This window comes from Variovorax sp. PvP013 (assembly GCF_050435945.1).
In the GTDB taxonomy this organism is placed as follows: Bacteria; Pseudomonadota; Gammaproteobacteria; order Burkholderiales; family Burkholderiaceae_C; genus Variovorax.
In genome coordinates this window covers 56960-114283 of the sequence record NZ_JBNDLF010000003.1, presented here as the reverse complement: position 1 = coordinate 114283, position 57324 = coordinate 56960, and the positions used below count along the sequence as shown (strand labels likewise).

51 protein-coding genes (2 of these 51 only partly in view) are annotated in these 57324 nt (G+C 71.0%); 37 read left to right on the top strand and 14 right to left on the bottom strand.

The window, feature by feature from the left end:
- The 3 genes in view from lpdA to ABID77_RS10900 are tightly spaced (at most 7 nt apart) and all read left to right on the top strand, a layout consistent with a single transcriptional unit that may run on beyond the window.
- Positions 1-891, top strand: partial view of a dihydrolipoyl dehydrogenase gene (gene lpdA, locus ABID77_RS10910; RefSeq protein ID WP_429595086.1) — the 3' portion only. 537 nt of this gene lie to the left of the window's left edge; the window shows 891 of its 1428 coding nt (coding positions 538-1428); its start codon lies off the left edge, out of view; its stop codon occupies positions 889-891.
- Between the two features lie 7 nt (positions 892-898).
- Positions 899-1996, top strand: a complete 1098-nt coding sequence (zapE, locus tag ABID77_RS10905; protein WP_429595083.1) for a cell division protein ZapE — start codon at positions 899-901, stop codon at positions 1994-1996.
- Entirely contained in the window at positions 1996-2634 is a 639-nt protein-coding gene (locus ABID77_RS10900) for a hypothetical protein (RefSeq protein ID WP_429595080.1), read from the top strand. The genes zapE and ABID77_RS10900 overlap by 1 nt, the downstream gene beginning before the upstream one ends.
- An 86-nt stretch (positions 2635-2720) precedes the next feature.
- Here the strand turns inward: ABID77_RS10900 and ABID77_RS10895 are convergent, their stop codons facing one another.
- Positions 2721-3506: a PP2C family protein-serine/threonine phosphatase gene (locus tag ABID77_RS10895; protein WP_429595077.1), complete on the bottom strand. Its 786-nt coding sequence runs from the start codon at positions 3504-3506 to the stop codon at positions 2721-2723.
- A gap of 392 nt (positions 3507-3898) precedes the next feature.
- Here ABID77_RS10895 and ABID77_RS10890 point away from each other — a divergent pair, with 392 nt between their 5' ends.
- A complete protein-coding gene (locus ABID77_RS10890) occupies positions 3899-5935 on the top strand; it encodes an ATP-dependent DNA helicase (RefSeq protein ID WP_429596117.1) in 2037 nt (678 codons plus the stop codon).
- 30 nt (positions 5936-5965) lie between these two features.
- On the opposite strand, the gene ABID77_RS10885 is transcribed toward ABID77_RS10890, so the two are convergent.
- Entirely contained in the window at positions 5966-6775 is an 810-nt protein-coding gene (locus ABID77_RS10885; protein ID WP_429595075.1) for an outer membrane protein assembly factor BamD, read from the bottom strand.
- 121 nt (positions 6776-6896) lie between these two features.
- Here ABID77_RS10885 and ABID77_RS10880 point away from each other — a divergent pair, with 121 nt between their 5' ends.
- From ABID77_RS10880 to ABID77_RS10775, 22 genes are all read left to right on the top strand, one after another.
- Entirely contained in the window at positions 6897-7823 is a 927-nt protein-coding gene (locus ABID77_RS10880; RefSeq protein ID WP_429596114.1) for an RluA family pseudouridine synthase, read from the top strand.
- A gap of 134 nt (positions 7824-7957) precedes the next feature.
- On the top strand, positions 7958-8683 hold the full coding sequence (gene scpB / locus ABID77_RS10875) for an SMC-Scp complex subunit ScpB (RefSeq protein ID WP_429595072.1): 726 nt from the start codon (positions 7958-7960) through the stop codon (positions 8681-8683).
- On the top strand, positions 8680-10359 hold the full coding sequence (locus tag ABID77_RS10870; RefSeq protein WP_429595069.1) for a pseudouridine synthase: 1680 nt from the start codon (positions 8680-8682) through the stop codon (positions 10357-10359). Before scpB ends, ABID77_RS10870 begins: the two co-directional genes overlap by 4 nt.
- Before the next feature lie 120 nt (positions 10360-10479).
- Positions 10480-10905, top strand: coding sequence for a nucleoside-diphosphate kinase (ndk, locus tag ABID77_RS10865; protein ID WP_429595066.1), 426 nt, complete (start codon positions 10480-10482; stop codon positions 10903-10905).
- A gap of 23 nt (positions 10906-10928) precedes the next feature.
- Positions 10929-12083 (top strand): 23S rRNA (adenine(2503)-C(2))-methyltransferase RlmN, encoded by a 1155-nt coding sequence (gene rlmN, locus ABID77_RS10860; RefSeq protein WP_429595063.1) that lies wholly within the window; start codon positions 10929-10931, stop codon positions 12081-12083.
- Between the two features lie 4 nt (positions 12084-12087).
- Positions 12088-12936 carry a type IV pilus biogenesis/stability protein PilW gene (gene pilW / locus ABID77_RS10855; protein ID WP_429595060.1) on the top strand — a complete coding sequence of 283 codons (849 nt, stop codon included), beginning with the start codon at positions 12088-12090 and terminating at the stop codon, positions 12934-12936.
- Positions 12929-13876: a helix-turn-helix domain-containing protein gene (locus ABID77_RS10850; RefSeq protein ID WP_429595057.1), complete on the top strand. Its 948-nt coding sequence runs from the start codon at positions 12929-12931 to the stop codon at positions 13874-13876. The genes pilW and ABID77_RS10850 overlap by 8 nt, the downstream gene beginning before the upstream one ends.
- Entirely contained in the window at positions 13873-15150 is a 1278-nt protein-coding gene (gene ispG / locus ABID77_RS10845) for a flavodoxin-dependent (E)-4-hydroxy-3-methylbut-2-enyl-diphosphate synthase (RefSeq protein WP_429595054.1), read from the top strand. Before ABID77_RS10850 ends, ispG begins: the two co-directional genes overlap by 4 nt.
- A 101-nt stretch (positions 15151-15251) precedes the next feature.
- Entirely contained in the window at positions 15252-16562 is a 1311-nt protein-coding gene (gene hisS / locus ABID77_RS10840; protein WP_429595051.1) for a histidine--tRNA ligase, read from the top strand.
- Positions 16563-16568: 6 nt separating this feature from the next.
- On the top strand, positions 16569-17264 hold the full coding sequence (locus tag ABID77_RS10835; RefSeq protein WP_429595048.1) for a YfgM family protein: 696 nt from the start codon (positions 16569-16571) through the stop codon (positions 17262-17264).
- Between the two features lie 8 nt (positions 17265-17272).
- Positions 17273-18412, top strand: a complete 1140-nt coding sequence (bamB, locus tag ABID77_RS10830) for an outer membrane protein assembly factor BamB (RefSeq protein WP_429595045.1) — start codon at positions 17273-17275, stop codon at positions 18410-18412.
- A 22-nt stretch (positions 18413-18434) separates the two neighbouring features.
- Positions 18435-19778, top strand: a complete 1344-nt coding sequence (gene der / locus ABID77_RS10825; protein WP_429595042.1) for a ribosome biogenesis GTPase Der — start codon at positions 18435-18437, stop codon at positions 19776-19778.
- A gap of 217 nt (positions 19779-19995) precedes the next feature.
- On the top strand, positions 19996-20241 hold the full coding sequence (gene hfq, locus ABID77_RS10820; RefSeq protein ID WP_429595039.1) for an RNA chaperone Hfq: 246 nt from the start codon (positions 19996-19998) through the stop codon (positions 20239-20241).
- Between the two features lie 67 nt (positions 20242-20308).
- Positions 20309-21478, top strand: coding sequence for a GTPase HflX (hflX, locus tag ABID77_RS10815; RefSeq protein WP_429595036.1), 1170 nt, complete (start codon positions 20309-20311; stop codon positions 21476-21478).
- Between the two features lie 75 nt (positions 21479-21553).
- On the top strand, positions 21554-22918 hold the full coding sequence (gene hflK / locus ABID77_RS10810; RefSeq protein WP_429595033.1) for an FtsH protease activity modulator HflK: 1365 nt from the start codon (positions 21554-21556) through the stop codon (positions 22916-22918).
- A 22-nt stretch (positions 22919-22940) separates the two neighbouring features.
- Positions 22941-23831: a protease modulator HflC gene (gene hflC / locus ABID77_RS10805; RefSeq protein WP_429595030.1), complete on the top strand. Its 891-nt coding sequence runs from the start codon at positions 22941-22943 to the stop codon at positions 23829-23831.
- Positions 23832-23844: 13 nt separating this feature from the next.
- On the top strand, positions 23845-24033 hold the full coding sequence (locus ABID77_RS10800) for a DUF2065 domain-containing protein (RefSeq protein ID WP_429595027.1): 189 nt from the start codon (positions 23845-23847) through the stop codon (positions 24031-24033).
- Between the two features lie 78 nt (positions 24034-24111).
- Complete coding sequence (locus tag ABID77_RS10795) at positions 24112-25278, top strand: ATP phosphoribosyltransferase regulatory subunit (protein ID WP_429595024.1); 1167 nt, start codon at positions 24112-24114, stop codon at positions 25276-25278.
- A gap of 20 nt (positions 25279-25298) precedes the next feature.
- On the top strand, positions 25299-26630 hold the full coding sequence (locus tag ABID77_RS10790) for an adenylosuccinate synthase (RefSeq protein ID WP_429595021.1): 1332 nt from the start codon (positions 25299-25301) through the stop codon (positions 26628-26630).
- Positions 26631-26644: 14 nt separating this feature from the next.
- Positions 26645-27169, top strand: coding sequence for a phosphoribosyltransferase (locus tag ABID77_RS10785; protein ID WP_429595018.1), 525 nt, complete (start codon positions 26645-26647; stop codon positions 27167-27169).
- Positions 27170-27183: 14 nt separating this feature from the next.
- Positions 27184-28404, top strand: a complete 1221-nt coding sequence (locus tag ABID77_RS10780; protein WP_429595015.1) for a PLP-dependent transferase — start codon at positions 27184-27186, stop codon at positions 28402-28404.
- Between the two features lie 71 nt (positions 28405-28475).
- Positions 28476-28679, top strand: a complete 204-nt coding sequence (locus tag ABID77_RS10775) for a hypothetical protein (protein WP_429595012.1) — start codon at positions 28476-28478, stop codon at positions 28677-28679.
- A gap of 115 nt (positions 28680-28794) precedes the next feature.
- On the opposite strand, the gene ABID77_RS10770 is transcribed toward ABID77_RS10775, so the two are convergent.
- Positions 28795-29421: an arylesterase gene (locus tag ABID77_RS10770; protein ID WP_429595009.1), complete on the bottom strand. Its 627-nt coding sequence runs from the start codon at positions 29419-29421 to the stop codon at positions 28795-28797.
- Positions 29422-29457: 36 nt separating this feature from the next.
- Between ABID77_RS10770 and ABID77_RS10765 the strand changes: the two genes are divergently transcribed.
- Together ABID77_RS10765 and rlmB are read left to right on the top strand one after the other, a co-directional pair.
- Positions 29458-30156 carry an ABC transporter ATP-binding protein gene (locus tag ABID77_RS10765; RefSeq protein WP_429595006.1) on the top strand — a complete coding sequence of 233 codons (699 nt, stop codon included), beginning with the start codon at positions 29458-29460 and terminating at the stop codon, positions 30154-30156.
- Positions 30157-30226: 70 nt separating this feature from the next.
- Entirely contained in the window at positions 30227-30982 is a 756-nt protein-coding gene (gene rlmB, locus ABID77_RS10760; RefSeq protein ID WP_429595004.1) for a 23S rRNA (guanosine(2251)-2'-O)-methyltransferase RlmB, read from the top strand.
- A 28-nt stretch (positions 30983-31010) separates the two neighbouring features.
- Here the strand turns inward: rlmB and ABID77_RS10755 are convergent, their stop codons facing one another.
- From ABID77_RS10755 to ABID77_RS10730, 6 genes are all read right to left on the bottom strand, one after another.
- Positions 31011-31787 carry an MBL fold metallo-hydrolase gene (locus ABID77_RS10755; protein WP_429595001.1) on the bottom strand — a complete coding sequence of 259 codons (777 nt, stop codon included), beginning with the start codon at positions 31785-31787 and terminating at the stop codon, positions 31011-31013.
- 79 nt (positions 31788-31866) lie between these two features.
- Positions 31867-32952: an outer membrane protein assembly factor BamC gene (gene bamC, locus ABID77_RS10750; protein WP_429594999.1), complete on the bottom strand. Its 1086-nt coding sequence runs from the start codon at positions 32950-32952 to the stop codon at positions 31867-31869.
- A gap of 121 nt (positions 32953-33073) precedes the next feature.
- Positions 33074-33964, bottom strand: coding sequence for a 4-hydroxy-tetrahydrodipicolinate synthase (dapA, locus tag ABID77_RS10745; protein WP_429594995.1), 891 nt, complete (start codon positions 33962-33964; stop codon positions 33074-33076).
- 39 nt (positions 33965-34003) lie between these two features.
- Positions 34004-34651 carry a class I SAM-dependent methyltransferase gene (locus ABID77_RS10740; protein WP_429594993.1) on the bottom strand — a complete coding sequence of 216 codons (648 nt, stop codon included), beginning with the start codon at positions 34649-34651 and terminating at the stop codon, positions 34004-34006.
- A 2-nt stretch (positions 34652-34653) separates the two neighbouring features.
- Positions 34654-34797 (bottom strand): hypothetical protein, encoded by a 144-nt coding sequence (locus tag ABID77_RS10735; protein WP_429594990.1) that lies wholly within the window; start codon positions 34795-34797, stop codon positions 34654-34656.
- A 29-nt stretch (positions 34798-34826) separates the two neighbouring features.
- A complete protein-coding gene (locus ABID77_RS10730; protein ID WP_429594987.1) occupies positions 34827-36053 on the bottom strand; it encodes an MFS transporter in 1227 nt (408 codons plus the stop codon).
- 166 nt (positions 36054-36219) lie between these two features.
- Between ABID77_RS10730 and ABID77_RS10725 the strand changes: the two genes are divergently transcribed.
- From ABID77_RS10725 to ABID77_RS10710, 4 genes are read left to right on the top strand one after another with little or no spacing between them, the layout of a single operon-like run.
- Positions 36220-38205, top strand: coding sequence for a DNA topoisomerase IV subunit B (locus ABID77_RS10725; RefSeq protein WP_429594984.1), 1986 nt, complete (start codon positions 36220-36222; stop codon positions 38203-38205).
- Between the two features lie 58 nt (positions 38206-38263).
- A complete protein-coding gene (locus tag ABID77_RS10720) occupies positions 38264-39118 on the top strand; it encodes a lytic transglycosylase domain-containing protein (protein WP_429594980.1) in 855 nt (284 codons plus the stop codon).
- A 10-nt stretch (positions 39119-39128) separates the two neighbouring features.
- Positions 39129-41525 (top strand): DNA topoisomerase IV subunit A, encoded by a 2397-nt coding sequence (gene parC / locus ABID77_RS10715; RefSeq protein ID WP_429594977.1) that lies wholly within the window; start codon positions 39129-39131, stop codon positions 41523-41525.
- Positions 41526-41527: 2 nt separating this feature from the next.
- Positions 41528-41716: a hypothetical protein gene (locus tag ABID77_RS10710; RefSeq protein ID WP_429594974.1), complete on the top strand. Its 189-nt coding sequence runs from the start codon at positions 41528-41530 to the stop codon at positions 41714-41716.
- Positions 41717-41846: 130 nt separating this feature from the next.
- Here ABID77_RS10710 and ABID77_RS10705 read toward each other — a convergent pair whose 3' ends face one another.
- Positions 41847-42989 carry an MBL fold metallo-hydrolase gene (locus ABID77_RS10705; RefSeq protein WP_429594971.1) on the bottom strand — a complete coding sequence of 381 codons (1143 nt, stop codon included), beginning with the start codon at positions 42987-42989 and terminating at the stop codon, positions 41847-41849.
- Between the two features lie 240 nt (positions 42990-43229).
- Between ABID77_RS10705 and ABID77_RS10700 the strand changes: the two genes are divergently transcribed.
- Together ABID77_RS10700 and ABID77_RS10695 are read left to right on the top strand one after the other, a co-directional pair.
- Positions 43230-44210, top strand: a complete 981-nt coding sequence (locus ABID77_RS10700) for a sugar kinase (protein WP_429594969.1) — start codon at positions 43230-43232, stop codon at positions 44208-44210.
- Positions 44207-45229 (top strand): 2-hydroxyacid dehydrogenase, encoded by a 1023-nt coding sequence (locus tag ABID77_RS10695; protein WP_429594967.1) that lies wholly within the window; start codon positions 44207-44209, stop codon positions 45227-45229. The genes ABID77_RS10700 and ABID77_RS10695 overlap by 4 nt, the downstream gene beginning before the upstream one ends.
- A gap of 93 nt (positions 45230-45322) precedes the next feature.
- Here the strand turns inward: ABID77_RS10695 and ABID77_RS10690 are convergent, their stop codons facing one another.
- The 4 genes from ABID77_RS10690 to ABID77_RS10675 form a co-directional block, all read right to left on the bottom strand.
- Positions 45323-45781 (bottom strand): RidA family protein, encoded by a 459-nt coding sequence (locus ABID77_RS10690; RefSeq protein WP_429594964.1) that lies wholly within the window; start codon positions 45779-45781, stop codon positions 45323-45325.
- Between the two features lie 97 nt (positions 45782-45878).
- A complete protein-coding gene (locus ABID77_RS10685; RefSeq protein WP_429594961.1) occupies positions 45879-46862 on the bottom strand; it encodes a transglutaminase family protein in 984 nt (327 codons plus the stop codon).
- 3 nt (positions 46863-46865) lie between these two features.
- A complete protein-coding gene (locus tag ABID77_RS10680; RefSeq protein WP_429594958.1) occupies positions 46866-49598 on the bottom strand; it encodes a circularly permuted type 2 ATP-grasp protein in 2733 nt (910 codons plus the stop codon).
- Positions 49599-49668: 70 nt separating this feature from the next.
- Positions 49669-53205: a DUF2126 domain-containing protein gene (locus ABID77_RS10675; protein ID WP_429594955.1), complete on the bottom strand. Its 3537-nt coding sequence runs from the start codon at positions 53203-53205 to the stop codon at positions 49669-49671.
- A gap of 256 nt (positions 53206-53461) precedes the next feature.
- Here ABID77_RS10675 and ABID77_RS10670 point away from each other — a divergent pair, with 256 nt between their 5' ends.
- The 3 genes from ABID77_RS10670 to ABID77_RS10660 form a co-directional block, all read left to right on the top strand.
- Positions 53462-55876: a DNA internalization-related competence protein ComEC/Rec2 gene (locus ABID77_RS10670; protein WP_429596111.1), complete on the top strand. Its 2415-nt coding sequence runs from the start codon at positions 53462-53464 to the stop codon at positions 55874-55876.
- Positions 55877-56054: 178 nt separating this feature from the next.
- Positions 56055-56918, top strand: coding sequence for an IclR family transcriptional regulator (locus tag ABID77_RS10665; protein WP_429594952.1), 864 nt, complete (start codon positions 56055-56057; stop codon positions 56916-56918).
- Positions 56918-57324: the start of a thiolase family protein gene (locus tag ABID77_RS10660; protein ID WP_429594950.1), read on the top strand. 775 nt of this gene lie beyond the right edge of the window; 407 of the gene's 1182 nt are visible here — the first part of the coding sequence; the start codon lies at positions 56918-56920; the stop codon falls past the right edge of the window. The genes ABID77_RS10665 and ABID77_RS10660 overlap by 1 nt, the downstream gene beginning before the upstream one ends.

The following is a 57324-nucleotide window of genomic DNA, read 5'->3' as shown; positions in this document are numbered from 1 at the left end:
GGTGCGGTGCCCAAGAAGCTGGCGCTGATCGGTTCGGGCGTCATCGGTCTGGAGATGGGCTCGGTCTGGCGCCGCCTGGGCGCCGAGGTCACGGTGCTCGAGGGCCTGCCGACCTTCCTCGGCGCGGTCGACGAGCAGATCGCCAAGGAAGCCAAGAAGGCCTTCGACAAGCAGGGCCTGAAGATCGAGCTGGGCGTGAAGGTCGGCGAGATCGTGTCGTCGGACGCCGGCGTGTCGGTGGCCTACACCAGCGCCAAGGGCGAGGCCGTGACGCTCGAGGTCGACAAGCTGATCGTCTCGATCGGCCGCGTGCCCAACACCATCGGCCTGAACGCCGAAGCCGTGGGCCTGGCGCTCGACGAGCGCGGCGCCATCGTGGTGGACGACGAGTGCAAGACCAATCTGCCCAACGTCTGGGCGGTCGGCGACGTGGTGCGCGGCCCGATGCTCGCGCACAAGGCCGAGGAAGAGGGCGTGGCGGTGGCCGAGCGCATCGCCGGCCAGCACGGGCACGTCAACTTCAACACCATCCCCTGGGTCATCTACACCCATCCGGAGATCGCCTGGGTCGGCCAGACCGAGCAGCAGCTCAAGGCCAGCGGCCGCGCCTACAAGGCCGGCACCTTCCCGTTCCTCGCCAACGGCCGCGCCCGTGCGCTGGGCGACACGACCGGCATGGTCAAGTTCCTCGCCGACGCCGCCACGGACGAGATCCTGGGCGTTCACATGGTCGGCCCGCAGGTCAGCGAGCTGATCTCCGAGGCCGTGGTCGCGATGGAATTCAAGGCCAGCGCCGAAGACATCGCCCGCATCTGCCACGCCCACCCGTCGCTGTCCGAGGCGACCAAGGAAGCGGCGCTGGCGGTGGACAAGCGCACGCTGAACTTCTGACCCTCCCTTGAGCGTCCAGCAAGCCTACGAGGCGGAACTCGCCGCGCGCGGGTTCCGGAGCGACCCCGCGCAATTGCGCGCGGTGGCCGCCCTGGAACGTTGCGCCGGCGAGTGGGCGGTCTACAAGACGCAGCGCTCCAACGCGCTGAAGAAGCTCATCAACCGTCCGCAGGTGCCGCGCGGCGTCTACATGTACGGCGGCGTGGGACGCGGCAAGAGCTTCCTGATGGACTGTTTCTTCAACGCGGTCCCGATCCGGCGCAAGACGCGCCTGCACTTCCACGAATTCATGCGCGAGGTGCATCGCGAGCTCGCCGAGTTGCAGGGCATCGTCAATCCGCTCGACGAGCTGGGACGCCGCATCTCCAAGCGCTTCAAGCTGATCTGCTTCGACGAGTTCCACGTCGCGGACATCACCGACGCGATGATCCTGCACCGCCTGCTGGCGGCGCTGTTCGACAACGGCGTGGGCTTCGTCACGACGTCGAACTTCAAGCCCGACGACCTCTATCCCGACGGCCTGCACCGCGACCGCATCCTGCCGGCCATCGCGCTCCTGAACGAGAAGCTGGAGGTGCTGAGCGTCGACAACGGCACCGACTACCGGCGCCGCACGCTCGAACAGCTGCGCATGTACCTCACGCCCAACGGCTCCGAGGCCGACGCCGAGATGGCCGTCGCCTTCGACAAGCTGGCCGAGACGGCCGACGAGGATCCCGTGCTGCACATCGAGCAGCGCGAGATCCCGGCGCGGCGCAAGGCCGGCGGCGTGGTGTGGTTCGACTTCCGCACGTTGTGCGGCGGTCCGCGCTCGCAGAACGACTACCTGGAGATCGCGACGCAGTTCCATACGGTGCTGCTGTCGGACGTGCCGGCGATGGCGGCCAACCGGGCTTCCGAAGCCCGTCGCTTCACATGGCTGGTCGACGTCTTCTACGACCGCCGCGTCAAGCTCGTGATGTCGGCCCAGGTCCCGCCGGAAGCGTTGTACACGGAAGGCCAACTGGCCCACGAGTTCCCGCGCACGGTGTCCCGGCTCAACGAGATGCAGTCGGCCGAGTTCCTGGCGCTGGAGCGCCGCACCGTCGACACCCGCCTGACCTGATGAAGCCTCTCCAGAAGATCCTGTCCCTCGTCGCGCTGCTGGCCGCCGTGTCGGCCGGGGCGCAGACGCTCGCGACCACCGGCACGCTCGACCTCAAGGCCGAGCGCGACCGGCTGTCGGCCGAGCGCGCGGCGCTCGACCGCCGCGTGAAGGCGGAGCAGGTGGCGTGCTACCAGCGCTTCGCCGTCGAGGACTGCCTGAGGGGCAGCCGCCAGCGTCGCCGCATCGAGGACGACGACCTCCGGCGCCAGGAGGCCGCCATCAGCGACATCGAGCGCAAGCAGCGCGGCGCGGCGCAGCTCGACCGCCTGGAGCAGAAGGAGGCCCCGCGCTCCCAAGCCGAGCGCGATCAGGCCATGCAGTCGCAGCAGGATCGCGAGCAGCGCGCGGCCGACCACGCGCAGCAGCGTGACGAGGCGGCGGCCAAGGCCCAGTCCAACCGCGAAGCGCTGGAGCGGCGCCAGGCCGCCAACGCCCGCGAGCAGGAGAGAGCGGCGCGCCTGCGCGAGGACGCTCCCGAGCGTCGCGCCACCTACGAACGCCGCATCGAGGAAGCGGACCGACGCAAGGCGGACCGGGAGCGCCGCAACGCCGAACGCACCAAGAACGCGGCGCCGCTGCCGGCACCGGCGCCCTGATCCAGGAAACGCACGGACTTCCGTGCGCGGCCATCGGCTTCCCGGAGCCCGACGCATGCATGCCGTGCTCGACGGTGCGGCATGCTTCAGCGGTGGGCGGGCTCCGGTGGCTCGATCAACGCCTCCACCTTCAGCACGGCCAGCGAGATGTTGTCGCCCGCACCGCGCGAACGCGCCCGGGCCTCGTTCATCAGCAGTTCGATCGCCACGCGTGGCGGATGCTGCGCCAGCACCGACCCCATCTCCTGCGTCTCGAAGTAGGGCCACAGCCCGTCGCTGCAGGCCATCAGCACGTCGCCCGGCTGCAGCGGATCGTTGGCGTCGATCGCCATGGGCGGCGGGGTGGCGGTCATGCCCAGGCAGCCCATCAGGATGTTGCTCTGCGGGTGCGAGGACGCTTGCGCCTCGGTGATCTCGCCGCGGTCGAGCAGCATCTGCACATAGGAGTGGTCGCGCGTGCGCTTGCGCAACCGTCCCTGGCGGAAATGGTAGATGCGCGAATCGCCGGCGTGGACCCAGGTGCCTTCGCCGCGGGGGGTCACCAGGAAGGCCGCGAGCGTGCTGTGCGGCTCCTGTTCGCTGGAGAGCGCCGTGAGCTTGATGACCATGTGCGCTTCCTCGAGCAGTTGCCGCAGCAGGTCCGCAGGTTCGTCCTGGCCGGGCCGGTAGCGCGCGAAGAGCTGGCGCGCTGTCATCAGGACCTGGTCGGACGCCTTGCGTCCACCGCTGCGGCCTCCCATGCCGTCGGCCACCACCGCGAGGATGAAGCCCGACGCGCGGGGGTGGTCGAGGACCAGGACCTGGTCCTGCTGGTAGGGTCGATCGCCCTTGTGGAGGCCGGTGGCGGCAGCGAATCTAAAGCCTCGTGTCATGACGCGAAGGCGCCGCAGCGCTGGGTCGGAGAAGAATCGGAGAGTCGATGGGAAGGCCGTATTATCGAGCGAGGACGACACACCCGATTCGGCCGAAACGGCCGCGATGAAGGGGTAATCCTCCGATTCGACGATCCGCGGACGGGACCTGGGTCACCATGCCGGAATCGCCTCCATGACGATGTCGCCCGCCATCCATCCTTCGCCGCGGCCCGTCTTCCATGGGCCCGGCACGACCATCGCGCCCCTTGGACATTCAGCTTCCTTCGTTCCCACATCCTGCCGAGTCCGGTGACGATCCACTGTCCGCCCAGGTGCTGCGGGCCTTCGAGCCCGGTGGCGTCCTGTCGCGCGCGGCCGATCAATTCCGTGAGCGCGACGGCCAGACCCGGATGGCGCTGGCCGTGGCGCGCACCATCGAGACCGGTGGGGTGCTGGTGGTCGAGGCCGGTACCGGCGTCGGCAAGACCTTCTCGTACCTCGTGCCGGCACTCCTGAGCGGCGAGCGCGTGCTGCTGTCGACCGCCACCAAGACCTTGCAGGACCAGCTCTTCGGCCGCGACCTGCCCCGCTTGGTCGAGGCGCTGGGTCTGCCGATGCGCACCGCGCTGCTCAAGGGCCGCGCGAGCTATCTCTGCCTGCACCGGCTCGATCTGGCGCGCCACGACGCCTCGCTGCCCGAGCGCGGCGGCGTGCGGGTGCTGGCCAAGATCGAGCAGTGGGCCCAGGCCACGCGCACGGGCGACCTGGCCGAACTGCCCGGGCTCGACGAGCGCTCGCCGCTCATCCCCCTGATCACCTCCACGCGCGAGAACTGCCTGGGCCAGCAGTGCCCGCAGTTCAAACCCTGCCACGTCAACCTCGCGCGCCGCGAGGCCTTGGCGGCCGACGTGGTGGTCATCAACCATCACCTGTTCTTCGCCGACCTGGCGGTGCGCGAGTCCGGCATGGCCGAGCTGCTGCCGAGCGTGCGCGTGGTGGTCTTCGACGAGGCGCACCAGCTCAACGAGACCGGCGTGCAGTTCCTCGGCCTGCAGCTGGGAACCGGTCAGGCGCTCGATTTCGCGCGCGACGTGCTGGCCGCCGGCCTGCAGCAGGCGCGCGGACTGGTCGACTGGACGCGGCTGGTCGCCGAGGTGGAGCGCGGCGCGCGCGAGCTGCGGCTCGCCGCCGGCTCGCAGCGGCCCGGCTCGCGGCTGCGTTGGAGCAGCGCCGTGCCGCCGCCGGGACGCGATATCGAAAGCGACGATGGCAGGCCGCCGGCAACCGATCACGGCGAGACCACGGCACCCGAAGGCATCGCGCGCGATGCCTGGAACGACGCGCTCGCGCTGATGCAGGAGGCCTTCGAGGCCGCGGCCGAGGGCCTGGACACGGTGAGCGAGCTGTCGCCGGACTTCGTGCGCCTGCACGAGCGGGCGGTCCGCCTGGCCGAGCGCGCGGCGCGGTTCGCGCGCCCCTGCGCGCTGGGCTCGGTGCGTTGGGTCGACGTGGGCTCGCAACTGCGGCTGGTGGAATCGCCGCTGGACATCGCCGAGGCCATGCGCTCGCGCGTGCTCGGCAGGCAGATCGACGCCGCCGAGGATGCCGGCGGCACGGGCCGGAGCTGGATCTTCACCTCGGCGACGCTGGGCGACGATGCGCGGCTGCGCTGGTTCACCGAGCCCTGCGGCCTCGACGACGCCGAAGTGCTGCGCGTCCAGAGCCCGTTCGACTATGCGCGGCAGGCATCGCTCTACGTGCCGCGCGACTTCCCGAAGCCGAACGATCCGTCGCACGGCGAGCGCGTCGCGTGGCTGGTGGCGCGGGGCGCGGTCGCGCTCGGCGGGCGCACGCTGGTGCTCACGACCACATTGCGCGCGCTGCGCACGATCGCCGACGCGTTGCGCCGGCGGCTGGAACTGGAGCCCGCCGAGGAACGCCCCGAGGTGCTGGTCCAGGGCGAACTGCCCAAGCGGGTGCTGATGGACCGCTTTCGCGCCGGGGCCGGCGCGGCGAATGGGGCGGGGGAGGATGTGCGGGGCGAGATGCGCACGGGCTGCGTGCTGGTCGCATCAGCGTCGTTCTGGGAGGGTTTCGATGCGCCAGGCGATGCCTTGCAGTTCGTCGTCATCGACAAACTGCCGTTCCCGCCGCCCAACGATCCCCTGGTGGAGGCGCGGTCGCAGCGTCTGGAGGCGCAGGGCCGCAACGCGTTCGGGGATTACTCGCTGCCCGAGGCGGCCGTGGCCCTGAAGCAGGGGGCCGGGCGCCTCATCCGGCGCGAGAGCGATGCGGGAGTGCTGGCGATCTGCGACACCCGGCTCGCCACGATGGGCTACGGGCGCCGTCTGCTGGCGGCATTGCCGCCGATGCGGCGGCTCAAGGACGAGATGGAATTCGAGGCCGCGATCGACGCGCTGCGATCGGAGCCCGGAGAAGGCGGATGAAACGCCGTCTCCCGGCTCAGGACTGGCGTGTCACCAGACCTTCCACCACGGGTCGTCCTTGGCGCGGAAGCCGCGCGTGAGGTACTCGCTCTTCGGGTAGTTGGTGGTCAGCACGCGCCTGGCGTCGTCGCGCAGGTCGCTCAGCCCGAGCGCGTCGTAGGACCGCACCATGATGTAGAGCGCTTCCTCAAGTGCCGGCACCTCGCGGTAGTCGGCCAGCGCGAGCTGCGAGCGGTTGATCGCCGCGAGGTAGGCGCCGCGGTTGTAGTAGTAGCGCGCGACGTGCACCTCGTACTGCGCCAGCGAGTTGACGATGTAGCTCATGCGCTGCCGCGCATCGGGCGTGTAGCGCGAGTCGGGAAAGCGCGTGACGAGGTCCTTGAAGGACTGGAAGGACTCCTTGGCGGCCTTCTGGTCGCGCTCGGAGAGGTCCTGGCGGGTGAGCGAGGCGAACAGGCCGAGGTCGTCGTTGAAGTTGACGATGCCCTTCAAGTAGAGCGCGTAGTCCAGGGCGGGGCTGGCCGGGTGGAGCTTGATGAAGCGCTCCAGGGTGGCGACGGCGCCGGGGCGCTCGCCGGCCTTGTACTGGGCGTAGGCCTTGTCGAGCTGGGCCTGCTGGGCCAGCGGGGTGCCGGCGGCGCGGCCCTCGAGCTTCTCGAACAGCGGGATGGCCTTGTCGTAGGCGCCGGAGCCGGCCTCGTCCTTGGCCTCGCTGTAGATGCGGTTGGGGCTCCACTTGGCGGTCTCGTCGACCTTGGCCGTGCCGCAGCCCGCCAGCAGGGCGCCGGCCACCATGAACGCCAGCCAGCCGGAGGCCGTCGATAATTTGGCACGAACCATCTATGAAGCTTCCTTGAAACAAGAGCCCTCGATTATATCGACCCCCCCCTCGGACGAAGATACCCGCACCGCCATCCCGGTCGAGGCCGACGAGGGCGCCGACCTGGTCGAGCCGACCGAGATGCGCCACTTCGTCGTCGGCCCGGAGCAGCACGGCGTGCGGCTCGACCGGGCGCTCGCCGTGCTGGTGCCCGAGTTCTCACGCAGCTACCTGCAGCAGCTCATCGAGGCCGGCGGCGTCACGTTGCGTGGTCGGCCCGCGACCAAGGCCGCGGCCAGCGTCCACGCGGGCGAGACGGGCAGCGTCGAGCTGCGTCCGACCCCGCAGAGCCGCGCCTTCAAGTCCGAGGCGATGCCGATCCGCGTGCTGCACGAGGACGATCACCTGCGCGTCATCGACAAGCCCGCCGGCCTGGTCGTGCATCCGGCGCCGGGCCACTGGAGCGGCACCTTGCTCAACGGCCTGCTGGCGCTCGATCCGAAGGCCGCCGACCTGCCGCGCGCCGGCATCGTCCATCGGCTCGATCGTGACACCAGCGGACTGATGGTGGTGGCGCGCACGCGTGCCGCCATGGACGCGCTGGTGGCGCTGATCGCGGCGCGCGAGGTCAAGCGCCAGTACGTCGCGATGGCGCACCGGCCCTGGCAGGGCGCCGCTGCGCGCCAGGTCGACGCCCCGATCGGGCGCGATCCGCGCAATCGGCTGCGCATGGCCGTGGTCGACCTGGCGCGCCATCCCGGCAAGACCGCGCGCACGCTGATCGAGCGACTCGACGCCCATGCGGACGGCTGCGCGGTGCGCTGCACGCTCGAGACCGGCCGCACGCACCAGATCCGCGTGCACATGGCGTCCATCGGGCATCCGCTGGTGGGCGACGCGCTCTACGGCGGTGCCCCGGCCGCGGGCCTGTACCGGCAGGGACTGCATGCGTTCCGCCTGGCCTTCGTGCATCCGATGACACAGGAGCCGATGGTTTTCCTGGCGCCGCCGCCCCCCGACCTGGCCGAGGCCTTCGCGGCCTGGGGTCTGGACTACAATCGCGCCTGACGGCCCCCGGGCCCGCCGGCCCTCACGGCCGGCCTCAGCGCAATCGCCCGCCACGAGCCGGCCGCGCTTCTCGCTTCCCTCTCTCTTCTCGATCCACCCGAACGCGCGCCTCTGGCGCCTGGACCACGCGAACCATGAATACGGCGGATGCCAAGCGCATTCTCGAGACCGCCCTGATCTGTTCGACGCAACCCCTGCCGGTGCGCGAACTGCGCGTGCTGTTCGACGACGAACTCGGCGCCGACACCATCAAGGCGCTGCTCGTCGAACTGCAGGACGACTGGGCGCAGCGCGGCCTCGAACTCACCAGCGTGGCCAGCGGCTGGCGCTTCCAGAGCCGCCCGGAGATGCGCGAACACCTCGACCGCCTGCATCCCGAGAAGCCCCCGCGCTACACCCGCGCCGTCCTCGAGACGCTGGCCATCATCGCCTACCGCCAGCCCGTCACGCGCGGCGACATGGAAGACATCCGCGGCGTGACGATCAACTCGCTCATCCTCAAGCAGCTCGAGGACCGCAACTGGATCGAGGTGATCGGCCATCGCGAGACCGTCGGCCGCCCCGCGCTCTACGCGACGACGCGCCAGTTCCTCGACGACCTGGGCCTGGCCTCGATCGACCAGCTGCCCCTGATCGAGCCGCCGGCGCCGCAGGCGACCGCCTTGCCGGGTCTGGCCGAAGCCCTGCGGCCCGTGCCGGCGCCCGAAGGCACCGACCCGGTCCCGGTTCCTATCCAAGCCGAGCTCCAGACCGGCTCCGAGACCGCCGCCGCGCCGGCCGTCGCCGATCCCCGTGCCGCATCCGCCGGCGACGGGACATCCATCCAGCCGAACCCGGCATCCGGAAGAAACACCCCATGAGTTCCTCGGTCCCCGAAGACACCGGCGCACCCGCCGCCGAAGATCCCACCGTCACGCCGGCACCGGCGTCCCCCGTGCCGACCGAGGCCGCCGGCGGCGAGCCGAAGAAGCGTCCGCGCCGGCACAAGCCCGTCGCGGCGCCACCGGAGGCCGAACCGGCCGAAGCGACGCTGCCCCCGTCGTCGTCGGACGACACCGTGGCTGCAGCCTCCGCCGCGTCCGCCGTCGCCGTGGCGCCGTCGGCCGCTCCCGCGCCGGTTCCCGTGCGGACCACGGCCCCGGTCAAACCCGACGAAGCCGAAAACGCCTCCGACGACGAGGACGAGGAAGAGCCCGACGACGAGGAGGACGACCTCGACCGCGAGCGTCGCGCCCTCGACCGCGCCCTGCGCAACGCCCCGCCACCGCAGCCGATCCGCTTTTCCGACGTCATCTCCGGCCAGTTCGACGCCGACGAGGAGAGCCCCGAGGTGCCGCCGCTCAAGCGCGTGCTGCTGCCCGAGGCCGATTCGCCCAAACTGCACAAGGTGCTCGCGCAGGCCGGACTCGGTTCCCGACTGGAGATGGAGGCGCTCATCGTGCAGGGCCGCATCTCGGTCAACGGCGAGCCGGCCCACGTCGGCCAGCGCATCCAGTTCGGCGACCAGATCAAGGTCAACGGCAAGCCGATCCGCTACCGCATCGACCCGCCGCCGGCGCGCGTCATCGCCTATCACAAGCCGGTCGGCGAGGTGGTCTCGCACGACGATCCGCAGAACCGCCCGACCGTGTTCCGCAAGCTGCCGCGCCTGCACCAGGGCAAGTGGCAGTCGGTCGGTCGCCTCGACCTGAACACCGAGGGCCTGCTGCTGTTCACCAGCTCCGGCGATCTGGCCAACCAGCTGATGCACCCGCGCTTCGGTCTGGAGCGCGAGTACGCCGTGCGCGTGCTCGGTGCCATCAATGCCGAGGAGAAGAAGAAGCTGCTCGAGGGCGTGCGCCTGGACGACGGCATGGCCCAGTTCGGCACCATCGAGGAGGGCGGGGGCGAGGGCTCGAACCACTGGTATCGCGTGACCATCTCCGAGGGCCGCAACCGCGAGGTGCGCCGGCTGTTCGAGTCGGTCGGCCACGCGGTCAGCCGCCTCATCCGCATCCGCTACGGCGCCATGCTGCTGCCGCGCGGTCTCAAGCGCGGCGCGTGGATGGAACTCGACGACCGGGACATCCGCTCGCTGTTCCAGGCCGCCGGCGGCGGCGAACGCGCCGAACGCAACGTGCCCCGGTCCGGTGCCGGACCGCGCGGGCCGAACGCCGACGCCGGTGCCGGCGGGCGCAACGGACGCGGCCCCCGGCGCGGCAACGACAACCGCAAGGCCGCCGGCAACGCGGGCGGACCGCCGCAGGGTCGCCGTGGCGGCGGCGGGGTGGGCGGCTTCACGGGCTATGGAAAGGGTCCCGGCGCGGGCGGTCCGGGCAACGTCGGTGGCGGCCAGCGCGGTGCCCGACGCGGCGATGGCCCTCCGGCGCCCGGCGGTGCCGGCCAGCCCGACCCGATGAAGACCTCGGTCGGCTACATCGGCGCCGACAGCTTCTCGCGACAGCGCAAGGAGCAGCGCCAGGGACCGCCACGCCGTGGCGGCGGATCCGGTGGCGGCTTCGGCGGTCCCGGCGGCGGCAAGCGGCGCGGCCGCTAGACCCCCGCGCGGGCCGGACGGCCGCGCCGGTCTAAAATCACGGGCTTTGCCGCAGCGCCCGCTCCGTGCGGGCGGTGCGGCGGAATCTCTCGAAAAATCAACTGCTCAGAAAGCATTTCCATGGCCATCGAACGCACCCTCTCCATCATCAAGCCCGACGCCGTCGCCAAGAACGCCATCGGCCAGATCGTCGCCCGCTTCGAAGCCGCCGGCCTCAAGATCGCCGCCGCCAAGCTGGTCCAGCTCTCGCGTGCCGAAGCCGAGCAGTTCTACGGCGTGCACAAGGCCCGTCCCTTCTTCAAGGACCTGGTCGAATTCATGATCTCCGGCCCGGTGTTCGTGCAGGTGCTCGAAGGCGAAGGCGCCATCGCCAAGAACCGCGAACTGATGGGCGCCACCGATCCCAAGAAGGCCGACGCCGGCACCATCCGCGCCGACTTCGCCGACAGCATCGACGCCAACGCCGTGCACGGCTCCGACGCCGCCGAGACGGCCGCCAACGAGATCGCCTTCTTCTTCGCCGGCCTGAGCGTCTACGCACGCTGAGCCCGCTTGCCCGGCCCGACGCCATGACGACCACCAATCTGCTCGAGTTCGACCTGGAGGGATTGGCCGCGTTCTGCGAACGGCTGGGCGAGAAGCGCTTCCGCGCCACCCAGCTCTTCCGCTGGATCCACCAGCGCGGCGCGAGCGACTTCACGCAGATGACCGATCTGGCGAAGTCGCTGCGCGAGAAGCTGGCGACGACCGCGCGGATCGAGGCGCTGCCCGTGTCCGCGCAGCACGAATCCAAGGACGGCACCATCAAGTGGCTGTTCGACGTCGGCGGCGGCGATGCCGTCGAGGCGGTGTTCATCCCCGAGGACGATCGCGGCACGCTGTGCGTGTCGTCCCAGGCCGGTTGCGCGGTGGGCTGCCGCTTCTGCTCCACCGGCCACCAGGGCTTCAGCCGCAACCTGACCACCGGCGAGATCACCGCGCAACTCTGGTTCGCCGAGCATTTCCTGCGCCGTCACCTCCAGCGCGACGAGCGCGTCATCTCCAACGTCGTGATGATGGGCATGGGCGAGCCGCTGCAGAACTACGCGGCGCTTGTGCCGGCCCTGCGCACGATGCTCGACGACAACGGCTACGGCCTCTCGCGCCGGCGCGTGACGGTGTCCACGTCGGGCGTGGTGCCGATGATCGACCGCCTGGGCGGCGACTGCCCGGTGGCATTGGCCGTCTCGCTGCACGCGCCCAACGATGCCCTGCGCGACGACCTGGTGCCGCTCAACCGCAAGTACCCGATCGCCGAGCTGCTCGAGGCCTGCAAGCGCTACCTCGCGCACGCGCCGCGCGACTTCATCACCTTCGAATACTGCATGCTCGACGGCGTCAACGACACGCCCGAGCATGCGGCGCAACTGGTCGCACTGGTGCGCACGCACGGCGTGTCGTGCAAGTTCAACCTGATTCCCTTCAATCCCTTTCCGGCCTCCGGCCTGCTGCGCTCGCCGCAGGCGCGGGTCGTGGCCTTCGCGAAGATCCTCGGCGAGGCCGGCTTGGTGACCACCGTGCGCAAGACGCGCGGCGACGACATCGACGCCGCCTGCGGCCAGCTCGCCGGCGACGTCAAGGACCGCACCCGCGCCGCCGAGCGCATGGCCGGGCGTCGCACCGTCATGCTGCAGCCGGTGCGCGCCGAGGCGGCCGCCGCTGCCGTCGTGCCGGCGGAACGCTGAATCGATGCGTCGCTTCGTCCGTCCGGATTCCCCGCTTTCGCTGCGCCGCCTGACGCACCTGCTCGTGGTCGCGGGTGCCGTCGCGGTGCTCGCAGGCTGCACGTCCACCCGGTCGTCCCGGGTGCTGCCGAACGGCGCGGCCAACGGGGCCGACATCGTCACCACGTCCGACGAGCCCAACGAGCGCCGCCGCGCGCGGCTGCGGCTCGAACTGGCCGTGGGCTACTTCCAGGCCGGACAGACCACCGTCGCGCTCGACGAGGCCAAGCAGTCGATCGCCATCGATCCGAACTTCGCCGACGCCTACAACCTGCGTGGCCTGATCTACATGCGGCTGGACGATCCCGGCCTGGCCGAGGACAGCTTCCGCCGCGCCATCGCCCTGAATCCGCGCGAGCCCAACACGCTGCACAACTACGGCTGGCTGCTGTGCCAGCAGGGCCGCTACGGCGACGCGAGCGCGCAGTTCACGCAGGCGCTGGCGGTGCCCGGCTATGCCGACCGGGCCAAGACGCTCATGACCCAGGGCCTGTGCCAGGTCAAGGCCGGCGAACGCGCCGGCGCCGAGCGCAGCCTGCTGCAGGCCTACGAGCTCGACCCCGGCAATCCGGTCGTCGGCTTCAACCTCGCGCTGCTGATGCGGGAGCGGGGCGAACTCCAGCGCGCCCAGTTCTACGTCCGGCGCGTCAACAACGGTCCCTCGGCCAATGCCGAGACGCTGTGGCTGGGGATCAAGATCGAGCGCGCGCTCCAGAATCGCGAAGCCCTGGCGCAGCTCGGAATGCAATTGCGGCGTCGCTTCCCCGAGTCCCGGGAAGCCATGGCCCTTGAACGTGGGAGTTTCGATGATTGAACGGGCAAGCGAAACCGGCCATGCGCCGGCCGCCCCAACGATGCCGGTCGGCGGTGCCGACCGGAGTGCCGGCACCCTGCTGCGCGAGGCCCGCGAGGCCCACAACCTGCACATCGACGTCGTGGCCGCCGCGCTGAAGGTGCCGACGCAGAAGCTGCAGGCCCTGGAGAACGACGACATCGGCGCATTGCCCGATCCGGTGTTCGCGCGCGCGCTGGCCGCCAGCGTCTGCCGGGCCTTGCGCGTCGATCCCGCGCCGGTGCTGGCCAAGTTGCCGGGCGCCCTCAAGCCCGGACTGGCCGATGCCGACCAGACCATCAGCAGCAGTTTCCGGTCGGGCGCGCCGCGCTCGCGCGGCGTGGCGCCGGGCGGGCGGCCTTCGCGCGCCCTGCTCGCCGTGGTGGCGCTCCTGCTCATCGGGGTGCTGCTGCTGTGGCTGCTGCCTCCGGGCGCCTTCGGTCGCCTGAGCGCGGCCCTGCCGGGCGGCACCCCGTCGACCGCCGTCGCCACCGACCAGCCCGCGGCGGGCGAATCGTCGACCGCGACGACCCGGCCCGGCATGGTCACCGAATCGGTGACGACCGGGGCGGTGCTGCCGTCGACACCGTCGAACGTCGCCGCTTCCGCGCCGGCGGTCGTGCCGGCGCCGGCGGCCTCGGCGGCCAGCGGCGCGGCGGCCGGGTCCGTGGTCGCCTCGACCGACGTGCTGGTGTTCGTGGCCCGTGCGCCGTCCTGGATCACCGTGACCGAGGCCGGCGGGCGCCAGTTGCTGCGACGCAGCCTGCAGGCCGGCGAGACCGTGGGTCTGTCGGGCCGGCTGCCGATGTCGGTCGTGGTGGGCCGCGCGGCCAGCGTCGACGTGTCGGTGCGCGGCCAGCCCTTCGACCTCGGCCCCCTGACCGGTTCCGGCGGCGTGGCCCGTTTCGAGATCAAGCCATGAACGACTCCGTGAATGCCGTGAACTTCGACGAATTCCCGATCGAGCCCGCGGCGCCGCGGGCTCGCCGTTCGCAGCAGGCGAGGGTCGTCTGGGGACCGCGCATCGTCACCGTGGGCGGCGACGCGCCGGTGCGGGTGCAGTCGATGACCAACACCGACACGGTCGACGCCATCGGCACCGCGATCCAGGTCAAGGAACTGGCCCTGGCCGGCTCGGAGATGGTGCGCATCACCGTCAACACGCCCGAGGCCGCGCAGCAGGTGCCCTACATCCGCGAACAGCTCGATCGCATGGGCGTCGACGTGCCGCTGATCGGCGACTTCCACTACAACGGCCACCGCCTGCTGACCGACTATCCGGACTGCGCGCAGGCCCTGAGCAAGTACCGCATCAATCCCGGCAACGTGGGCAAGGGCGACAAGAAGGACAAGCAGTTCGGCCAGATGATCGAGGCCGCGATGCGCTGGGACAAGGTCGTGCGCATCGGCGTCAACTGGGGCAGCCTCGACCAGGAGCTGCTGGCGCATCTGATGGACGTCAACAGCCGGCGCGCCCGGCCCTGGGACGCGAAGTCGGTGATGTACCAGGCGCTCATCAATTCGGCCATCGATTCGGCGCGCCTGGCCGAATCGATGGGCATGCGTGGCGACCAGATCATCCTGAGCTGCAAGGTCAGCGGCGTGCAGGACCTGATCTCGGTCTATCGCGAACTCGCCCGGCGTTGCGACTACGCGCTGCACCTGGGCCTGACCGAGGCCGGCATGGCGACCAAGGGCACCGTGGCCTCGGCCACCGCGCTGTCGATCCTGCTGCAGGAGGGCATCGGCGACACCATCCGCGTCTCGCTCACGCCGCAGCCCGGCGAGGCCCGTACCCAGGAGGTGCTGATCGCCAACGAGATCCTGCAGGCGCTCGGCCTGCGCGTGTTCGTGCCCAGCGTCACGGCCTGCCCGGGCTGCGGACGCACCACCAGCACCACTTTCCAGGAACTGGCCAAGCAGATCGACGACTATCTGCGTCAGCAGATGCCGGTGTGGCGCCAGCGCTATCCCGGCGTCGAGAACCTGAAGGTCGCCGTGATGGGCTGCATCGTCAACGGTCCCGGCGAGAGCAAGCACGCCGACATCGGCATCAGCCTGCCCGGCACCGGCGAGGCGCCGGCGGCGCCCGTCTTCATCGACGGCGAGAAGGCGTTGACCCTGCGCGGCGACGACATCGCGCGCGAGTTCCACCAGCTCGTCGAGACCTACATCGAGAAGCGTTTCGGCGGCTGACGCCGCATCCTGTCGAATCGCCGTCGCGGGCCGGTCCGGAGCGGGGAGTTCCGGCGTTTCCGGACGCGGCGCGGGTCCCCAGCAATTTCACCTTTTTCCGAATGACCGACAAGCTCTCCGCCGTCAAAGGCATGAACGACATCCTGCCGCCCGAGTCGGCGCGCTGGGAATGGCTCGAAGCCATCGTGCGCGACCTGATGGGCCGCTACGCCTACCGCAACGTGCGCACGCCGATCCTGGAGCACACCGCGCTGTTCGTGCGCGGCATCGGCGAGGTGACCGACATCGTCGAGAAGGAGATGTACGCCTTCGAGGACCGCTCCGACAAGCACGGGCAGGCCGAGCACCTGGCCATGCGGCCCGAGAACACCGCCGGGCTGGTGCGCGCGGCGATCGAACACAACCTGCTCTACGACGGCCCCAAGCGCCTCTGGTACACCGGGCCGATGTTCCGGCGCGAGAAGCCCCAGCGCGGCCGTTATCGCCAGTTCCACCAGATCGGCGCCGAGGCCCTGGGCTTCGCCGGTCCCGACGTGGATGCCGAACTCATCCTGCTGGCGAGCGCGCTGTGGCGGGCGATCGGCCTGACCGACGTGCGCCTGGAACTCAACAGCCTGGGCCAGCCGGAAGAACGCGCGCGCCACCGCGCGCAGCTCATCACCCACTTCGAGCGGCACGCCGACCGGCTCGACGAGGACGCCAGGCGTCGCCTGCACAGCAACCCGCTGCGCATCCTGGACACCAAGAATCCGGCCATGAAGGACGTGGTCGAGGCGGCGCCCAAGCTGCTGGACTTCCTGGGCGCCGAGTCGCTCGCGCACTTCGATGGCCTGCGGGCCATCCTGGATGCCAACGGCATCGCCTACACCATCAACCCGCGGCTGGTGCGCGGCCTCGACTACTACAACCTGACGGTGTTCGAGTTCGTCACCGACCGGCTCGGGGCCCAGGGCACGGTCTGCGCCGGCGGCCGCTACGACGACCTGATCGCGCAGATCGGTGGCAAGCGCGCGCCGGCGGTCGGCTGGGCGATGGGCGTCGAACGGGTGCTCGAACTGGTGAAGGAGCAGGGTGCCGCCGTGCCGCCGGTGGTGCCCGACGCCTATGCCGTGGTGCCCGACGCGGCGTCGATGCCGGTGGTCCTGCGCACCCTGCAGCAGCTGCGCGAGGCCGGCGTGCGCGTGCAGATGCACGCCGCCACGGCCGACGGCCTGGGCAGCTTCAAGTCGCAGTTCAAGAAGGCCGACGCCAGCGGCGCTGCCCATGCGCTGGTCTTCGGTGCCGATGAACTCGCGCGCGGCGAGGTCACCGTCAAGGCGTTGCGCGACGGCGGCGGCGCCCAGATTTCTCGGCCGCTGGCCGAAATCCTCATCTGGGCCACCACCCTACAATCCCCGGCTCCCAACTCCTGACAGCGCATGGCCACCCATCTCGATCTCGAAGAACAGGAACAGCTCGACCAGCTCAAGCATTTCTGGAACACCTATGGCACGCTGATCACCTGGCTCGTCCTGCTCGTCGCCGGCGCCTTCATGGCGTGGAACGGCTGGCAGTACTACCAGCGCAGCAAGGCCGCGCAGGCCTCGGCGCTCTACGACGAAGTCGAACGCGGCACCCAGGCCGGCGACGCCGAGCGCGTCGAACGCGTGCTCTCCGACATGAAGGAGAAGTTCGCCCGCACGTCCTATGCCCAGCAGGCCGGTCTGCTGGCGGCCAAGACCCTGCGCGAGAAGGGCAAGCCCGAAGCCTCCCGTGCCGCGCTCGAATGGGTGGCCCAGAACGCCATCGATCCGGGCTACCAGGCCATCGCCCGGCTGCGCCTGGCCGCCGAACTGCTCGACGCCAAGGCCTACGACGACGCGCTCAAGCAGCTCGCCGTGCCGGTGCCCAAGGAGTTCGAGGCGCTGGTGGCCGATCGCAAGGGCGACATCTACATGGCGCAGGGCAAGCGCGACGAAGCGAAGGCGCAATACCAGAACGCGTGGTCCGGCTTCGACAAGCGCGTCGAGTACCGCCGCCTGGTCGAGATCAAGCTCAACGCGGTCGGCGTCGACACGAAGAGCCTGGCGTCGGCCACGCCCACGGCAGCCCCGGGCGCCGCCACCACCCAGTGAATCGAACCATGCTGAAGATCTCCCGTTTCGCAATGCCGGCGCTGCGCCTGGCCCTGTCCGCGGTCGTGCTGGCCGCGCTGGCCGCCTGCTCCGGCACGGGCAAGCCCAAGCCGGCCGAACTGCCGGCCAACCCGGCGCTGCTAGGCGTGCGCCAGGCCTGGAGCCTGCGCATCCCCGCCGTCACCTATCCGCTGCAGACCAGCGTCAGCGGCGACACCGTGACGGTGGCCGGCGCCAACGGCGTCGTGGTGGCGATCGATTCGCGCTCCGGCCAGGAGAGCTGGCGCGCGAGCATCGGCGCGCCGTTGAGCGCCGGTGTCGGCAGCGACGGCACGATGGCCGCCGTGGTCACCGAGGCCAACGAACTCGTCGCCCTGCGCGACGGCAAGGTGCTCTGGAAGCAGAAGCTCACCGCGCGCGGCTACACAGCGCCGCTCGTGGCCGGCCGGCGTGTCTTCGTGCAGACCGCCGACCGCACCGTCAGCGCCTGGGACGGCGAGAGCGGCCGCCGCCTGTGGGCGCAGCCGCGCACGGCGGAGACCCTGGTGCTGCGCAAGCCCGGCGTCTTCCTGGCCGTGGGCGACACGCTGGTGGCTGGCATCGGCGGCCGGCTGGTCGGCCTGAGCCCGGCCAACGGCGCCTCGCGCTGGGAGTCGCCGATCGCGGCGCCGCGCGGCACCAACGACGTCGAGCGCCTGGTCGACCTGACCGGTTCGGTCAGCCGCACGGGCGACACCGTCTGCGCGCGCGCCTACTACGCCAACGTCGGCTGCGTCGACACGGCGCGCGGCGTGCTGCTCTGGAGCCGGCCTGCCACGGGCGCCGAAGGTCTGAGCGGCGACGAGAATTTCGTCTACGGCACCGAATCCAACGGCGACGTCGTCGCCTGGCGCCGCTCCGACGGCGAGCGCGCCTGGGCTTCCGAGCGCCTCAAGTACCGCGAACTGACCGCACCGCTGGCGGTCGGACGCTCGCTGGTCATCGGCGACGACAAGGGCCTCGTGCACTTCGTCTCGCGCGAGGACGGCTCGGCGCTCAACCGCCTGACGCCGGACGGCTCGCCCGTCGCGGCCGCCCCCGTGCTCGCCGGCAACACGGTCGTGATCGTCACCCGCAATGGCGGTGTGTTCGGCTACCGCCCCGAATGAACATTCACGTGAAGGCCCGGCCATGAAGCCCGTCATCGCCCTGGTCGGGCGCCCCAACGTCGGCAAGTCGACCCTGTTCAACCGTCTCACGCAGAGCCGCGACGCCATCGTCGCCGACTTCGCGGGACTCACCCGCGACCGCCACTACGGCAACGGCCGCCAGGGCCGGCGCGAGTTCATCGTGATCGACACCGGCGGCTTCGAGCCCGACGCGGGCAGCGGCATCTTCAAGGAGATGGCCAAGCAGACGCGCCAGGCCGTGGCCGAGGCCGACGTGGTGGTGTTCGTCGTCGACGCGCGCGAAGGGATCTCGGCGCAGGACCACGACATCGCCAACGAACTGCGCCGGCTGGGCAAGCCGTGCGTGTTGGTGGCCAACAAGGCCGAGGGCATGCAGGACGGCACCCGGCTGGTCGACTTCTACGAACTCGGCCTGGGCGACGTGCACGGCGTCTCGGCGGCGCACGGGCAGGGCATCCGCGACCTGGTCGACCTGGCCCTGGAGCCGCTCCAACTGCCCGAACCGGACGACGACGAGGACGACGGCGAAGCCAAGCCGATCAAGCTGGCCGTCGCCGGCCGGCCCAACGTGGGCAAGTCCACCCTGATCAACACCTGGCTGGGCGAGGAACGCCTGGTCGCCTTCGACATGCCCGGTACCACGCGCGACGCGATCACGGTGCCCTTCGAGCGCAACGGCCAGCGCTTCGAGCTCATCGACACCGCGGGCCTGCGCCGCAAGGGCAAGGTCTTCGAGGCCATCGAGAAGTTCTCGGTGGTCAAGACGCTGCAGGCGATCGAGTCGGCCAACGTCGTGCTGCTGCTGCTGGACGCGACCCAGGGCGTGACCGACCAGGACGCGCACATCGCCGGCTACATCCTGGAGTCCGGCCGGGCGGTGGTCATCGCGATCAACAAGTGGGACGCGGTCGACAGCTACCAACGCGAGCAGCTGCACCGCCAGATCGAGACGCGGCTGCCGTTCCTGAAGTTCGCCGCGCTGCACTTCATCTCGGCCATCCGACGCCAGGGCCTCGGGCCGGTGTGGCAGGCGATCGCGCAGGCGCACAAGTCGGCCACGCGCAAGATGTCGACGCCGGTGCTCACGCGGCTCCTGCTCGAAGCGGTGCAGTTCCAATCGCCGCAGCGCTCGGGCATGTTCAGGCCGAAGCTGCGCTACGCGCACCAAGGCGGGATGAATCCGCCGGTCATCGTCATCCACGGCAATTCGCTCGAGCACGTCACCGACGCCTACAAGCGCTTTCTGGAAGGACGCTTCCGAAAGGAATTCGATCTGGTCGGCACGCCCATGCGGATCGAATTCAAGACCTCGCACAATCCTTATGCTGACAAGGAAAAGGATTAGCGGCTGTCACGTGCAATAGGCAGCTGCGGCCGTTCAATTGGTCGCGAAGTATTGGGAATTCGCCCTGCCGATTCGGCGCGATGTCGGATCGGGCTTCCGAGTTCCTCTGGGCGAGTGCCTTTATTTTGAAAAGGCTTTCGGCCTCGCGGGCTGCGGTGCGGAATCGCTGTGTTAAGGTCCTTCTTCCAACAACTCTTCCTGGAACACGGAGAATATCGTGAGCAACAAAGGGCAACTTTTGCAAGACCCGTTCCTGAACACACTGCGTCGGGAGCATGTGCCGGTTTCCATCTACCTGGTCAACGGCATCAAGCTCCAGGGTCAGATCGAGTCCTTCGATCAATACGTCGTGCTATTGCGCAACACCGTGACGCAGATGGTCTACAAGCACGCCATTTCCACCATCGTCCCCGGACGCGCGGTGAATTTCTCGGCGGCCGAGAACGAAGACGCTGCGACCTGAGCGTTTCCGAGGCGCAATGGGCCGCGCCCGTTGCGCTCCCCAATTCCTTTGCAATGCCTGATACCGCTTGTCTGAAGTCATAACTCGCCAAGACGGCGCCGTCATCCTCGTCGGCGTCGATTTCGGACTGCCTCATTTCGACAACGAACTTGAAGAGCTCGGCCTGCTCGCCCAGACGGCAGGATTGATCCCGGTCGACCGGATGGTCTGTCGTCGCAAGGCGCCCGACGCGGCGCTCTTCGTGGGCAGCGGCAAGGCCGACGAGATCCGGGAACTCGCCGAGATGCATCGTGCCAGCGAGGTCATCTTCGACCAGTCGCTCAGCCCGGCCCAGCAGCGCAACCTCGAGCGCCTGCTCAACGTCGCCGTCTACGACCGCACCTTCCTGATCCTGGAGATCTTCGCGCAGCGCGCACGCTCGCACGAGGGCAAGCTGCAGGTCGAGCTGGCACGGCTCCAGTACCTGAGCACGCGCCTGGTGCGGCGCTGGTCGCACCTGGAGCGCCAGACCGGCGGCGCGGGCGTGCGCGGCGGTCCCGGCGAGAAGCAGATCGAGCTCGACCGCCGGATGATCTCCGAGTCGATCAAGCGCACCCGCGAGCGCTTGGCCAAGGTGCAGAAGCAACGCGGCACGCAGCGGCGCCAGCGGGAGCGGCGCGAGACCTTCAACATCTCGCTGGTCGGCTACACCAACGCGGGCAAGTCGTCGATCTTCAATGCGATGGTGAAGGCACGAGCCTATGCGGCCGATCAGCTCTTCGCCACGCTCGACACCACCACGCGTCATCTCTACCTGGGCGACGCGCGCCGGCAGGTGTCGATCTCCGACACGGTCGGCTTCATCCGCGATCTGCCGCACGGACTGGTCGACGCCTTCAAGGCGACGTTGCAGGAAGCGGTCGACGCCGATCTGCTGCTGCACGTGGTGGACGCCGCCAACCCGCATCACCCCGAGCAGCTGGCCGAAGTCCAGCGTGTGCTGGGCGAGATCGGCGCGGGCGACGTGCCGCAGCTGCTGGTGTTCAACAAGCTCGACGCGCTCGACGAAGCCCAGCGACCGGTGCGCATGGGCGACGAGATGGAGATCGACGGCGTGCGCACGCCGCGTCTCTTCGTCAGCGCCCGTTCCGGAGAAGGGCTGCCGGCCCTGCGCGCCGAGTTGGCGCGTCGCTCCGGCTCGGTGACCGAGGACATGTCCTTAGACCCGGACGCCCCATTGCATGCCGCGCCCGACTGATTGGGCACAATCTCCTCACCGACGAGAGAAGCGAATCGAATGAATGCAAAGCCAGTATGGAGCCGTCTGCAAGGCATGTTCAACCTGAACGATGGACGCTGGGGGAGAAGCGACGAGCCCTCGTCCGGCAACGAGCGTCCGAATGCCGGCCCGCCCGATAACGACCTGCCGCCTTCGAGCCCCAACAGCCACCAGAACAACCGTCCCCGGGGCCAGGGTCCCAACCAGGGCCCGCCCGATCTCGACGAACTCTGGCGCGACTTCAACCGCAAGCTCGGCGGCCTGTTCGGCGGTGGCCGCAACGGGGGGGGCGGCAACAACGACCATCGTCCCGGTGGCGGGGGTTTCCGGCCCGACATGAAGAACGCCGGTTACGGCATCGGCATCGTGGCGCTGATCGCCGTGCTGATCTGGCTGGGCACCGGCTTCTTCATCGTCAACGAAGGCCAGCAGGCGGTCATCACCCAGTTCGGCCGCTACAAGACGACCGTCGGTGCCGGCTTCAACTGGCGCCTGCCGTATCCGATCCAGCGCCATGAACTGGTGGTCGTGACGCAGATCCGCTCGACCGACGTCGGCCGCGACAGCATCGTGCGTTCCACGGGCCTGCGCGAGTCGGCCATGCTCACCGAGGACGAGAACATCGTCGAGATCAAGTTCGCCGTGCAGTACCGCCTGAGCGATGCGCGCGCCTACCTCTACGAGAGCAAGGCGCCGGCCGATACCGTGGTGCAGGTCGCCGAGACCGCCGTGCGCGAGGTGGTCGGCAAGATGCGCATGGACGCCGCGCTCGCCGAGGAACGCGACCAGATCGCCCCGCGCGTGCGCGCCCTCATGCAGACCATCCTCGACCGCTACAAGGTCGGCGTGGAAGTGGTGAACATCAACCTGCAGCAGGGCGGCGTGCGTCCGCCCGAGCAGGTGCAGGCGGCGTTCGACGACGTCCTGAAGGCCGGCCAGGAGCGCGAGCGTGCCAAGAACGAGGCCCAGGCCTATGCCAATGACGTGGTGCCACGCGCCATCGGTACCGCCTCGCGTCTGAAGGAAGAGTCGGAAGCCTACAAGGCGCGCGTCGTGGCGCAGGCCCAGGGTGACGCCGGTCGCTTCGCCTCGGTGCTGGTCGAGTACCAGAAGGCCCCGCAGGTGACGCGCGACCGCATGTACACCGACGCCATGCAGCAGATCTACGCCAACACCACCAAGGTGCTGGTGGACTCGAAGCAGGGCTCCAACCTGCTGTACCTGCCGCTCGACAAGCTCATGCAGGCCACCGGTGCGAACAACCCGGGTGCCTCGATCGACGCCTCGCTGCCCGGCGTCGCGGGTGCCTCGACCTCGCCCGCCACGACGTCCTCCTCGTCGGCGATCCCGACCTCGCCGACAACCAACGACATGCGCGTGCGCGGCGACGGCCGCACGCGCGACCGCGACGGCCGCTGATCGCCCTGGAACGCTCAAACAAATGAACAGAATCGGATTCATCGCATCGTCCATCCTGGTAGCCCTCGTGCTGCTGAGTTCGATGCTCTTCGTGGTCGATCAGCGCCAATTCGGCGTGGTCTACCAGCTCGGGCAGATCAAGAACGTGATCACCGAGCCGGGACTCAACTTCAAGCTGCCGCCGCCGATCCAGAACGTGTCGTACCTCGACAAGCGTCTGCTCACGCTTTCCAGCCTGGAGGCCGAGCCGATGCTCACGGCCGAGAAGCAGCGCGTGGTCATCGACTGGTACGTCCGCTGGCGCATCACCAACCCGTCGGAGTACATCCGCAACGTCGGCCTCGACGAGAACGCCGGCGCCGTGCAGCTCAACCGGGTGGTACGCAACGCCTTCCAGGAGAACGTCAACAAGCGCACCGTACGCGACCTCATCTCCGCGCGGCGCGAGGCCCTCATGGCCGACGTGCAGCGCGAGGTGCTGGCCGTGGTCAAGGGCGCCAAGCCCTGGGGCGTGGACATCATCGACGTGCGCATCACCCGCGTCGACTATGTCGAGGCCATCACCGAGTCCGTCTACCGGCGCATGGAGGCCGAGCGCAAGCGCGTGGCCAACGAACTGCGCTCGACCGGTTTCGCCGAGGGCGAGAAGATCCGCGCCGATGCCGACCGTCAGCGCGAGGTGACCGTGGCCAATGCCTATCGCGAGGCGCAGAAGATCAAGGGCGAGGGCGATGCCCAGGCCGCCGCGGCGTACAGCGAGGCCTTCGGCCGCGACCCGCAGTTCGCGCAGTTCTATCGCAGCCTCGACGCCTACCGCCAGAGCTTCAACAAGAAGAGCGACGTGCTGGTGGTCGATCCGGCGTCGTCCGACTTCTTCCGGGCCTTCCGCAGCACCGGCTCGCCGCAGCGCTGAAGAAGCGGTCGTCGTGAGCGCTTCTGCGTTCTGGAGCGCGCTCGGCTTCGTCCTGGTGATCGAGGGCCTGCTGCCTTTCCTTTCGCCCGGGCGCTGGCGGCGTCACATCGCCCAGCTCGCGGAGTTGCGCGACGGGCAGTTGCGGTTCATCGGACTGGGCGCGATCGCCGCCGGTCTTTTCGTCCTCTGGCTCGTCGGCTGACGCCGGCCTTCGACGCGATACCGGCGGTGCCGGAGGTCGCGCCCGGTAGAATTCCGGTTTAACCACGTCCCGCTTGCCATGTCCGCCTGGGTCCTCCCGGATCACATTGCCGATGTGCTGCCTTCCGAGGCCCGCCACATCGAAGAACTTCGACGCGAACTGCTCGACACCGCCCGTGGCTATGGTTACGAGCTGGTGATGCCGCCGCTGATCGAGCACATCGAATCGCTGCTCTCCGGCACCGGCGAGGCGCTCGACCTCCAGACCTTCAAGCTCGTCGATCAGCTCTCCGGCCGCACGCTGGGCCTGCGCGCCGACACGACGCCGCAGGTCGCGCGCATCGATGCCCACCTGCTCAACCGCCAGGGCGTGGCGCGCCTGTGCTACTGCGGACCCGTCGTGCACACCCGGCCCGACGGTCCGCACGCCACGCGCGAGCCCCTGCAGTTCGGTGCCGAGATCTACGGCCACGCCGGCCTCGAAGCCGACACCGAGGTCCTGCTGCTCGCCCTCGACTGCCTGCGCTCGTCCGGCCTCGCACGCGCGCAGACGCCGCTGGTCGATCTGGCCGACGCGCGCATCGTGCGTTCGCTCTTCGCCGGCGTGCCGGTCGACGCCGATGCGCTCGCGCGCGTACATGCCGCGCTGGCGGCCAAGGACGACAGCGAACTGCGCGCGCTGACGCGCGACTTCCCCGCCGCCTCGCGCGACGGCCTGCTGGCGTTGGTGAGTCTCTACGGCGACGCCGGCGTGCTCGACGAGGCCGCGCGCGCCTTGCCCGACACGGCCGCCGTGCGCGAAGCCCTGGCCGACCTGCGGCGCCTCGCCGCCCGGCTGCGGGACGTGCCGGACGTGCGCACGAGCTTCGACCTGTCCGACCTGCGCGGCTACGCGTACTACAGCGGCATGCGCTTCGGCATCTATGTCGAGGGTGCCGCCGATGCCCTGGTGCGCGGCGGGCGCTACGACGAGGTCGGCGCGGTGTTCGGCCGCAACCGGCCGGCCGTTGGCTTCAGCGTCGACCTGCGCGAGCTCGTCGGTGTGCTGCCGGCGCGGCCGTTGCGCTCGGTCGTGCGCGCGCCCTGGAGCGACGCGCCCGGCCTGCAGGCCGCCATCTCGGCATTGCGCGATGGCGGCGAGACCGTGGTCTGCGCGCTGCCGGGCCACGACAGCGAAATCGACGAATTCCACTGCGACCGCGAGCTCGTCGAGCGCGCCGGCCAGTGGCATGTCCAAGCCATCTGAATCCTGAAAAGCAACACATCATGAGCGTAACCACCGGCAGAAACGTGGTCGTCGTCGGCACCCAATGGGGCGACGAGGGCAAGGGCAAACTGGTCGACTGGCTGACCGAGAGCGCCCAGGGCGTGGTCCGCTTCCAGGGCGGCCACAACGCGGGCCATACGCTGGTCATCAACGGCGTGAAGACCGCGCTGCACCTGATCCCCAGCGGCATCATGCGTCCGGGCGTCAAGTGCTACATCGGCAACGGCGTGGTGCTGTCGGCGGCCAAGCTGTTCGAGGAGATCGAGGGGCTGGAGAAGGCCGGCGTGGAGGTGCGCTCGCGCCTGCGCATCAGCGAGGCCTGCCCGCTGATCCTGCCGTTCCACGCCGCGCTCGACATCGCGCGCGAGGCCTACCGCGAGAAGGGCGGCATCGAGAAGATCGGCACCACCGGGCGCGGCATCGGCCCGGCCTACGAGGACAAGATCGCGCGCCGCGCCTTGCGCGTGCAGGACCTGAAGCACCCGGACCGCTTCGCGGCCAAGCTGCGCGTGCTGCTCGATCTGCACAACCACGTGCTGACGCAGGTGCTGAGTGCCCCGGCGATCGACTTCGACACCGTGTTCGACGAGGCGATGCGCCATGCCGAACTGCTGCGGCCGATGATGGCCGACGTCTCGCGCGAGCTCAACGACGCCCACCGCAACGGCGCCAACCTGCTGTTCGAAGGCGCGCAGGGCACGCTGCTCGACGTCGACCACGGCACCTACCCCTACGTCACGTCCAGCAACTGCGTGGCCGGCAACGCGGCCGCCGGCTCCGGCGTCGGCCCGGGCATGCTGCACTACGTCCTGGGCATCACCAAGGCCTATTGCACGCGCGTGGGCGGCGGTCCGTTCCCGACCGAACTCGACTGGGAGGCACCGGGCACGCCGGGCTACCACATGAGCACCGTGGGCGCGGAGAAGGGCGTGACCACCGGTCGCAGCCGCCGCTGCGGCTGGTTCGACGCCGCGCTGCTCAAACGCTCGGCGCAGGTCAACGGCCTCTCCGGCCTGTGCATCACCAAGCTCGACGTGCTCGACGGCATCGAGAAGCTCGAACTCTGCACCGGCTACGAGCTCGACGGCGAGACCACCGACATCCTGCCCATGGGCGCCGACGAGATCGAGCGCTGCACGCCCATCTACGAAACGCTCGAAGGCTGGACCGAGAGCACCGTCGGCGTCACGCAGTACGACAAGCTGCCCGTCAACGCACGGCTCTACCTGCAGCGCATCGAGCAGGTCACCGGCGTGCCGATCCACATGGTCTCCACCAGCCCCGACCGCGACCACACCATCATGATGCGCCACCCCTATCTGGCCGACTGAGCAGGACCATCCCCATGTTGACCGAAGACGGCAAGCATCTCTACGTCAGCTATGACGAGTACCACAACCTGATCGAGAAGCTGGCGATCAAGCTGCACCAGTCGGGCTGGGAGTTCGACACCATCCTGTGCCTGGCGCGCGGCGGGCTGCGGCCCGGCGACGTGCTCTCGCGCATCTTCGAGAAGCCGCTGGCGATCATGTCGACTAGCTCCTACCGCGCCGATGCCGGCACGGTGCGCGGCCACCTCGACATCGCCCGCTTCATCACCACGCCCAAGGGCGAACTGGCGGGCAAGGTGCTGCTGGTCGACGACCTGGCCGACTCGGGCCACACGCTGCACGCCGTGGTCGACATGCTGCGCACCAATTACAAGCCCATCACCGAGCTGCGCAGCGCCGTGCTGTGGACCAAGGCGCTGTCGACCTTCACGCCCGACTACTCGGTCGAGTTCCTGGCCACCAACCCGTGGATCCACCAGCCATTCGAGAGCTACGACGGCCTGGGCCCGGAGAAGCTGGTCCGGAAGTGGTCGATCTGACCGCCGCGTCGCGCATGCCTCGCTCCCCGCGATCCCATCCGCCGGACCGGCCGATCACCGAGCTGATCCACCATCCCTACCAGCCGCCGGCGAACTTCGCCGCGCCGCAGCCCGGCGTCCACAAGGCCTCGACGGTGTTCTTCGCCGACGTGGCCGCCATGCGCGCGCGCGACTGGAAGACCAAGGCCGGCTACACCTACGGCCTGCACGGCACGCCCACCACCTTCACGCTGGAGGCGCGCATCGCCACGCTCGAAGGCGCGAGCGAATGCCTGCTGGTGCCCAGCGGCCTCGCGGCCATCGCGCTGGTGTCCTTCGCGCTGCTCAAGAGCGGCGACGAGGTGCTGATCCCGGACAACGCCTACGGTCCCAACAAGGCGCTGGCGACGGGCGAGTTGGCGAACTTCGGCATCACGCACCGGCTGTACGACGCCATGGATCCGGCCGATCTGGCGGCCAAGCTCGGCGAGCGCACCAAGCTCGTCTGGCTGGAGGCCGCCGGCTCGGTGACCATGGAGTTCCCCGACCTGGCCGCGCTCGCCGGCCTGTGCCGCGCGCACGGCGCCGTCGCCGTGTTGGACAACACCTGGGGCGCGGGCCTGGCGTTCGACCCCTTCGACCTCGACGGCGGCGGGCAGGGCGTCGACATCTCGGTGCACGCGCTGACCAAATACCCGAGCGGTGGCGGCGACGTGCTGATGGGCAGCGTCGCCACGCGCGACGCGCGGCTGCACCAGGCGCTCAAGCTCACGCACATGCGCATGGGCTGGGGCGTCGGCGTCGGCGACGTCGAGACCGTCCTGCGCGCGCTGCCGAGCATCGCCCTGCGCTATGCCGCGCACGACCGCGCGGCACGCGAACTGGCGCGCTGGTTCGAGACCCGCGAGGAGATCGCGCAGGTGCTGCACCCGGCGCTCGCCGACTCGCCCGGTCACGAGAACTGGCGGCGCCTGTGCGGCGCGAGCGACCTGGCCGCGGGACTGTTCTCGGTCGTGTTCGACGAGCGCTTCAGTTCCGATCAGGTCGACCGTTTCTGCGACGGCCTGCGGCTGTTCCGCCTCGGCTATTCGTGGGGCGGCCCGGTCAGCCTGGTCGTGCCCTACGACATCGGCCTCATGCGCGATCCCACGGTCGCGCGCTGGCCGCATCGCGGCACGCTGGTGCGCTTCTCGGTCGGACTCGAGGCGGTGGACGACCTGCGCGCCGATCTGGAGCAAGCTCTGGCCGCACTCTGAGCCGACGCGCTTTATCGCTTACAGTCGAAACACGCGCGTCCATCCGGACCGCCTCGCCCCAAGGAGAAGCAGTGGCAACACCCAATTACGGCTACGAGAAGCGCCAGAAGGAACTGGCCAAGAAGAAGAAGAAGGAAGAGAAGCTTCGCGACAAGGCCCAGCGCAAGCTCAGCCCCAGCAGCGAGGGTCTGGCGCCCGGAGATCCGGAAACCGACGTGGCCTCGCTCGAACGCGATCCACCCACCGTGCCCGAGCTTCCGACCAAGAACGGCTGATCGTCGCCAGTCCCATCCCGACCGAAGCCGCTGCCTGCGATCCGCAGGCGGCGGCTTTTTTTGCGTGCGCCGGAAGCACCCCGCACCGACCGGATCGACGCGGTGCCGACCCGGACTACAGCAGCTTGCGCAACTCCGGCCAGACGTTGTCGAGCATGCGCGGCTGCGCCGCCGCCACGGGGTGGATGCGGTCGGCCTGGAACATGACCGCCGCGTCCGGGCCGTCGGCCACGCCGCGCAGCAGGAAGGGCACCACCGCCGCTTTCGTCGCCTTCGACACGTCGAGGAACATGGCCTCGAAGCGCCGCAGGTAGTCGCCGCCGTAGTTGGGCGGCACCTGGATGCCGACGATCAGCACCTGCGCGCCGGCGGCCTGCGAGGCCTTGGTCATCTGCGTCAGGTTGTCGGCGGTGTTGGCGATCGGCAGGCCGCGCAGGGCATCGTTGGCGCCGAGCTCGATCACCACGTGCGTCGGTTGGTGCTGCCGCAGCAGGGCCGGCAGGCGCGCGCGGCCGCCCGAACTGGTGTCGCCGCTGATGCTGGCGTTGACGACGCGGGCGTCGATCTTCTGCTGGCCCAGGCGCTGCTCCAGCAGCGTCACCCAGCCCTGGCCGCGCTGCAGGCCGTACTCGGCCGAGAGCGAGTCGCCGACCACCAGGATCACCGCCGGCTTGCGGGCCGTCGTGCCGCGCGGCTGGGCGATGGCCCAAGACCCCGCTGCGCCGGTCAGCGCACCGGCCAAGATAAAGTCGCGTCGATTCACCACATCAAGCCTTCCATGTTGCCAGCCCCAGCCGATGCAATTGTTGCCGTAGCGCACGTTTTCAAGTCCGTCACGGACTCCACCGGCACGCTGGACATCCTGCGCGACGTCGATTTCTCGCTCGGCGCGCGCGAGACCGCCGCCATCGTCGGCGCCTCGGGCTCGGGGAAGAGCACCTTGCTGTCGATCATCGCGGGGCTCGACACGCCCACGCGCGGCACCGTGCACCTGGCCGGCCAGGACCTCTTCGCCATCGACGAGGACGAGCGCGCCGCCCTGCGGGCGCAGAAGGTCGGTTTCGTCTTCCAGAGCTTCCAGCTGCTGGCCAACCTGAGCGCGCTGGAGAACGTGATGCTGCCGCTCGAACTCGCCGATCGCCGCGACGCACGCAAGACCGCCACCGAGATGCTCGGCCGCGTCGGCCTCGGCCAGCGGCTGGGCCACTATCCGAAGGTGCTCTCCGGCGGCGAGCAGCAGCGCGTGGCGCTGGCGCGCGCCTTCGTCGTGCAGCCGCAGGTGCTGCTGGCCGACGAGCCCACGGGCAGCCTGGACTTCGCGACCGGCGAGCAGGTGATGGAACTGATGTTCGACCTCAATCGCGAACTCGGCACGACCCTGGTGCTCGTCACGCACGACCGCGCCATCGCGTCGCGCTGCCACCGGCGCATCACCATCGACGCCGGCCGCGTCGCGGCGGACGAGCGCAGCGCCTGAGACGGCCAGGAGAAGGCGGGCGAGGGCGCCGGCGCTCCGGACCGTCCGGCACGGCAGGGATAATCCGGGGATGTCCTCTCCCCCCAAAGTGATCTTCGGCTTCCATGCCGTGGGCGTCCGCCTCAAGACCGCGCCGGCCTCGGTGCTCGAGGTGCTGTTCGACGCCAGCCGCCGCGATGCGCGGATGAAACAGTTCATCGCGCGCGCCCAGGAAGCCGGCGTGCGCCTGGTCGAGGCCGACGGCCTGCGCCTTTCCAAGCTCAGCGGCAGCCACGGCCATCAGGGCGTCGCCGCGCGCGTCGAACCCATCCCCCAGACCCATTCGCTCGACGAGCTGCTCGAAGGTCTCGAAGCGGCCCGCACCGCACCGCTGCTCCTGGTGCTCGACGGCGTGACCGATCCTCACAACCTCGGCGCCTGCCTGCGGGTGGCCGACGGTGCCGGCGCCCATGCCGTCATCGCGCCCAAGGACCATGCGGCGGGCATCAACGCCACCGTCGCCAAGGTGGCCAGCGGCGCCGCCGAGACGGTGCCGTACTTCATGGTGACCAACCTCGCGCGCACGCTCGGCGAACTCAAGGAGCGCGACATCTGGTGCGTCGGCACCAGCGACGACGCGCCCGGCACGCTCTACCAGAGCGACCTGAACCGCCCGCTGGCCCTGGTGCTGGGCGCCGAGGGCGCGGGCATGCGCCAGCTCACGCGCAAGAGCTGCGACGAGCTGGTGAGCATCCCGATGCAGGGCGCGGTGGAGAGCCTGAACGTGTCGGTGGCCAGCGGCGTGTGCCTCTACGAGGCGATGCGCCAGCGCGGCCTGGGCGCCTGAACGCCGGGCGGCCGTCCGGCATCGGACGTCAGACGTCCAGCCAGGGCGAGCCGCCGGTGGCGGTGGCGGCGACCATGTCGCCCTCGCTGGCGCCCAGGGCCTCGGCCAAGGCCAGGCGCACCAGGTCGGGCCGGTTGTTCTGCTCGCTCAGGTGCGCGCCGACCACGTGGCGCAGGCCCGGGTGATGCACGGCGCGCGCGATGGCGGCCGCCGCGGCGTTCGACAGGTGGCCGTAGTTGCCGCCCACGCGCAGCTTCAGGAACGGCGGATAGGCCGATGCCGCCAGCAGGTCGACGTCGTGGTTGCATTCGAGCAGCAGGGCGTCGAGCCCGACCAACTGCGCCATCACGTGCGGCGTCGCGTGGCCGAGGTCGGTGAGCACGCCCAGGGTGCGGGCGCCGTCGGTGCAGCGCAATTGCAGGGGCTCGCGCGCGTCGTGCGGCACCGTGAAGGGTCGCACGTCGAGGTCGCCGACGGCGATGTGCTCGCCGTCGCGCGCGAGATGCAGGCGGCCTTCGTAGTCGTGGCCGCCGGTGGCCAGCCACGTGCCTTCGCTCATCCACACCGGAATGCGCTCGCGCTTCGACAGCGTCTGCACGCAGCCGATGTGGTCGCCGTGCTCGTGGGTGATGAAGATGGCGTCGATGTCGCTCGCGGCCACGCCGGCGCCGGCCAGACGCTTGTCGAGCTGCCGGATGCCGAAGCCGCAATCGATCAGCAGCAGCGAGCGCCGGCCTTCGCTGCTCGCCTCGACCAGCGTGGCGTTGCCCGTGCTGCCGCTGCCGAGGCTGCGGAAGCGCAGCATCAGGCGCCGCTCCGGCCGCCGGCGGACGTCATGGGCAGGGGCAGCAGGGCCGAGGACATGGCGGCGATTTCCCTGCGGCCTACTTCAGGTCGTCGGCGATGACCTGGACGATGCGCTGCGCATCGGCCGAGGTGTCGGGCGCGCCGGCCTCGTTCTGCACCGACACCGTGCTGGTCTCGCCTTGACTCTTGACCACGATGCGGAACTTCAGCGGCGACTCGTTGGGCTTGGAACGACCGAAGCTGAGGATCTTGCTGAAGATGCTCGGCTCCTTGCGGTCGGTCGTGGGCGTCACGTAGCGCACGAAGTAGGTGCCGGCGTTGCGGTCGCGGTCTTCCACAGTGAAGCCGGTGCGGTCGAGCGCCAGGCCGACGCGGCGCCAAGCGCGGTCGAAGGGCTCGGCGATCTGCACCACCGGCTGGCCGCCGACGGTGGCCGCGCGCGGCGTCTGCACGGGCGTGCCGGTGGCCATCAGGGCCTTCGACTGCTCCTGCGAGACGCCGAGCTTGACCATCAGGCGGCGCAGGAACTCGGCTTCGAGCTCGGGGTCGCTGGGGCGGGGTTGCCAGACGGTGTTGTCCTTCTGGTTGGAGGTGTAGACCTCCACCATGCCGCGGTGGCTGACGTAGATCTCCGTGCCGTTGGGCGTGCGTTCCAGGCGGGTGCGGAAGCGGTCGAGTTCACCGGTCGAGTAGACCGAGTCGATCAGCTTGCCCAGCGTGCTGCGGATGATGTCCTGCGGCAGCTTGGCGCGGTTCTCGGCCCAGTCGGTCTCCAGGATGCCGAGGTTGCGCTGGTCGATGGTCAGCAGGAAACCGTTCTCCTGCCAGAAATCGCGCACCGGCTCCCAGAGCTGGTCGGCCGAGCGGCCCACCACCAGCCAGCGCTGGTTGCCCGCGCGTTCGATGCGCACGTCGCCCACCGAGGAGGCCGCGGCGGGCTGTCCGGGCGCGCTGGCGGCGGCGGCGCCGAAGCCGCTGGCCGTCACGGCGCCGCCGGGCACGGCATAGCGGTTGTCGCGGGAGAGCTGGGTCAGGTCGGGCGGTACTTCGAGCGTGGGGGCCTTGCCGGCGCTCTTGTAGTCGATCTTGTCGCCCTGCATCACGGAGCAGGCGGACAGGCTGGCCACGAGGGCGAGCAGCGCAAAGCGCGAAGGGTGGTTCAACGTTGTCTTCCTTGGGGAAAGGGGTTCGGTCGGGCGGTGCCCGGGACGGGACTGCGACGTGGGAGTCGGCGCGGCGGCAAAAGTTTTGCCGGGCCGCACGCCGAATCGCATCGAAGTGCCGTCAGTCCTTGAGCAGGCCGCAGGCGCGCAGCGCCGACTCGACGGTCGGGCGATGGCCTTCGCCGAGTTCGACCAGCGGCAGGCGCAGCGCGGGACCGCACAGGCCCAGGCGCGCCATGGCCCACTTCAGCGGCACCGGGTTGGGTTCGACGAACAGGTGCTTGTGCAGCGGCATCAGCTCGAACTGGATGCGCATGGCCGTGGCGATGTCGCCGGCGAGCGCCGCCACGCACAGCTCGTGCATCTTGCGCGGCGCGAGGTTGGCCGTCACGCTGATGTTGCCCTTGCCGCCGCACAGCATGAGCGCGACCGCCGTCGGGTCGTCGCCCGAATACACGGCGAAGCGCGACGGCAGATCGCGGATGAGCCACTGGGCGCGCTCGATGTTGCCGGTGGCTTCCTTGATGCCGATGATGCCGGGTACCTCGGCCAGGCGCAGCACGGTGTCGTGCGCCATGTCCGCCACGGTGCGGCCGGGCACGTTGTACAGGACCATCGGCAGGTCGCCCACGGCCTCGGCGATGGCCTGGAAGTGCCGGTACTGGCCTTCCTGCGTCGGGCGGTTGTAGTAGGGCACGACCTGCAGCTGCGAATCGGCGCCCACGCCCTTGGCGAAGCGGGCCAGCTCGATCGCCTCCCGGGTGGAGTTGGCGCCGCAACCGGCCATGATCGGCACGCGGCCACGGGCCTGTTCGACCGACACGCGGATGATCTCGCAATGCTCTTCGACGTCCACCGTGGGCGACTCACCGGTGGTGCCGACCACGCCGAGGCAGTCCGTGCCTTCGTCGATATGCCAGTCGATCAGCCTTCGCAGGGCGGGATAGTCGACGCTGCCGTCGTCGTGCATCGGCGTGGCGAGCGCGACGATGCTGCCTGTCAATTGCTCCAAGGGTGAATCTCTCTGTCGGGTGGACGAAAAGCGGGCATTCTACCGAGCGCCCGTGGGGGGCCTCGGCGCCGAGACTGCGTCGCTGGCAAGGGTTTGCAACAAATGGCGGGGCGGATCCGACGCTGTTTCCGAAGCGCTTCCGGCCCCCGGCCGGACCGCCGCGACGCGCTGGACGAAGCGCGCCGGGGTCTCCAGGAAGCCGTTCTCGTAGGCCACCACGCGCAGGTCGCGGCAGACGTCGAGCAGCTCGCCCGGGCGCAGCAGGAAGTCGGCGCGCGCCGGGCGGCCGACGGTCTCGTTGCCGACGGCGAAAGTCTCGCAGATCAGCACGCCGCCGGGGGCGAGGGCGGCCACGACGTCGGGCAGGCGAGGGCGCCAGAGGTAGTTGGTGACGACCACGGCGTCGAAGACCCGGCCCGCGAACGGCCACGGGCCGGCCTCGATGTCGGTCTCGACGATCTCGGCACCGTCGCGCGCCAGCGGCGCGAGCGTGCGCAACGCCTCGGCCGAGCGGTCCACGCCCGTCACGCGATGGCCGCGCGCATGGAACCAGCGCAGGTGTCGGCCGCCGCCGCAGGCGACGTCGAGCACCGTGCCGCCGGGCGCGACGAGGCCGCTCCAGCGCACGACCCAGGGCGAGGGCGGCGATGCGTCGGGTGCCGATGGGGCCGGCGAGATCGGCGTCATGGTCAGAAGCACGCCCACAGCTGGTCGATCATCGTGACCATGAAGGCCGGTCGCGTGTAGAGCAGGAACACGCCCGCCAGCGCGGCGGCCCCGGCGACCCAGGCGGCGGCGCGGTACAACGGACGGAAGCGGGTGGCGCGGGGCATGGCGGATCGCATCGGGAGGGTCATGCGCCTCAGGCCGGGCGCGGCACCGCCGCGCGCGCGATGGCGTTCTCGCGGATCGGCAGGTTGACCAGGCCGGCGAGCACGCCCAGGCCGATGGCGATGTACCAGACGATGTCGTAGCTGCCCGTGCGGTCGTAGAGGAAGCCGCCGAGCCACACGCCCAGGAACGAGCCGACCTGATGGCTCAGGAACACGAAGCCGCTCAACATCGACAGGTGCGCCACGCCGAAGATCTGCGCCACCAGCGCGTTGGTCGGCGGCACGGTCGACAGCCACAGGAAGCCCATCACGCCGGCGAACACGTAGACGCTCGCCGGCGTGAGCGGCACCGTCAGGAACACCGCGATGGCGACGGCGCGGCCGAAGTAGATCGCCGCCAGGATCTTGCGCTTGGCCAGCCGCTGGCCCAGCGTGCCGGCGGCGTAGGTGCCGAAGATGTTGAACAGGCCGATCAGCGCCAGCGCGTAGCTCGCCACCTCGGGCGACAGGCCCTTGTCCTTGAGGTAGCTGGGCATGTGCACGCCGATGAAGACGACCTGGAAGCCGCAGACGAAGTAACCGGCCATGAGCAGGCCGAAGCTGGGATAGCGGAAGGCCTCGCCCACCGCCTGCAGGATGCTCTGCTGGCGCGCCGCGCCGGCGGCGGCGACCCGGCCCGGCTCGCGCAGGCCGAAGGCGAAGGGCACGATCAGCAGCACCGCAGCGGCGAGCACCAGCAGCGCGTTGTCCCAGCCCAGCCGGGCGACCAGCTGGCCTTCGAGCGGCACCATCAGGAACTGTCCGAACGAGCCGGCCGCCGCCGCCACGCCCATGGCCCAGGAGCGGCGCTCGGCCGGAATGTTGCGCCCGATGACGCCGTAGACCACGGCGTAGGTGGTGCCGGCCTGCGCGGCGCCGATCAGGATGCCGGTGGTCAGGGCGAAGGTCAGCGGCGTGGTCGACAGCGCCATGCCCGCCAGGCCTGCGGCGTAGAGTACCGCGCCGATCAGCAGCACGCGGAAGGCGCCCAGCCGGTCGGCCAGCATGCCGGCGAAGACGCCCATCACGCCCCAGGAGAGGTTCTGGATGGCGAGGGCGAAGGAGAAGGTCTGGCGCGTCCAGCCCTGCGCCTGCGTGATCGGCTGCAGCCACAGACCGAAGCCGTGGCGGATGCCCATGGAGAGCGTGACGATCAGGGCGCCGCACAGCAGCACCTGACGCATCGACAGGCGAGGGGGTTCGGAGAGGGGGGACATCCTTCGAATGTAGTCATTCGCGCCGTCCGGCGCAGCCCCCGCGCGACAGCGGCGGCGATGACATTTCGGCGCGTCTTCGATGCGTTGCGCGCATCGACCCCGTGGCGGGTCGGTGGTACTGTACGGATGTCCAGTCCCTCGAACGCGCGCTCATTACAATCCGCCCATGGCGACCTCCCCCAAGACCTCCTCCACGCCCCCGGCGTATTCCGAAGGCTCGATCCGCGTCCTCAAGGGCCTCGAACCCGTCAAGCAGCGCCCGGGCATGTATACCCGCACCGACAACCCGCTGCACATCATCCAGGAGGTGCTGGACAACGCCGCCGACGAGGCGCTCGCCGGTCACGGCAAGAAGATCAGGGTCGTGCTGCATGCCGACGGCTCGGTCGGCATCGAGGACGACGGCCGCGGCATCCCCTTCGGCCTGCACCCGGAGGAGAAGGCCCCGGTGGTCGAGCTGGTGTTCACCCGGCTGCACGCGGGCGGCAAGTTCGACAAGGGCTCGGGCGGCGCCTACAGCTTCTCCGGCGGCCTGCACGGCGTGGGCGTGAGCGTGACCAACGCGCTGTCCACGCGCCTGGAGGTGACCTCGCACCGCGAGGGCTCGGTGGCGAAGCTGGCCTTCTCCGCCGGCGACGTGGTCGAGCCGCTGGTGGTGCGCCCGCTCGCGGCGGGCGAGCGCAAGCTCGGCACCACGGTGCGCGCCTGGCCCGACCCGAAGTACTTCGAGTCGCCCGCGCTGCCCCTGGGCGAGCTCACGCACCTGCTGCGCAGCAAGGCCGTGCTGATGCCCGGCGTGACCGTGACGCTGGTCAACGAGAAGTCCGGCGACCAGCAGCAATGGCTCTACAAAGGCGGACTGCGCGACTACCTGATGCAGACGTTGCACGGCGAGCCGGTGATCCCGCTGTTCGAGGGCGCCGGCCATGCCGACCGCAACGCCGACAACTTCGCCGAGGGCGAGGGCGCCGACTGGTGCGTGGCCTTCACCGAGGACGGCCAGCCGGTGCGCGAGAGCTACGTCAACCTGATTCCGACGAGCGCCGGCGGCACCCACGACAGCGGCCTGCGCGACGGCCTGTTCAACGCCGTCAAGAGCTTCATCGAGTTCCATTCGCTGCTGCCCAAGGGCGTCAAGCTGCTGCCCGAGGACGTGTTCGCGCGCGCCTCGTACGTGCTCAGCGCCAAGGTGCTGGACCCGCAGTTCCAGGGCCAGATCAAGGAGCGCCTGAACTCGCGCGACGCCGTGCGGCTGGTCTCGAGCTTCGTGCGCCCGGCGCTTGAGCTGTGGCTCAACCAGCACGTCGACTACGGCAGGAAGCTCGCCGAGCTGGCCATCAAGGCCGCGCAGACGCGCCAGCGCGCCGGCCAGAAGGTCGAGAAGCGCAAGGGCTCCGGCGTGGCCGTGCTGCCGGGCAAGCTGACCGACTGCGAGAGCAAGGACATCGCCCACAACGAAGTCTTCCTGGTCGAGGGCGACTCCGCCGGCGGCAGCGCCAAGATGGGCCGCGACAAGGAGTCGCAGGCGGTGCTGCCGCTGCGCGGCAAGGTGCTCAACACCTGGGAGGTCGAGCGCGACCGGCTGTTCGCCAACACCGAGATCCACGACATCTCGGTGGCCATCGGCGTCGACCCGCACGGTCCCGCCGACACGCCCGACATGGGCGGCCTGCGCTACGGCAAGGTCTGCATCCTCTCCGACGCCGACGTCGACGGCTCGCACATCCAGGTGCTGCTGCTGACGCTGTTCTTCCGCCACTTCCCCAAGCTGATCGAGGCCGGCCACGTCTACGTCGCCAAGCCGCCGCTGTTCCGCGTCGACGCGCCCGCGCGCGGCAGGAAGCCCGCGTCCAAGGCCTACGCGCTCGACGAGGGCGAGCTCGTCGCCATCCTCGACAAGCTGCGCAAGGACGGCGTGCGCGAAGGCGCCTGGAGCATCAGCCGCTTCAAGGGCCTGGGCGAGATGAGCGCGGAACAATTGTGGGAAACCACGCTCAATCCGGACACCCGCCGCCTGCTGCAGGTCCGGCTCGGCCGCTTCGGCTTCACCGACACGCAGGGCGAGATCACCAAGCTGATGGGCAAGGGCGAGGCCGCCGCGCGGCGCGAACTGATGGAGCTGCGCGCGGACGACGTCGAGATCGACGTCTGACCCCGTCATGTCCCTGCGCCGGGCGTCCATCGGCCCGGTTCCTGCATCGAATCCCCACGTGAAGATCCACACCCTGCTGCGTTCCCTCCTCCTCGCCGCCACGCTGTCGCTGGCGCAGCACGCCGCGCTCGCGGCCGACATCTACGGCTACGTCGACCCCCAGGGCGTCGCGCACTTCGCGGCCGAGAAGCTCGACGCGCGTTACCGGCTGTTCTTCCGCGGCGGGCAGAGCTTCGACACCGCGCAGGGCCTGGGGCCGCTGGCCGGTGGCGGTGCCGCCGTCACCGGCGCCGTGGCGCCGGCCGCTCGGACGCTGCTCGCGCTGTTCGAGGCCTCGCCCGATCACCGCTCGGCCAAGGCCGCGCTGCAACTGGCCGCGCGCACCCACGACATCGACTACGAATTGCTGCAGGCGCTGGTGGCGACCGAGTCGGGCTTCGACGCCCAGGCCGTCTCGCCCAAGGGCGCGCGCGGGCTGATGCAGCTCATGCCTGCGACCGCGGAGCGCTACGGCGTGCGCGGCGACGCCCGCACGACGCAGGAACACAAGCTGTTCGATCCGCGCGTGAACGTCGCCGCCGGCTCGCGCTACCTGCGCGACCTGATCGCGCGCTTCCAGGGCAGCATCGAGTTGGCCCTGGCCGCCTACAACGCCGGCGAGGGCGCCGTGCAGCGCGCCGGCAACCGCATCCCCGACTACCGCGAGACGCAGAACTACGTGAAAACCGTGCTGCAGCTCTACGCCTACCTCAAGCCCGGCGCCACCGTGGCGACCCTGGCGGGCCCGGTCCGGCCGGGCGCGACCGCCGCGCGCGGCGGCCGGGCGCCGCAGCGCGTGCGCATGGAGCTCGCCGGCGCCGCGAGCACGGTGGACGCCATCGCCGACCGACCGAACGACACATCGACTGACTGACCCCGAACCCATGGACGACCAACCCACGCTCGACCTCCCGGCCCCCCCGGACGACCCCAACGCGCTCACCCTGGCCGACTACGCCCAGACCGCCTATCTGGAATACGCGCTGTCCGTCGTCAAGGGCCGCGCGCTGCCCGACGTCAGCGACGGCCAGAAGCCGGTGCAGCGGCGCATCCTCTACTCGATGTCGCGCATGGGGCTGGGCTTCGGCGGCGCCAACGGCAACGTCGGCGCCAAGCCGGTCAAGAGCGCGCGCGTGGTGGGCGACGTGCTCGGCCGCTTCCATCCGCACAGCGACCAGGCCGCCTACGACGCGCTGGTGCGCATGGCGCAGGACTTCTCGCAGCGCTACCCGCTGATCGACGGCCAGGGCAACTTCGGCAGCCGCGACGGCGACGGCGCCGCCGCCATGCGCTACACCGAGGCCCGTCTCGCGCGCATCACCAGCCTGCTGCTCGACGAGATCGACGAGGGCACGGTGGACTTCGTGCCCAACTACGACGGCTCGACCGAGGAGCCCGCGCTGCTGCCGGGACGGCTGCCCTTCGTGCTGCTCAACGGCGCCAGCGGCATCGCCGTCGGCCTGGCCACCGAGATCCCGAGCCACAACCTGCGCGAGATCGCCGACGCCTGCGTCGCGCTCATCAAGACCCACGGCAAGCTCACCGACGAGGAGCTGCTCGCGATCGTGCCCGGCCCCGACTACCCCGGCGGCGCGCAGATCATCAGCAGCGCCGGCGACATCGCCGACGCCTACCGCACCGGCCGCGGCTCGCTCAAGGTGCGCGCGCGCTGGAAGGTCGAGGAACTCGCGCGCGGCCAGTGGCAGCTGGTGGTCAACGAGCTGCCGCCGGGCGTGAGCACGCAGAAGGTGTTGGAGGAGATCGAGGAGCTCACCAACCCCAAGATCCGCGCCGGCAAGAAGGCGCTGAGCGCCGAGCAGGTCCAGCTCAAGGCGCTGGTGCTGGCGCAGCTGGACGTGGTGCGCGACGAGTCGAGCAAGGACGCGGCGGTGCGCCTGGTGTTCGAGCCCAAGACCTCGCGCATCGGCCAGGACGAGTTCGTCACCACGCTGCTGGCGCAGACCTCGCTGGAGACCTCCTCGTCGATCAACCTGACGATGGTCGGCGGCGACGGTAAGCCGACGCAGAAGTCGCTGCGCCGCATGCTGGAGGAGTGGATCGCGTTCCGCGCCAGGACCATCGAGCGGCGCTCGCGGCACCGCCTGGCCAAGGTGCTCGACCGCATCCACATCCTCGAGGGCCGGCAGCTGGTGCTGCTCAACATCGACGAGGTGATCGCCATCATCCGCGCGTCGGAGGACCCCAAGGCGGCGCTGATCGAGCGCTTCCGCCTGAGCGAGCGCCAGGCCGAGGACATCCTGGAGATCCGCCTGCGCCAGCTCGCGCGGCTGGAGGCCATCAAGATCGAGCAGGAGCTGAAGAACCTGCGCGACGAGCAGCGTCGGCTCGACGAGATCCTGGGCAACCCGGCGTCGCTGCGGCGCCTGATGATCAAGGAGATCGAGGCCGACGCGAAGACCTTCGAGGACCCGCGCCGCACCCTGATCCAGGCCGAGAAGCGCGCCGTGGCCGAGGTCAAGGTGCTCGACGAGCCGGTGACGGTGATCGTGTCGCAGAAGGGCTGGGTGCGCACGCAGAAGGGCTGGGCCAGCGAGCGCGCGGCGCAGCAGCCGGGCGCGGCCCCGGCCGAATACAGCTTCAAGTCGGGCGACGCGCTCTACGGCGCCTTCGAGTGCCGCACGGTCGACACGCTGCTGGTCTTCGGCACCGCCAAGGACAAGGGCGTGCGCGTCTACACCGTGCCGGTGGCCTCGCTGCCCGGCGGGCGCGGCGACGGCCAGCCGGTGACGACGCTGATCGAGCTCGACGGCGGCACCCACGTGGCGCACTGCTTCGCCGGCCCGGCCGGCGCGCTGCTGCTGCTGGCGACCACCGGCGGCTACGGCTTCACGGCGCAGATCGAGCACATGATGTCGCGCCACCGCGCCGGCAAGGCCTTCGTCGCCGTCGGCGAGGGCGAGCAGCTGTGTCGCCCGGCGCTCGCCGGCGGCGCCAGCGGCGCCGAGCCGCTGCCCATGGCCACGCACGTGGCCTGCGCCTCCACCGGCGGGCGCATCCTGACCTTCGAGATGGCCGAGCTCAAGGCCATGCCCAAGGGCGGACGCGGTCTGATGCTGATCGACCTCGAACCCAAGGACACCCTCGCCGGTGCCGCCGCCTACACGCGCAGCGTGCGCGTCGAGGGCATCGGCCGCGGTGGCAAGGAGCGCGACGAGACCCTGGAGATCCGCACCCTGAACAACGCCCGCGCCCCGCGCGGGCGCAAGGGCAAGGCCGCCGACCTGGGCTTCAAGCCGACCAACGTCGTGCGGGTGCTCTGACCATGAACTTCGCGAGCCTCGATCTCAGCACCGTCGGCCTGGTGCTGGCCTCGCTCACCGGCGTCGGCAGCTTCGTGCTGGGCCGGTACCTGCGCCGCAAGCGGCAGGACAAACGCGCCGCGCGCGAACGTGCTGCCGAGGAAGCGACCCAGAGCCGGCAGGTGCGCCGCGCGAAGGAGCGCAAGAAGTAGGTTCACCCCCAGGCTTCGCGCACTGCGTGTCGCTCTCGCCCACCCCCTGCGAGGGGGCGACACCGGCAGCCCGGCGGAGCCGGTTCCGCGGTGTCCCGGCATGGCGCTCGAGAGGCCGCGGAGCGTCGGTCTATTCCAGGTCCTTCCACCAGCGCTCGTTCCTGCGTTCGGTTCCGACCGTCAGCACCTCCCCCAGCCGCGGCGTCGCCAGCTCGATGCGTTCGCGCGCGGCGAGGTCGGCGACGCGGTCGAGCGGGTCGTGCCAGGTGTGCAGGGCCAGGTCGAAGGCGCTGTTGTGCAGGGGCAGCAGGACCCGGGCGCGCACGTCGCGGAAGGCGCGCACGCTCTCCTCGGGCTGCATGTGGACCGAGGGCCAGTAGGCGTCGTAGGCGCCGTTCTCCATCAGCGCGATGTCGAAGCCGCCGAAGCGCTCGCCGATCTGCGCGAAGCCGGGGAAGTAGCCCGAGTCACCGCTGTAGAAGATGCGCTGGTCGCCGCTCTCGATGACCCACGAGGCCCACAGCGTGCGGTCGCGGTCGAACAGGCCGCGACCGGAGAAATGCTGCGCCGGCGTCGCCGTCAGCCGCACCTCGCCCAGGCGGCCGGCCTGCCACCAGTCGAACTCCTCGATGCGGTCGGCCGCCACGCCCATCTCGCGCAGCCGCGCGCCGACGCCCAGCGGCACGAACCAGCGCCGCACGCGCTCGCGCAGGCTCTCGACGGTGCCGACGTCGAGGTGGTCGTAATGGTCGTGCGAGAGGATCACGCCCTCGATCGGCGGCAGCTCGGCCAGCGCGAGGGGCGTCGGCTGGAAGCGCTTCGGCCCGGCGAAGGACACCGGCGAGGCGCGCTCGCCGAACATCGGATCGATCAGCCACCAGGCGCCGCGCAGCTTGAGCAGCACCGACGAATGGCCCAGGCGGATCAGGTGGTTGGCGCCGGGGTCGAGCGCGTCGAGCTGCGCGCGGGTCACCGGGCGCACCGGCAACGGCTCGGTCGGCCGGGTGTTTTCCTTCTTCACGGTCAGGAAGCGCGTCCAGATCTTCCAGCCGCTCTGGGAGGCGCGGGCCTCCGGGTTGGGCAGGTTGCGGAAGCGGCAGTCCTCGGTGGAGAAGGGCGCGACGGAGGGCCGGCTCCCGGGGGTGACGGGAGGCTTGCAGGCGGACGCGCCGGCGGCGCAGCCGGTGACGGCCACGGCGGCCAGCAAAAGAAGCCCGAGGCGCCACGGCGTGCGTACCGGGTCCTGGCGAAGTCGGCGATGGAGGGAGCGCAAGACGGGTTCCTTGGATGCCGGGGCATGGTCGGTGGACGGGGCGGAGGGCAGCGCACGGTGGCGAAATGGCGCGCGTGCGCCATGGGACGATCCGGTGTGCGCTCCCAGCCTGCACGGCGACCCGGACCGGCCGACTCGGACGATGGCTCCTTTTTCCCGGAGGAAATTCCCGATTCGTCGCCGGCATCGGTTCCCTACACTGCCTGACCGCCATCCAGCCGCTGCCCGGAGCCCGCACGCATGAGTCCCGCTTCCTCCCCACCCGTCCCCGCCGCCTTCGACGTCGCCGTCTTCGGCGAGGCCATGCTCATGTTCGTGGCCGACCGGCCGGGGCCGATCGAGCACGCCGAGTCCTTCCACAAGCGCACCGCCGGCGCCGAGACCAACGTCGCCATCGGCCTGTCGCGCCTGGGCCTGAAGGTCGGCTGGGCCAGCCGGCTGGGCACCGACTCGATGGGCCGTTACCTGGTCGACGCGATGCGCGCCGAGGGCTTGGACTGCTCCCACGTCGTGCGCGACGCCGCCCAGCGCACCGGCTTCCTGTTCAAGGGCCGCGTCGACGACGGCAGCGACCCGCCGATCGAATACCACCGCAAGGGCTCGGCCGCGAGCCTCATGACGCCGGCCGACGTCGACGTCGACTGGCTGCGCTCGGCGCGCCACCTGCACGCCACGGGCGTGTTCGCGGCGCTGTCGCCGACCACCCTGGCCGCCGCCGTCGCGGCCATGGACGCCGTGCGCGCGGCCGGCCGCACCATCTCCTTCGACCCCAACCTGCGCCCGACGCTGTGGCCCTCGACCGAGGCCATGCGCGCGGCCATCAACGACCTCGCCGCGCGCGCCGATTGGGTGCTGCCGGGCATCGAGGAAGGCCTGATCCTGACCGGCGAATCGACGCCCGAGGGCATCGCGCGCTTCTACCGCGCGCGCGGCGCCAGGCTGGTGGTCGTCAAGCTGGGCGCCGAGGGCGCCTACTACGACGGCGACCCGGCCGGCGGCAGCGGCACCGGCCGGGTGCCGGGCTTCCCGGTCGAGCGCGTGGTCGACACCGTCGGCGCCGGCGACGGCTTCGCCGCCGGCGTGGTGAGCGCCTTGCTGGAGGGACGCGGCGTGGTCGACGCCGTGCGGCGCGGCAGCTGGATCGGCGCCCGCGCCGTGCAGGTCCTGGGCGACACCGAAGGCTTGCCGACCCGCTCGCAACTCGAGGAGGCCGGACTGTGAGCGCGGCGACGACCCCGACGACGTCCGCGACGGCAGCGCGCAAGAGGGTGCTGGTCTTCCGCGAGTTGCCCGACGACCAGCTCGCGCGCCTGCGGGCGGCGCACGACGTCACCGTCGCCAACCCGCGCGTCGCCGCCCAGGCCGATGCGTTCCGCGCCGCGCTGACCGAGGCCCAGGGCCTGATCGGATCGAGCTTCCCGGTCGACCGGGCGCTGATCGACGCGGCGCCTCGGCTGGAGGCGGTCTCCAGCGTGTCGGTCGGCGTCGACAACTACGCCCTCGACGCCCTGCGCGAGCGCGGCATCGTGCTGTGCCACACGCCCGGCGTGCTCGACGAGACCGTGGCCGACGCCGTCTTCGCCTTGCTGATGGCCACCGCGCGCCGCGTGGTCGAGGTGGCGACGCTGGTGCGCGAGGGCCGCTGGACGGCCAACATCGAGGAGGACCTGTTCGGCACCGACGTCCATGGCAAGACGCTCGGCCTGCTGGGCTTCGGCCGCATCGGCCAGGCCATCGCCCGGCGCGCGGCCCTGGGCTTCGGCATGCCGGTGCGCTATCACGCGCGCCGGCCGGTCGACCTCGCCGCCCAGGCGCCCGATTTGCAGGGCAAGGCCCTCCACACGCCGCTCGACGCGCTGCTCGCGGAGTCGGACTTCGTCGTCGCGATGCTGCCGCTGTCGGCCAGCACGCGCGGCATGGTGGACGCGCGCGTGTTCGGTGCCATGAAGCCGGGCGCGATCTTCGTCAATGGCGGGCGTGGCGCCACGGTCGACGAGGCGGCCCTGCTGGCCGCGCTCGACCACGGCACGCTGCGCGCGGCCGGGCTCGACGTCTTCGCCAAGGAGCCGCTGGCGGCCGACTCGCCCCTGCGCACGCACCCGCGCGTCACGCCGCTGCCGCACATCGGCTCGGCCACGCACGAGACCCGCCACGGCATGGCCGCGCTGGCCGTGACGAACCTGCTGCAGGCCCTGGCCGGCGAGCGGCCCGGGGCCGTCTACGACACCAGCGCGGGTTGAGCCGAGGACACCGCGGAACCGGCTTCGCCGGGCCGCCGGTGTCGCCCCCGGAAGGGGTTAGGCGCTGCGACGCGCAGCGAGCGAGCCTCGGGGTCAGCCGACCTCGGCCACCAGTTCGATCTCCACGCACGCGCCCAGCGGGATCTGCGCCACGCCGAAGGCGCTGCGCGCGTGCGCGCCGCGCTCGGCGCCGAAGACCTCGGCGAACAGCTCGCTCGCGCCGTTGGTGACCAGGTGCTGCTCGGTGAAGTCGGGCGTCGAGTTGACCAGGCTCATCACCTTGACGATGCGGGTGATCGTGTTCAGGTCGCCGACGGCGGCGTGCAGCGTGCCCAGCAGGTCGATGGCGATGGCGCGCGCGGCCTGCCGGCCCTCGTCGGTGGCGATGCCGGCGCCGAGCTGGCCGACCCAGGGCTTGCCGTCCTTGCGGGCGATGTGGCCCGAGAGGAACACCAGGTTGCCGGTCCGAACGAAGGGCACGTAGGCGGCGGCGGGCACTGCGACGGGGGGCAGCGAGATGCCGAGTTGCGACAGTTTGTCGTAGACGCTCATGGTGGAACAACCTCGTGGATGAAGAAAGGAGGCAAGGATAGAAGACGGGAAGGAAGGAGGGCGCTCGAGACGCCAAGGGCGCCGCGCCCGACGGCGCTCAGCGACGCTCGGCGTCGCCGGACCCCGGCGGCTTCGGGCCCGATGCCTGGGACTGCGATTGCGATTGCGACGACCCCTGCGCCTGCAGCTCCGCCAGCGGCCGCACCGTCACGCCGACGTCGAGCGTGTGGCGCGCGCCGCCGTGGAGCACGCCGCGCATCGGCGAGACGTCGGAGTAGTCGCGGCCGATGGCCAGCGTGACGTAGTCCTCGCCCGGCTGGCGGCCGTTGGTGGGGTCGAAGTCGACCCAGTCGCCCGTCAGGTGATCCTCGCCCGGCAGGTAGACCGACACCCAGGCGTGCGAGGCGTCGGCGCCGATCAGGCGCGCCTTGCCCGGCGGCGGCTGCGTCAACAGGTAGCCGCTGACGTAGCGCGCGGGCAGGCCCAGCGTGCGGAAGCAGCCGATCATGATGTGCGCGAAGTCCTGGCACACGCCCTTGCGCTGCGCCAGGGCCTCGACGGCGGGCGTGTTGATCTCGGTGCTGCTGGCGTCGTACTTGAACTCGCGGTAGATGCGCCGCGTGAGGTCCATGGCGGCGTCGAAGGTCGCCCGCTCGGGGCCGAAGCTGGCGCGCGCGTAGGCCGCGAAATCGTCGTGGCGCGGCACGTAGGGCGACGGAAAGACGAACTCGGAGGCCGGGTCGAAACGGGCGTGCTTGCCATAGCGGAAACGCTCGCGCACCCGCTCCCAGGGCAGGTCGCGGGCGATGCGCGCCGACAGCATCGGTTCGGAGGTCTCGACCAGGCTCTCGGCCGTGACCACCAGCTCGTCGTGCGTCGACTCGAGGGCGAAGAAGGCGCGCGTGTTGCCGTACAGGTCGGGCACCTCGCGGCACTGCGCGGGCGTGGGCGTGATGGTCAGCGTGTGGCTGATCAGGCGCTGCCAGGGCGTGGCGCAGGGCTTGAGGTGCGCCAGGTGCTGCGCCGTCTCGACCGGCGGCGTGTAGTCGTAGCGCGTCTCGTGGGTGACGTGGAGCAGCACCGGCTAGACCCCCACCGAGCGCACCGACGACTCGGACGTCAGCGTGAAGTAGCGCGTGCCCAGGGCGTCGGAGACGTGGTAGGCGGCGGTCTCGCAGGTGCGGAACAGCTTGACCAGCGCGCCGTACCTGCCGTCGGGACCGGGATCGCACAGCGCCTCCAGCGTCCAGCCGGCCGGGTCGGGAAGTTCGTACGACAGCGCGGTGAGCTTGCCCGGGGCGCTGCCCGCGAGGCGGGCGATGCGCCCGCGCAGGGTCTGCGTGACCCAGGCGAGCGAGCGCGGGTTGTCGCCGTCGAGCACCAGCAGGTCGACCAGCGTGGCGACGTCGCGCCGCTGCTGGTAGCGGGCGTGGAAGGTGATGGTGCTGTCGAACAGGGCGACGACGGCCTCGAAGCCGGTGACCTCGTGCACCGCCGCGTCCTCGAAGCCGGCGGCCAGGGCGTTGGCCAGGAAGGCCAGACGCTCGATGTGTCGGCCGATCGACAACAGCCGCCAGGCGTCGTCGCGCGTCATGCGGTCGGTCTGGGCGCCGGTCATGGCCGCCAGCGCGGTGCTCGCGGCCTCCAGCGTGCGCAGCGCGGCGCCGCTGGCGAAGCTGTTCTCGCTCGTGCGCGGCTCGCCGCCGAGCTCGGCGCAGCGGCGCAGGAAGTCGGCCTCGGCGCGCACGATCTGGTTCCAGTGGTCCTGCGACAGCCGCTCGCGCACGGCGGCCGCGGCCTGGCGCACGCAGCGCAGCGTGTAGCCGACGCTGCCGGTGTCGGTCTTGCCCAGGTCGGCGATGACGGCGCGCTCGAACACCCGGCGCGAGCGCGTCACCGAGGGCACCTCGCGCGGGACCAGGCCGTTGCGCAGGGCGAGCTTGTGCAGCCATTCGAGGATCGGCGCCGACGACTGGTCCTCGCCGCCGAGCAGGTCGAGCGCCAGGCGCGCGAGGCGCACGGCGTTCTCCGCGCGCTCGGTGTAGCGGCCGAGCCAGAACATGTTCTCGGCTGCGCGGCTGGTGACCGGCGCGCGGTGGCGCGCGAGCGAGGCCGGCGTGGCGTGCGGCTGCAGCCGGGTGCTGCGGTCGACCGTGCCGTGCGTCTGCACCCAGACGTCGGCGCTGCTGCCGCCGCGCTGCATCGAGGCGATCTGCGCGTCGGCGCCGGCCAGCCGGGCCAGCCCGCCGGGCAGCACGCGCCATGACTGCGCGCCGTCGCTGACGGCGAACACGCGCAGCAGCATGGCGCGCGGCGCGATGCGTCCGAGCGAGGCGTCCGGCGCCCAGGTCGGCATCTGCGACAGCGGCAGATAGGTCTGCACGGTGTGCTCGTCGCCCTGGCGCACGATGCGCCCGGCCCACTCGTCGAGCTCGCGCCGGCCCATGCGGCTGCCCAGCACGGCCTCGAAGCCGTGGCGGGTACGGCTGCCGGCGTAGGTCGGCTTGATCGCCGCCTGGTCGAGCTGCGGCAGGGCCGCCTCCAATGCCGCGCGCTCGCCGCACCACCAGGTCGGCAGGGCCGGCAGGCGCAGCTTCTCGCCGATCAGGCGCCGCGCCAGCGCCGGCAGGAAGCCCAGCAGCGCCGGCGATTCGAGGAACGCCGAGCCGGGCATGTTGGCCACCAGCAGGTTGCCCGCGCGGATCGCCTGCAGCAGGCCCGGCACGCCCAGCGTGGAGTCCGGACGCAGTTCCAGCGGGTCGAGGAACTCGTCGTCGAGCCGCTTGATGAGGCCGTGCACCGGGCGCAGGCCCTGCAGCGTCTTGAGGTAGAGGCGCTGGTCGCGCACGGTGAGGTCGCTGCCCTCGACCAGGGTCACGCCCAAGTAGCGCGCGAGGTAGGCGTGCTCGAAGTAGGTCTCGTTGTAGGGGCCGGGCGTGAGCAGCGCGATGTGCGGCGGCGAGCCGGCCGGACACAGCGCCTGCAGGCCTTCCATGAAGGCGCTGTAGGTGGCCGCCAGGCGTTGCACCTGCAGGCCGGCGAAGGCCTGCGGGAACTGACGCGAGACGGCCAGCCGGTTCTCCAGCAGGTAGCCCAGGCCCGAGGGTGCCTGCGTGCGCTGGGAGACCACCCACCAGTTGCCGTCGGGCCCGCGTGCGAGGTCGAAGGCGGCGATGTGCAGCCAGGTATCGCCCGGCGGCTTCACGCCGTGCATCGGGCGCAGGTAGCCCGGATGGCCGCGCACCAGCGCCGGGGGCAGCAGGCCCTCGGCGAGCAGCACCTGCGGCCCGTAGACGTCGGCCATCACGCGGTCGAGCACGCGCACGCGCTGCAGCACGCCGGCCTCGATCTGGGTCCAGCTCTCGGGCGAGATGATCAGCGGGAAGAGGTCGAGCGACCAGGGGCGCTGCGGCCCGTCGGCGTCGGCGTAGACGTTGTAGGTGACGCCGTTGTCGCGGATCTGGCGCTCCAGCCCGATGGCGCGACGCGGCAGGTCGGCGAAGCCGCCGTCGCCCAGGTTCTCGAAGAAGCGGCACCACGGTGGTGCGAGCGCATCGGGTCGCGATGGCCGTCCGCCTGCCGGCGTACCCACCGACCCCGCCGCGGGCGTGCCCGCGCCCGGCTGCAGGGCGTCGTAGAGCAGCGGCGGTGCCGTCGCGTTGCGCGCACCATCGGCGGGCACTTCGGCGGCCGGCGCGACGGCGCCGCGCAGCTCGTCGAAGTGGCCGGCCGGCGGCGGCGGCGCGAGCGCGGCCACCAGGGCCGCGGGCGACTCCAGCGCGTGCGCGTCGAAGAGGGATTCGTTGTGCGGTTCCAAGATGCTGGCATTGTCAACGTTGCGAGACAGGTCGCGGCGATCGTGAGGTTGATCGTCGCGACCCGGGCCCTCAGCGCCGCAGATCCAGCGTGAACGGGAACTCGCGGCTGCCGGCCAGCTCGATGGTCGCCGGCGGCGTGCGCATCGCGCCGGGCGTGTGGCCCATGCGGGTGAAGCGCGACATGCGGCGGCTCTCGGCCTCGTAGGCGTTGACCGGGAAGGTCTCGTAGTTGCGTCCGCCCGGATGGGCGACGAAGTACTGGCAGCCGCCGAGCGAGCGCTTCATCCAGGTGTCGACCAGGTCGAAGGTCAGCGGCGCGTGCGCACCGATGCTCGGATGCAGCGACGAGGGCGGGTTCCAGGCCTTGTAGCGCACGCCGGCGACGAACTCGCCGATGGTGCCGGTGGGCTGCAGCGGCAGCACCTTGCCGTTGACGGTGACCACGTGGCGGCTCTCGTTCAAGCCCGTCACGCGCACCTCGATGCGCTCGAGCGACGAGTCGACGTAGCGCACCGTGCCGCCGGAGGAGCCTTCCTCGCCCATCACGTGCCAGGGTTCCAGCGCGTTGCGCAGCGACAGCTCGACGCCCATCGAGCGCACCTGCCCGACCAGCGGGAAGCGGAACTCCAGGTGCGGCGCGAACCACTCGGGATCGAACGCGAAGCCGGCCTGGCGCATCTCGGCGATGACGTCGTCGAAGTCCATCTTGACGAAGGTCGGCAGCAGGAAGCGGTCGTGCAGCTCGGTGCCCCAGCGGGTGGCCGGCGCCGTGTAGGGCGTGTCCCAGAAGCGGGCGATGAAGGCGCGCAGCAGCAGCTGCTGGGCGACGCTCATGCGCGCATGGGGCGGCATCTCGAAGGCGCGCAGCTCCAGCAGGCCCAGGCGGCCGGTGGAGGAGTCCGGCGAGTACAGCTTGTCGATGCAGAACTCGCTGCGGTGCGTGTTGCCGGTGACGTCGACCAGGATGTTGCGCAACGTACGGTCGACCAGCCAGGCGGGCATGTCCTTGCCGTAGACCTCGCGCTCGCGGGCGATCTCCTTGAGGGCGATCTCCAGCTCGTAGACCTGGTCGTTGCGGGCCTCGTCCACGCGCGGGGCCTGGCTCGTCGGGCCGATGAACATGCCCGAGAACAGGTAGCTCAGCGACGGGTGGTTGTGCCAGTAGAGCAGCAGGCTGGCCAGCAGCTCGGGCCGGCGCAGGAACGGGCTGTCCGCCGGCGTGGCGCCGCCGAGCACGAAGTGGTTGCCCCCGCCGGTGCCGGTGTGGCGGCCGTCGGTCATGAACTTCTCGGCCGACAGGCGCGTCTCGAAGGCGGCGTCGTAGAGGAATTCGGTGTGCTCGACCAACTCGCGCCAGTTGTGGGCGGGATGGATGTTGACCTCGATGACGCCCGGGTCGGGCGTGACCTGCAGCATCTTCAGGCGCGGGTCGCGCGGCGGCGGGTAGCCCTCCATCACGATGCGCAGGCCGAGCTGCTCTGAGGTCGCCTCGATGGCGGCGACGAGGTCGAGGTAGTCCTCCAGGCGCGACAGCGGCGGCATGAAGACGTAGAGCACGCCCGAGGACGTGCCGACCTTCTCGGCCGCCGGGCCGTTGGCGCGGCGCGGGTCGCGCACCTCGACGCACAGCGCCGTGCGGGTGGCCCAGTGCGCCGACTCGCCCCGGCGCGGCATGCGCGGCGTGGCGGGGTCGGTCTCCGAGCCCGGCGTGCCGGGCGCGCCGACCGCGGCGACGGCGCCGATGGGGCCTTCGCCGTGCGCCACGGCGCGGGCCTCCTGCATGCGCACCGTCACCGGGGCGGCGGGGGGCGCGCCGAAGGCGTAGGGCACCGCGCCCAGGTCGCCCTCGGCGGGGGCCGGCGCGCTCGGGTAGCGGGCGCGGAAGTCGGCCGCGCTGGGCAGCGCGTCGCGCGGCGCGGTCGGGTCGCGGTCGATCTGGTAGGGGTAGTCGCCCTTGCTGACCCAGGGCTGCGAGTCCAGCGGCAGGCGGTAGCCCATCGGCGAGTCGCCGGGGATGAGGTAGAGCCGGTCGTCGCGCAGGAACCACGGGCCGGTGCGCCAGCCGGGGCCTTCCAGCGCGGGCGCGTCGGACGTCGCGTTGCCGGGCTCGATGGGCAGCATGTAGCCCACGACGGCGTCGAGCTTCTGCGTGAAGACGCGGCGCAGGCGCATGCGCTCGAGTTCGTCGTCGAGCTTGGAGTCGAACGGATCGACGTTCACCGGCAGGCGGCGCTCGCGCCAGAGGTAGTAGAAGGTGTCCTCGTAGCCGGGCTGGATGTAGCGCTCGGTCAGGCCCAGGCGGTGCGCCAGCACGGTGGTGAAGCGTCGCGCGTCCTCGCTGGTGTAGTGCGTGGGCTGGCGCTCGTCGACGAAGCGCTCGGGGTCGCGCCACAGCGGCTGGCCGTCGGCGCGCCAGAAGATCGACAGCGCCCAGCGCGGCAGCTGCTCGCCCGGATACCATTTGCCCTGGCCGAAGTGCAGGAAGCCGCCGTCGCCGTACTGGGCGCGCAGCCGGTGCACGAGTTCGGTGGCGTAGCCGCGCTTGGTGGGACCGAGCGCGTCGGTGTTCCATTCGGGCGCGTCGCGGTTGGTGGTGCAGACGTAGGTCGGCTCGCCGCCCATCGTCAGGCGCACGTCGCCGGCCACCAGGCGTTCGTCGACGGCGTCGCCCAGGGCCAGGATGTCGGCCCACTGCTCGTCGGTGTAGGGCAGGGTGACGCGCGGCGATTCGTGGATGCGCGTGACCACCATCTCGTGGCCGAACTCGACCTCGGCGTCGTCCACCACGCCCTCGATCGGGGCGGCGCTCGACGGCGTGGGCGTGCAGGCCAGCGGGATGTGGCCCTCGCCGGCGAGCAGGCCGGAGGTGGCGTCCAGACCGATCCAGCCGGCGCCGGGCAGGTAGACCTCGCACCAGGCGTGCAGGTCGGTGAAGTCGACGGTGGTGCCGCTCGGGCCGTCGAGCGCCTTGACGTCGGGCGTGAGCTGGATCAGGTAGCCCGAGACGAAGCGCGCGGCCAGGCCCAGGTGGCGCAGCAGCTGCACCAGCAGCCAGCCGGAATCGCGGCACGAGCCGCTGCCCTTGGTCAGCGTTTCCTCGGGCGTCTGCACGCCGGGCTCCATGCGGATGAGGTAGGCGACGTCGCCCTGCACCTGCTGGTTGATGCCCACCAGGAAGTCGATGGTGCGCTGTTCCTTGCGGTCGACCTTCTTCAGATAGGCCTCCACCAGCGGCGTCATCGCGTCGGTCACCAGGTAGGGCGCGAGCTCCTCGGCCTGCGAGGCGCTGTACTTGAACGGGAAGTTCTCGGCCTCCGGTTCGAGGAAGAAATCGAACGGGTTGTAGACCGCCATCTCGACCACGAGGTCGACGGTGACCTTGAATTCGCGCGTCTTCTCGGGGAACACCAGGCGCGCCTGGTAGTTGGCGAACGGGTCCTGCTGCCAGTTGACGAAATGCTGCTCGGGCTCGATGCGCAGCGAGTAGGAGATGACGTTGCTGCGGCAGTGCGGTGCCGGACGCAGGCGCACGACCTGCGGACCCAGCTGCACCGGGCGGTCGTACTTGTAGTGGGTGACGTGATGAAGCGCGGCGTGGATGGACATGGGATGTAGGTGTGCTTCAAGGGTCTCGGGTGGGACGCATACTAGCCCACGAATAAGCAATTAGTGCGCCATGACGAGCGCATGCAGGGAGTGGATCGAGATGGAAAAGCAGGTGTCTCGTTCGACGCCGGGCCGCGCCGTGCGCGCGGTGCGCGCCGGGTGGCAGGACGGGCGGGCGAACGGCGCCGGCCCGGACGACGGCGAGGGGGGCCATGGCGATCCGGCGCCGTCGCGCGGCGGCGGCGCCTTCCTGGCGATGGCCGGCTGGATCGGCGGCACGGCGCTGCAGCTGCAGCAGCCCGCGCTGTGGGACGCGGCCGTCTACGGCGTGGTCGGCCTGGCGGGATTGATGGGACTGGCGGTCCGGGCGGCGGCGCCGATCCCCGGGCGCCGATCGCGCCTCGGTGGCGGCTTCGCGCGGGGCGCGACCTGCCTGCTGCTGGCCGCCCTGGCCGGGGCCGGCGCGACCGGCTGGCGCGCCGCGCGCTACGCCGCCGACGCGCTCGATCCCGGCCTGGAAGGACGCGACCTGCAGGTCGTCGGCGTGGTCGCCGGTCTGCCGCAGCACGGGGAGGGCGGCACGCGCTTCGCCCTGGCGGTCGAATCCGTGCGCCGGGCGGCGGCGCCGACCGTGGGACGTGCCGACGCTGGCGCCGCGGAGGGTCCGCCGGTCGCTCGCGCGCCCGACCGGATCGCGCTCGCCTGGTACGCCGAAGGCACCGCGAGGCCGCCGCCCCTGCACGCCGGCGAGCGCTGGCGCCTCACGGTGCGCCTGCGGGCGCCGCACGGCGACGTCAACCCGCACGGCTTCGACACCGAGCTGTGGATGTGGACGCAGGGCGTACGCGCGAGCGGCTACGTGCGCGCGGGCGCAAACGACGCCGCGCCGCTGCGGCTGGCGGCGACGGGGCGCCATCCCGTCGAGCGCGCCCGCGAGGCGGTGCGCGACGCCGTCTTCGAACGCATCGCCGATCGCCGCGCGGCCGGCGTCGTCGCGGCGCTGGTCACGGGCGACCAGGGCGCCATCGAACGCGCCGACTGGGACGTGTTCCGCGCCACCGGCGTGGCGCACCTGATGTCGATCTCCGGCCTGCACGTCACGATGTTCGCGGCGCTGGCGTCGTTCGCCGTCGGCGCGGCCTGGCGGCGCAGCGCGCGGCTCATGCGGCGCTGGCCGGCCCAGCGCGCGGCCCTGGCCGGCGGCGTGGCGCTGGCCGCGGCCTATGCGCTGTTCAGCGGCGGGGGCGTGCCCGCGCAGCGCACGGTCTGGATGCTGGCCACGGTCGCGCTGCTGCGGCTGTCGGGGCGGCGCTGGCCATGGCCCTGCGTCTGGCTGCTGGCGGGCGGGGTGGCGGTGGCGATCGATCCGTGGGCGCTGCTGCAGGCCGGCTTCTGGCTCAGCTTCGTCGCGGTGGCCGCGCTGTTCGCCACCGACACGGCCCCGGCCGTCGACCACCGCGGTCCGGGCTGGCGCCGGCGCCTCGCGCGGCTGGCGCGCGAGCAGGTCGTCGTCACGCTGGCGCTCACGCCCCTGACGCTGCTGCTGTTCCAGCAGGTGTCGGTGGTCGGTCTCGCGGCCAACGCGACGGCCATTCCGTGGGTGACGCTGGTGGTCACGCCGCTGGCGATGGCGGGCGTGGTGGCGCCGCCGCTGTGGGACCTGGCGGCGCTGGCCGTGCAGGCGCTGGCGTGGGGGCTGCAGGGCCTCGCGGCGCTGCCCTTCGCCACGCTCTCGATGGCGGCGCCGCCCGTGGGGCTCGCCGTCTGCGGCGTCGCCGGCGGGGTGATCGCGTCGATGCGGTTGCCGTGGCGGCTGCGGCTGCTCGGCCTGCCCCTGCTGCTGCCGGTGCTGCTGTGGCAGCCGGCGCGGCCCGCCGTCGGCGAGTTCGAATTGCTGGCGGCCGACGTCGGGCAGGGCAACGCGGTGCTGGTGCGCACGGCCACCCGCAGCCTGCTCTACGACGCCGGTCCGCGCTACAACCCGGAGAGCGACGCCGGCGTCCGCGTGCTGGTGCCGCTGCTGCGCGCCCTCGGCGAGCGGCTGGACACGGTGGTGCTGAGCCACCGCGACAGCGACCACACCGGCGGCGCGGCGGCGGTGCTGGCGTCGCAGCCGCGCGCCGCGCTGCTCGCCTCGATCGAGGACGGACACCCGCTGCAGGCCCTGCGCCCGGCGCGGCGCTGCGTGGCCGGCCAGCGCTGGTCGTGGGACGGCGTGGATTTCGAGGTGCTGCATCCGCTGGAGCGCGATCACGACGCGCCGGGCGCCAAGCCCAACGCGCTCTCGTGCGTGCTGCGCATCGGCAACGGACGCGCCGCCGCGCTGCTGGCCGGCGACATCGAGCGCGCGCAGGAGGCCGCGCTGGTCGGGCGCGCCGCCGAGGGCGCCCTGCGCGCCGACGTGCTGCTCGTTCCTCATCACGGCAGCAGGACCTCGTCGAGCCCGCCGCTGCTCGACGCCGTCGCGCCCCGGCTGGCGCTGGTGCAGGCCGGCTGGCGCAACCGCTTCGGGCATCCGGCGCCGGCCGTGGTCGAGGCCTATGCGGCGCGCGGCGTCGCGCTGGTGGACAGCCCGCACTGCGGCGCGGCGGGGTGGTCCAGCCGGGCACCGGGCGAGGTGCGATGCGAGCGCGCGGCACGCGCGCGCTACTGGCATCACCGCGTGCCCTGAGCCGACCGGGGCAGTCGGAGCGGGACGTTTGTGTGCCGGGTTTTCCCTGGAAAAGTTTCGGCCTCGGCAACTTTCGGCGCTTTGCTTGACGCCGGCGTGGCACGGGGAATTCAATGCGTCGGGTTCCGGCGCCGGCCTGGCGCCGGTTCCGGTGAACGAAACAACGACGAGAGACGACATGACCGCCAGAACGCGCGTTCCCGCCTCCATGCTGGCCCAGCGGGCCGTGGAGCCCACCTCGTCGGTCGAGCGCGCCTGCCGCATCCTGCGCGCGCTGTCCGACCCGGGCGTCACGCGCCTGACCGACATCGCGCTGGCCACCGGCCTGGACAAGACCACCGCATTGCGCCTGCTCGACGTGCTGGCGCAGGACGGGTTCGTCGTGCGCGACGCGCGCACGAAGCACTACCGCCTGGGCGCCGAGCTGCTGGTGCTGGGCGCCGCGGCGCTGGCGCGCTTCGACCCACGTCCGCTGGCGCGGCCGTCGCTGCTGCGGCTGACCGGCCGGTTCGAGGACAGCGTGATCCTGTCGATCCCCAGCGGCATCGAATCGCTGTGCGTCGACGTCGAGGAAGGCCGCTACCCGATCCGCGCCAACTACCTGTCCATCGGCAGCCGCCGCCCGCTGGGCGTGGGCGCGGGCAGCCTGGCGCTGCTGGCCTGGATGCCCGAGGCCGAGCGCCAGGCCGCGCTGGCCGTGATCGCGCCGCAGCTGCAACGCTATCCGCGCATCACGGCGCGATTGCTGGAGGACCACGCCCGCGCGGCGCGCGAGCGCGGCCACGCGGTGCTGCTGGACGTGGTGGTCGAACGCATGGGCGGCATCGCGGTGCCGATCCTGGGCGCCGACGGCCGGCCCGTCGCGGCCTTGAGCATCGCCGCGCTCAACGAGCGCATCACCTCGCGCGAGGCCGAGCTGGCGCAGGCATTGCGGCACGAGGCCGCCACCTGCGAGGTGCTGTGGAGCCGCGCCGCGTCCGGCGGCGGCGCGGGCGCGGGCGCCACGACCACCACCACCGTGCGGCACGGGAGGATGCATTGATGGCCGCGACCGCCGCCGCGCCCGGCAGGGCCTGGATCACCGGCGTCGGCGGCACCGCCTTCGGCCGCCACGAGGGGCAGGGCGCGCTCGACCTCATGGCGCGGGCCGCGCGCGCGGCCCTGGACGACGCCGGCCTGCGCCGCGCCGACGTCGACGGCGTGCTGTGCGGCTACGCCACGACGTTGCCGCACCTGATGCTGTCGACCCTGTTCTGCGAGCGCTTCGCCCTCGACCCGGCCTACGCGCACGGCATGCAGGTGGGCGGCGCGACCGGCGCGGCCATGCTGATGCTGGCGCGCGAGCTGGTGCGCGGCGGGCGCTGCCGCCACGTGCTGGTGGTGGCCGGCGAGAACCGCCTGAGCGGCCAGTCGCGCGACAGCGCCATCCAGACGCTGGCGCAGGTCGG

Excerpts from the sequence above, each read along its gene's own strand:
- hisS (WP_429595051.1), top strand. The coding sequence starts at position 15,252 with ATGACCGACAAGCTCTCCGCCGTCAAAGGCATGAACGACATCCTGCCG.
- rlmN (WP_429595063.1), top strand. The coding sequence starts at position 10,929 with ATGACGACCACCAATCTGCTCGAGTTCGACCTGGAGGGATTGGCCGCG.
- ABID77_RS10890 (WP_429596117.1), top strand. The coding sequence starts at position 3,899 with ATGGCGCTGGCCGTGGCGCGCACCATCGAGACCGGTGGGGTGCTGGTG.
- ispG (WP_429595054.1), top strand. The coding sequence starts at position 13,873 with ATGAACGACTCCGTGAATGCCGTGAACTTCGACGAATTCCCGATCGAG.
- bamB (WP_429595045.1), top strand. The coding sequence starts at position 17,273 with ATGCTGAAGATCTCCCGTTTCGCAATGCCGGCGCTGCGCCTGGCCCTG.
- ABID77_RS10870 (WP_429595069.1), top strand. The coding sequence starts at position 8,680 with ATGAGTTCCTCGGTCCCCGAAGACACCGGCGCACCCGCCGCCGAAGAT.
- ABID77_RS10835 (WP_429595048.1), top strand. The coding sequence starts at position 16,569 with ATGGCCACCCATCTCGATCTCGAAGAACAGGAACAGCTCGACCAGCTC.
- pilW (WP_429595060.1), top strand. The coding sequence starts at position 12,088 with ATGCGTCGCTTCGTCCGTCCGGATTCCCCGCTTTCGCTGCGCCGCCTG.
- ABID77_RS10700 (WP_429594969.1), top strand. The coding sequence starts at position 43,230 with ATGAGTCCCGCTTCCTCCCCACCCGTCCCCGCCGCCTTCGACGTCGCC.
- ABID77_RS10850 (WP_429595057.1), top strand. The coding sequence starts at position 12,929 with ATGATTGAACGGGCAAGCGAAACCGGCCATGCGCCGGCCGCCCCAACG.
- parC (WP_429594977.1), top strand. The coding sequence starts at position 39,129 with ATGGACGACCAACCCACGCTCGACCTCCCGGCCCCCCCGGACGACCCC.
- ABID77_RS10885 (WP_429595075.1), bottom strand. The coding sequence starts at position 6,775 with ATGGTTCGTGCCAAATTATCGACGGCCTCCGGCTGGCTGGCGTTCATG.
- ABID77_RS10740 (WP_429594993.1), bottom strand. The coding sequence starts at position 34,651 with ATGACGCCGATCTCGCCGGCCCCATCGGCACCCGACGCATCGCCGCCC.
- rlmB (WP_429595004.1), top strand. The coding sequence starts at position 30,227 with ATGTCCTCTCCCCCCAAAGTGATCTTCGGCTTCCATGCCGTGGGCGTC.
- ABID77_RS10725 (WP_429594984.1), top strand. The coding sequence starts at position 36,220 with ATGGCGACCTCCCCCAAGACCTCCTCCACGCCCCCGGCGTATTCCGAA.
- ABID77_RS10785 (WP_429595018.1), top strand. The coding sequence starts at position 26,645 with ATGTTGACCGAAGACGGCAAGCATCTCTACGTCAGCTATGACGAGTAC.
- ABID77_RS10895 (WP_429595077.1), bottom strand. The coding sequence starts at position 3,506 with ATGACACGAGGCTTTAGATTCGCTGCCGCCACCGGCCTCCACAAGGGC.
- ABID77_RS10735 (WP_429594990.1), bottom strand. The coding sequence starts at position 34,797 with ATGCCCCGCGCCACCCGCTTCCGTCCGTTGTACCGCGCCGCCGCCTGG.
- der (WP_429595042.1), top strand. The coding sequence starts at position 18,435 with ATGAAGCCCGTCATCGCCCTGGTCGGGCGCCCCAACGTCGGCAAGTCG.
- ABID77_RS10880 (WP_429596114.1), top strand. The coding sequence starts at position 6,897 with ATGCGCCACTTCGTCGTCGGCCCGGAGCAGCACGGCGTGCGGCTCGAC.
- ABID77_RS10780 (WP_429595015.1), top strand. The coding sequence starts at position 27,184 with ATGCCTCGCTCCCCGCGATCCCATCCGCCGGACCGGCCGATCACCGAG.
- hflC (WP_429595030.1), top strand. The coding sequence starts at position 22,941 with ATGAACAGAATCGGATTCATCGCATCGTCCATCCTGGTAGCCCTCGTG.
- ABID77_RS10665 (WP_429594952.1), top strand. The coding sequence starts at position 56,055 with ATGACCGCCAGAACGCGCGTTCCCGCCTCCATGCTGGCCCAGCGGGCC.
- ndk (WP_429595066.1), top strand. The coding sequence starts at position 10,480 with ATGGCCATCGAACGCACCCTCTCCATCATCAAGCCCGACGCCGTCGCC.
- ABID77_RS10670 (WP_429596111.1), top strand. The coding sequence starts at position 53,462 with ATGGCCGGCTGGATCGGCGGCACGGCGCTGCAGCTGCAGCAGCCCGCG.
- scpB (WP_429595072.1), top strand. The coding sequence starts at position 7,958 with ATGAATACGGCGGATGCCAAGCGCATTCTCGAGACCGCCCTGATCTGT.
- ABID77_RS10900 (WP_429595080.1), top strand. The coding sequence starts at position 1,996 with ATGAAGCCTCTCCAGAAGATCCTGTCCCTCGTCGCGCTGCTGGCCGCC.
- ABID77_RS10755 (WP_429595001.1), bottom strand. The coding sequence starts at position 31,787 with ATGCTGCGCTTCCGCAGCCTCGGCAGCGGCAGCACGGGCAACGCCACG.
- hflK (WP_429595033.1), top strand. The coding sequence starts at position 21,554 with ATGTTCAACCTGAACGATGGACGCTGGGGGAGAAGCGACGAGCCCTCG.
- ABID77_RS10790 (WP_429595021.1), top strand. The coding sequence starts at position 25,299 with ATGAGCGTAACCACCGGCAGAAACGTGGTCGTCGTCGGCACCCAATGG.
- ABID77_RS10795 (WP_429595024.1), top strand. The coding sequence starts at position 24,112 with ATGTCCGCCTGGGTCCTCCCGGATCACATTGCCGATGTGCTGCCTTCC.
- ABID77_RS10690 (WP_429594964.1), bottom strand. The coding sequence starts at position 45,781 with ATGAGCGTCTACGACAAACTGTCGCAACTCGGCATCTCGCTGCCCCCC.
- ABID77_RS10675 (WP_429594955.1), bottom strand. The coding sequence starts at position 53,205 with ATGTCCATCCACGCCGCGCTTCATCACGTCACCCACTACAAGTACGAC.
- ABID77_RS10730 (WP_429594987.1), bottom strand. The coding sequence starts at position 36,053 with ATGTCCCCCCTCTCCGAACCCCCTCGCCTGTCGATGCGTCAGGTGCTG.
- ABID77_RS10710 (WP_429594974.1), top strand. The coding sequence starts at position 41,528 with ATGAACTTCGCGAGCCTCGATCTCAGCACCGTCGGCCTGGTGCTGGCC.
- ABID77_RS10765 (WP_429595006.1), top strand. The coding sequence starts at position 29,458 with ATGTTGCCAGCCCCAGCCGATGCAATTGTTGCCGTAGCGCACGTTTTC.